The 57,671-nt window shown below is 70.6% G+C and carries 46 protein-coding genes, 2 tRNA genes and 1 pseudogene (1 of these 49 running past the window's edge); 37 read left to right on the forward strand and 12 right to left on the reverse strand.

All coding sequences use genetic code 11. The features are described from left to right. Positions 1-605: 605 nt before the first annotated feature. Complete coding sequence (locus C7C45_RS21725; RefSeq protein WP_110565541.1) at positions 606-2,297, reverse strand: beta-N-acetylhexosaminidase; 1,692 nt, start codon at positions 2,295-2,297, stop codon at positions 606-608. Positions 2,298-2,608: 311 nt separating this feature from the next. Between C7C45_RS21725 and ppdK the strand changes: the two genes are divergently transcribed. Next, on the forward strand, positions 2,609-5,344 hold the full coding sequence (gene ppdK / locus C7C45_RS21730) for a pyruvate, phosphate dikinase (protein ID WP_110565753.1): 2,736 nt from the start codon (positions 2,609-2,611) through the stop codon (positions 5,342-5,344). A gap of 82 nt (positions 5,345-5,426) precedes the next feature. On the opposite strand, the gene C7C45_RS21735 is transcribed toward ppdK, so the two are convergent. Then, on the reverse strand, positions 5,427-5,930 hold the full coding sequence (locus C7C45_RS21735) for a roadblock/LC7 domain-containing protein (RefSeq protein ID WP_110565542.1): 504 nt from the start codon (positions 5,928-5,930) through the stop codon (positions 5,427-5,429). Positions 5,931-6,183: 253 nt separating this feature from the next. On the opposite strand from C7C45_RS21735, the gene C7C45_RS21740 reads away from it, so the two are divergent. The 3 genes from C7C45_RS21740 to C7C45_RS21750 all read left to right on the forward strand — a co-directional run bounded on the left by C7C45_RS21740 (position 6,184) and on the right by C7C45_RS21750 (position 8,795). Next, positions 6,184-6,537, forward strand: coding sequence for a VOC family protein (locus C7C45_RS21740; RefSeq protein WP_110565543.1), 354 nt, complete (start codon positions 6,184-6,186; stop codon positions 6,535-6,537). A gap of 131 nt (positions 6,538-6,668) precedes the next feature. Continuing rightward, positions 6,669-7,946, forward strand: coding sequence for a deoxyguanosinetriphosphate triphosphohydrolase (locus C7C45_RS21745; protein WP_280101387.1), 1,278 nt, complete (start codon positions 6,669-6,671; stop codon positions 7,944-7,946). 15 nt (positions 7,947-7,961) lie between these two features. After that, on the forward strand, positions 7,962-8,795 hold the full coding sequence (locus tag C7C45_RS21750) for a siderophore-interacting protein (protein ID WP_110565544.1): 834 nt from the start codon (positions 7,962-7,964) through the stop codon (positions 8,793-8,795). Positions 8,796-8,802: 7 nt separating this feature from the next. Here C7C45_RS21750 and C7C45_RS21755 read toward each other — a convergent pair whose 3' ends face one another. Next, complete coding sequence (locus C7C45_RS21755) at positions 8,803-10,011, reverse strand: low temperature requirement protein A (RefSeq protein ID WP_146247369.1); 1,209 nt, start codon at positions 10,009-10,011, stop codon at positions 8,803-8,805. A 113-nt stretch (positions 10,012-10,124) separates the two neighbouring features. Between C7C45_RS21755 and dnaG the strand changes: the two are divergent. Next, positions 10,125-12,027: pseudogene (dnaG, locus tag C7C45_RS21760) on the forward strand (DNA primase). Beyond that, entirely contained in the window at positions 12,028-12,564 is a 537-nt protein-coding gene (locus C7C45_RS21765; RefSeq protein WP_110565547.1) for a hypothetical protein, read from the forward strand. Positions 12,565-12,571: 7 nt separating this feature from the next. Here the strand turns inward: C7C45_RS21765 and C7C45_RS21770 are convergent, their stop codons facing one another. The 3 genes from C7C45_RS21770 to C7C45_RS21780 form a co-directional block, all read right to left on the reverse strand. Next, positions 12,572-13,591, reverse strand: coding sequence for a TAXI family TRAP transporter solute-binding subunit (locus C7C45_RS21770; RefSeq protein WP_110565548.1), 1,020 nt, complete (start codon positions 13,589-13,591; stop codon positions 12,572-12,574). Further along, complete coding sequence (locus C7C45_RS21775; RefSeq protein ID WP_167454784.1) at positions 13,588-15,639, reverse strand: TRAP transporter permease; 2,052 nt, start codon at positions 15,637-15,639, stop codon at positions 13,588-13,590. The genes C7C45_RS21770 and C7C45_RS21775 overlap by 4 nt, the downstream gene beginning before the upstream one ends. Positions 15,640-16,012: 373 nt before the next feature. Beyond that, a complete protein-coding gene (locus C7C45_RS21780; protein WP_110565550.1) occupies positions 16,013-16,399 on the reverse strand; it encodes a hypothetical protein in 387 nt (128 codons plus the stop codon). Between the two features lie 258 nt (positions 16,400-16,657). Between C7C45_RS21780 and C7C45_RS21785 the strand changes: the two genes are divergently transcribed. The 3 genes from C7C45_RS21785 (at position 16,658) to C7C45_RS21795 (ending at position 19,334) form a co-directional block, all read left to right on the forward strand. Then, the gene (locus C7C45_RS21785; protein WP_110565755.1) at positions 16,658-17,590 is read left to right on the forward strand and encodes an ABC transporter ATP-binding protein; all 933 of its coding nucleotides are present in this window, start codon (positions 16,658-16,660) and stop codon (positions 17,588-17,590) included. A 197-nt stretch (positions 17,591-17,787) separates the two neighbouring features. Then, positions 17,788-18,327 (forward strand): hypothetical protein, encoded by a 540-nt coding sequence (locus tag C7C45_RS21790; RefSeq protein ID WP_110565551.1) that lies wholly within the window; start codon positions 17,788-17,790, stop codon positions 18,325-18,327. 227 nt (positions 18,328-18,554) lie between these two features. Next, the gene (locus tag C7C45_RS21795) at positions 18,555-19,334 is read left to right on the forward strand and encodes an ABC transporter permease (protein WP_425271156.1); all 780 of its coding nucleotides are present in this window, start codon (positions 18,555-18,557) and stop codon (positions 19,332-19,334) included. On the opposite strand, the gene C7C45_RS21800 is transcribed toward C7C45_RS21795, so the two are convergent. Then, positions 19,331-19,981 (reverse strand): TetR family transcriptional regulator, encoded by a 651-nt coding sequence (locus tag C7C45_RS21800; protein WP_110565553.1) that lies wholly within the window; start codon positions 19,979-19,981, stop codon positions 19,331-19,333. The genes C7C45_RS21795 and C7C45_RS21800 overlap by 4 nt on opposite strands. Positions 19,982-20,072: 91 nt before the next feature. On the opposite strand from C7C45_RS21800, the gene C7C45_RS21805 reads away from it, so the two are divergent. The 20 genes from C7C45_RS21805 (at position 20,073) to C7C45_RS21900 (ending at position 45,470) form a co-directional block, all read left to right on the forward strand. After that, entirely contained in the window at positions 20,073-20,945 is an 873-nt protein-coding gene (locus tag C7C45_RS21805) for an SDR family NAD(P)-dependent oxidoreductase (RefSeq protein WP_110565554.1), read from the forward strand. A 101-nt stretch (positions 20,946-21,046) separates the two neighbouring features. Continuing rightward, entirely contained in the window at positions 21,047-21,856 is an 810-nt protein-coding gene (locus tag C7C45_RS21810) for an ABC transporter permease (protein WP_110565555.1), read from the forward strand. Positions 21,857-21,920: 64 nt separating this feature from the next. Continuing rightward, on the forward strand, positions 21,921-22,934 hold the full coding sequence (locus tag C7C45_RS21815; RefSeq protein ID WP_110565556.1) for a YihY/virulence factor BrkB family protein: 1,014 nt from the start codon (positions 21,921-21,923) through the stop codon (positions 22,932-22,934). A gap of 277 nt (positions 22,935-23,211) precedes the next feature. Continuing rightward, the gene (locus C7C45_RS21820; RefSeq protein WP_110565557.1) at positions 23,212-24,390 is read left to right on the forward strand and encodes an ROK family protein; all 1,179 of its coding nucleotides are present in this window, start codon (positions 23,212-23,214) and stop codon (positions 24,388-24,390) included. A 133-nt stretch (positions 24,391-24,523) separates the two neighbouring features. Beyond that, positions 24,524-26,032, forward strand: a complete 1,509-nt coding sequence (locus C7C45_RS21825; RefSeq protein ID WP_208641257.1) for a sugar ABC transporter ATP-binding protein — start codon at positions 24,524-24,526, stop codon at positions 26,030-26,032. Continuing rightward, on the forward strand, positions 26,029-27,156 hold the full coding sequence (locus C7C45_RS21830) for an ABC transporter permease (protein ID WP_110565558.1): 1,128 nt from the start codon (positions 26,029-26,031) through the stop codon (positions 27,154-27,156). The genes C7C45_RS21825 and C7C45_RS21830 overlap by 4 nt, the downstream gene beginning before the upstream one ends. A gap of 98 nt (positions 27,157-27,254) precedes the next feature. Then, positions 27,255-28,307: a substrate-binding domain-containing protein gene (locus C7C45_RS21835; RefSeq protein WP_110565559.1), complete on the forward strand. Its 1,053-nt coding sequence runs from the start codon at positions 27,255-27,257 to the stop codon at positions 28,305-28,307. 53 nt (positions 28,308-28,360) lie between these two features. Beyond that, complete coding sequence (locus tag C7C45_RS21840) at positions 28,361-29,536, forward strand: Gfo/Idh/MocA family protein (protein WP_425271162.1); 1,176 nt, start codon at positions 28,361-28,363, stop codon at positions 29,534-29,536. Positions 29,537-30,159: 623 nt separating this feature from the next. Next, positions 30,160-31,326, forward strand: a complete 1,167-nt coding sequence (locus tag C7C45_RS21845) for an inositol-3-phosphate synthase (protein WP_110565561.1) — start codon at positions 30,160-30,162, stop codon at positions 31,324-31,326. Continuing rightward, complete coding sequence (locus tag C7C45_RS21850) at positions 31,310-32,164, forward strand: SCO3242 family prenyltransferase (RefSeq protein WP_110565562.1); 855 nt, start codon at positions 31,310-31,312, stop codon at positions 32,162-32,164. Before C7C45_RS21845 ends, C7C45_RS21850 begins: the two co-directional genes overlap by 17 nt. Then, positions 32,161-33,078 carry a sugar phosphate isomerase/epimerase family protein gene (locus C7C45_RS21855; RefSeq protein WP_110565563.1) on the forward strand — a complete coding sequence of 306 codons (918 nt, stop codon included), beginning with the start codon at positions 32,161-32,163 and terminating at the stop codon, positions 33,076-33,078. The genes C7C45_RS21850 and C7C45_RS21855 overlap by 4 nt, the downstream gene beginning before the upstream one ends. Positions 33,079-33,098: 20 nt before the next feature. Continuing rightward, positions 33,099-33,707: an EboA domain-containing protein gene (locus C7C45_RS21860; RefSeq protein WP_110565564.1), complete on the forward strand. Its 609-nt coding sequence runs from the start codon at positions 33,099-33,101 to the stop codon at positions 33,705-33,707. Next, entirely contained in the window at positions 33,708-34,565 is an 858-nt protein-coding gene (locus C7C45_RS21865; protein WP_110565565.1) for a TatD family hydrolase, read from the forward strand. It abuts the gene before it with no gap. Then, positions 34,565-35,764, forward strand: coding sequence for a metabolite traffic protein EboE (gene eboE / locus C7C45_RS21870; protein WP_110565566.1), 1,200 nt, complete (start codon positions 34,565-34,567; stop codon positions 35,762-35,764). The genes C7C45_RS21865 and eboE overlap by 1 nt, the downstream gene beginning before the upstream one ends. Then, positions 35,761-37,179 carry an alkaline phosphatase family protein gene (locus C7C45_RS21875; RefSeq protein WP_110565567.1) on the forward strand — a complete coding sequence of 473 codons (1,419 nt, stop codon included), beginning with the start codon at positions 35,761-35,763 and terminating at the stop codon, positions 37,177-37,179. Before eboE ends, C7C45_RS21875 begins: the two co-directional genes overlap by 4 nt. Continuing rightward, a complete protein-coding gene (locus C7C45_RS21880; protein WP_110565568.1) occupies positions 37,176-38,243 on the forward strand; it encodes a polyprenyl synthetase family protein in 1,068 nt (355 codons plus the stop codon). Before C7C45_RS21875 ends, C7C45_RS21880 begins: the two co-directional genes overlap by 4 nt. 218 nt (positions 38,244-38,461) lie before the next feature. Next, positions 38,462-41,314, forward strand: a complete 2,853-nt coding sequence (locus tag C7C45_RS21885) for a PQQ-dependent sugar dehydrogenase (protein ID WP_208641249.1) — start codon at positions 38,462-38,464, stop codon at positions 41,312-41,314. Positions 41,315-41,389: 75 nt separating this feature from the next. Further along, positions 41,390-43,498 carry a ThuA domain-containing protein gene (locus C7C45_RS21890; RefSeq protein ID WP_110565569.1) on the forward strand — a complete coding sequence of 703 codons (2,109 nt, stop codon included), beginning with the start codon at positions 41,390-41,392 and terminating at the stop codon, positions 43,496-43,498. A gap of 258 nt (positions 43,499-43,756) precedes the next feature. Next, positions 43,757-44,251: a sensor histidine kinase gene (locus C7C45_RS21895; RefSeq protein WP_167454785.1), complete on the forward strand. Its 495-nt coding sequence runs from the start codon at positions 43,757-43,759 to the stop codon at positions 44,249-44,251. 211 nt (positions 44,252-44,462) lie between these two features. Next, a complete protein-coding gene (locus C7C45_RS21900) occupies positions 44,463-45,470 on the forward strand; it encodes a sugar phosphate isomerase/epimerase family protein (protein WP_030488695.1) in 1,008 nt (335 codons plus the stop codon). A 64-nt stretch (positions 45,471-45,534) separates the two neighbouring features. Here the strand turns inward: C7C45_RS21900 and C7C45_RS21905 are convergent, their stop codons facing one another. Then, positions 45,535-45,939, reverse strand: a complete 405-nt coding sequence (locus C7C45_RS21905) for a hypothetical protein (RefSeq protein WP_110565571.1) — start codon at positions 45,937-45,939, stop codon at positions 45,535-45,537. Between the two features lie 294 nt (positions 45,940-46,233). Here C7C45_RS21905 and C7C45_RS21910 point away from each other — a divergent pair. The 7 genes from C7C45_RS21910 (at position 46,234) to C7C45_RS21940 (ending at position 53,874) form a co-directional block, all read left to right on the forward strand. Then, positions 46,234-46,306 (forward strand) — tRNA-Asn (locus C7C45_RS21910). A 160-nt stretch (positions 46,307-46,466) separates the two neighbouring features. Continuing rightward, positions 46,467-48,578 carry an MMPL family transporter gene (locus tag C7C45_RS21915; RefSeq protein WP_110565572.1) on the forward strand — a complete coding sequence of 704 codons (2,112 nt, stop codon included), beginning with the start codon at positions 46,467-46,469 and terminating at the stop codon, positions 48,576-48,578. Then, entirely contained in the window at positions 48,568-49,806 is a 1,239-nt protein-coding gene (locus C7C45_RS21920; RefSeq protein WP_110565573.1) for an NAD(P)/FAD-dependent oxidoreductase, read from the forward strand. The genes C7C45_RS21915 and C7C45_RS21920 overlap by 11 nt, the downstream gene beginning before the upstream one ends. Positions 49,807-49,872: 66 nt before the next feature. Continuing rightward, a complete protein-coding gene (locus tag C7C45_RS21925; RefSeq protein WP_110565574.1) occupies positions 49,873-50,820 on the forward strand; it encodes a tetratricopeptide repeat protein in 948 nt (315 codons plus the stop codon). Continuing rightward, positions 50,817-52,511 (forward strand): M16 family metallopeptidase, encoded by a 1,695-nt coding sequence (locus C7C45_RS21930; protein ID WP_110565575.1) that lies wholly within the window; start codon positions 50,817-50,819, stop codon positions 52,509-52,511. Before C7C45_RS21925 ends, C7C45_RS21930 begins: the two co-directional genes overlap by 4 nt. Positions 52,512-52,574: 63 nt before the next feature. Then, positions 52,575-52,651 (forward strand) — tRNA-Ile (locus tag C7C45_RS21935). A gap of 320 nt (positions 52,652-52,971) precedes the next feature. Then, positions 52,972-53,874, forward strand: a complete 903-nt coding sequence (locus tag C7C45_RS21940) for a DUF1963 domain-containing protein (protein WP_110565576.1) — start codon at positions 52,972-52,974, stop codon at positions 53,872-53,874. 191 nt (positions 53,875-54,065) lie between these two features. On the opposite strand, the gene C7C45_RS21945 is transcribed toward C7C45_RS21940, so the two are convergent. Further along, positions 54,066-54,608, reverse strand: a complete 543-nt coding sequence (locus C7C45_RS21945) for an alpha/beta hydrolase family protein (RefSeq protein WP_110565577.1) — start codon at positions 54,606-54,608, stop codon at positions 54,066-54,068. A 269-nt stretch (positions 54,609-54,877) separates the two neighbouring features. Between C7C45_RS21945 and C7C45_RS21950 the strand changes: the two genes are divergently transcribed. Continuing rightward, a complete protein-coding gene (locus C7C45_RS21950) occupies positions 54,878-55,552 on the forward strand; it encodes a GNAT family N-acetyltransferase (protein ID WP_110565578.1) in 675 nt (224 codons plus the stop codon). An 83-nt stretch (positions 55,553-55,635) separates the two neighbouring features. Here the strand turns inward: C7C45_RS21950 and C7C45_RS21955 are convergent, their stop codons facing one another. From C7C45_RS21955 to C7C45_RS21965, 3 genes are all read right to left on the reverse strand, one after another. Then, on the reverse strand, positions 55,636-56,274 hold the full coding sequence (locus C7C45_RS21955) for a flavin reductase family protein (RefSeq protein ID WP_110565579.1): 639 nt from the start codon (positions 56,272-56,274) through the stop codon (positions 55,636-55,638). A gap of 352 nt (positions 56,275-56,626) precedes the next feature. Further along, positions 56,627-57,199, reverse strand: a complete 573-nt coding sequence (locus C7C45_RS21960) for a DUF4231 domain-containing protein (RefSeq protein WP_208641250.1) — start codon at positions 57,197-57,199, stop codon at positions 56,627-56,629. 188 nt (positions 57,200-57,387) lie between these two features. After that, a protein-coding gene (locus C7C45_RS21965) for a helix-turn-helix domain-containing protein (protein ID WP_110565581.1) crosses the window boundary here: on the reverse strand, positions 57,388-57,671 show its 3' end. It continues 901 nt past the right edge of the window; 284 of the gene's 1,185 nt are visible here — the last part of the coding sequence; the start codon falls outside the window, past its right edge; the stop codon is at positions 57,388-57,390.

Genomic DNA, 57,671 nt, shown 5'->3' on the forward strand with positions numbered 1-57,671 from the left:
GCCTGCTACTTCGGCGGCCGAGGGGTGTAACCGTGGCGGCCCGGCGGGTGTTCCGGGGGCTGGCGGCTACGGGATGTGACCGGTGGCGGCCGGCGGGGTCTTCCCGGGGACTGCCGCACGCCTGAGCCCGTGGGCTGCGGCGGCATGCCAGGTATAACGACCCGGGCCGGGCCCCGATTCCACCGCCACGGTGACCCCAACCACCGGACAAAATGCCCATCCGGAACAAACCGAACGCAGGTCGACCCCGCACAACGGGCGGCGGGCGGTGATCGACTCCATGTCGGCGATGTGGCGGTATCCGCCGGGCGGGATGCCGCCACATCGGCGATATGGAGTCGATCATCCCCGCACGGGGTGATCGTCCTGCCGTGATCCACACCGGGGCGCCGACATGGGGGTATCCCGGGTCGGGGATAGCGCCATGTCGGCGAAATGGAGTGGATCACTCCGCGTGTCCGGCTGTGCTCGGCCTGCCCGGCGCCTGGCCTGCCCGGCGCCTGGCCTGGCCGGGGGTCGGCCTGGCCGGGGGTCGGCCTGGCCGGGGGTCGGCCTGGCCGGGGGTCGGCCTGGCCGGGGGTCGGCCTGGCCGGGGGTCGGTCGCCTCAGGAGGTCGTGGTGTCGGCCTGGTCCGGGTCACGCTGCTCGGGGATGGTCGGGGTGGCCGGCCAGGGGATCTCGGGCGCGCGGTGGAAGGTCGTGCCGGCCGTCGCCCAGCGTGGGCCATGAGCGGCCAGCCGGTCGCGGAAGCCGCTCCAGCCGTGCGTATGCCGAGGTGACCAGCCGAGTTCGGCGATGGCGGGGAGCCGGGGGAGGAGCAGGAGCTCGATGTCGGCCAGCGAGGTGACCGATTCGGTCCAGAGCGGCGCCTCCACGCCGAGCACCGCCTCCGTGGGGACGTCCGTGAGGTGTGTGCCCGGGTCCCAGTCGTACGCCTTTCGCACGTCGATCAGGCCAGCCCAGTCGTGCCCGATCGGGGTGTCCGGGGCGTACTTCATGTCCAGGTAGGCGTGGTTGCCGGGGGAGAGGATCAGTCGGGCGCCCCGGCGTACGGCGTCGGCCGTGGTGGGGTCTTCGCCGTTCGTGCCCCACCACTGCAGCACCCGCCCGTCGAGGTGCCCGGCCGGCGCGAGCTGGTGCCAGCCGACGACGGTCTTGCCGAGGCCGGCCACGATGCGCTGGGTCCGCTCGACGAAACCGGTGTACACCTCGCCCTTCACCTTGAACGCCTCGTCGCCGCCGATGTGCAGCCAAGGCCCGGGGGTGAGCGCGGCCACCTCGCCCAACACGTCGGCGATGAAGTCGTACGTCCGCTCGTCGGCCGGGTCGACGTAGCTGAAGCCGACCTCGGTGCCGGTGTACGGCGGCGGGGCGATCTTGTCCGGTGCCAACTCCGGGTACGCGACCAGCGCCGAGTTGGTGTGCCCGGGGAGGTCGATCTCCGGGACGACGGTGATGTGGCGTGCGGCCGCGTAGGAGACGATCCGCCGGTAGTCGGCCTTCGTGTAGTGGCCGCCGGGGCCTCCGCCGACCTCGGTCGTCGCGCCGACGCCCGTCAACTTCGGCCAGGAGTCGATGGCGATCCGCCAGCCCTGGTCGTCGGTGAGGTGCAGGTGCAGGTGGTTGAGCTTGTAGCGGGCCAGGTGCTCGATCACCTTCAGCACGTCCTCGACGGCGAAGAAGTGCCGCGCGACGTCGAGCATCGCGCCCCGGTACGGGAAGCGGGGCGCGTCGGTGATGGTCCCGCCGGGCAGCGCCCAGCGTGCGGTGACCGGGGCCGGGCTCTCGATGGCCGGTGGCAGCAGTTGGCGCAGGGTCTGCACGCCGTAGAAGAGGCCGGTGGCGGTGCCGGCGGTGACGCGTACCCCGTTGGTGTTGATGTCGAGCCGGTAGCCCTCCGCGCCGAGGTCGGCGGTCTCGTCCAGCACCAGCGCGATGCCGTCGGCGGGGTCGGGCGCGGTGGCGTCGGTGACCGGCAGCGGGTACCCGGTGGCTGGCCGGAGCAGTTCGGCGAGGTGCGCGGCGACCGCCAGCGCGGCGGGGTCGGCGCTGGCCACGATGACCGCTTCGGCGGGCAGCACCCAGTCTTCGGTCGGGTCCGGCTGGACCTGCTGGGGAGCGGGCACGACGTCGGTCAGCCGCTGCGGGGCTGGTGGGGCGAGCAGCTCGGCGGCGGCCCGCTCGGCCGCGCGGGCCAGCGTGGCCGCGTCCGGCTCCCGGGCCGGCAGCGGCACGCCGGCGGTGGGCGTGGCCGCCGCGGGGTCGGCGGCAGGGTCGAAGGAGGGGATTGTCGACACGGCGGCGACTCCGGGGGGTGTATTCGCGTCGGTTATGGCAAAAGTGAGGTTCGCTGGCTGGCGTGCCGTCAAGCGTACGACTCCTGGCCGGCTTGCGTGTTAGTGCGCGTGGAAGCGTTCCCAAAAGCCGGTACGAACACGGATAGTCGTGATAGCTGTGCCTATTGTCACCGAACGGTCCCAGGTCACCCGATGTTCGCTTAACCTTCGCCCACCCATCGGCGTCGACTCCGGGATTACCGGCGGTCCGTCCGGGGGAAGAAACTGAACCTTCGTTAAGTGTCAATCCCGACGCGTGTGTGGAGGCTCTGGTGGCAGCGCAAGAGACCGTCGAGCAGAAGTACGTCTACGACTTCTCCGAAGGCAACAAGGATCTCAAGGACCTGCTCGGCGGCAAGGGGGCGAACCTCGCCGAGATGACCAACCTCGGCCTGCCTGTCCCGCCCGGCTTCACCATCACCACCGAGGCCTGCCAGGCGTACCTCGCGACGGGACGGGAGCCCGACGGCCTCGCCGGTCAGATCGAGGCGCACCTGGAGTCGCTGGAGCGCGCGATGGGCAAGCGTCTCGGCGACCCGCAGGACCCGCTGCTGGTCTCCGTCCGTTCCGGGGCCAAGTTCTCCATGCCCGGCATGATGGAGACCGTCCTCAACGTCGGTCTCAACGACCAGAGCGTGGAAGGACTCGCACGACAGGCGGGCGGCTCGACTGGCCAGGCCGCCTCCGGCGGCAACGACAGGTTCGCCTGGGACTCCTACCGCCGCCTCATCCAGATGTTCGGCAAGACCGTCTGCGAGGTGCCGGGCGAGGAGTTCGAGCAGGCGCTCGACAAGGCCAAGAGCGCCAAGGGTACGACCAACGACCTCGACCTGGACGCGGACGACCTGCGGGGGCTGGTCGACGCGTACAAGAAGATCTTCCTCAAGCACACCGGTCGCGAGTTCCCGCAGCAGCCACGCGAACAGCTCGAGCTCGCCATCCGGGCCGTCTTCGAGTCGTGGAACGCCGAGCGCGCGGTGCTCTACCGTCGCCAGGAGCGCATCCCGGCCGACCTCGGCACCGCGGTCAACGTGGTGACCATGGTCTTCGGCAACCTCGGCCCGGATTCCGGCACCGGCGTCGCGTTCACCCGTGACCCGGCCAGTGGCGCGCAGGGCATCTACGGCGACTACCTGGCCAATGCCCAGGGTGAGGACGTGGTCGCCGGCATCCGCAACACCGTGCCCCTGCAGGAGTTGGAGCAGCTCGACAAGACCTCCTATGACGAGTTGCTCGGCATCATGGCCCGGTTGGAGGAGCACTACAAGGACCTCTGCGACATCGAGTTCACCATCGAGCGCGGCAAGCTGTGGATGCTGCAGACGCGGGTCGGCAAACGCACCGCCGCCGCCGCGTTCGTCATCGCCGGGCAGCTCGTCGACGAGGGTCTGATCGACCTGGACGAGGCGCTGCACCGAGTCAACGGCGCGCAACTGGCCCAGCTGATGTTCCCCCGGTTCCAGCTCGACCACGAGTTCCAGCCGGTCGCCAAGGGCATCGGCGCCTCACCCGGCGCGGCGTCCGGCACGGTGGTCTTCACCTCCGCGCGGGCCGTCGAGCTGGCCGCCGAGGGCAAGTCGGTGATCCTGGTCCGACGGGAGACCAACCCCGACGACCTGAACGGCATGATCGCCGCGAAGGGCATCCTCACCTCCCGGGGTGGTAAGACCAGCCACGCCGCCGTGGTGGCCCGGGGCATGGGCAAGACCTGCGTCTCCGGTGCCGACGAGATCGACGTGAACGTGCCGGCGAAGCGGTTCACGGTCGCCGGGCAGACCGTCAACGAGGGCGACGTCGTGTCCATCGACGGCACCACCGGCAAGGTCTACCTGGGCGAGGTGCCGGTCATGCCCTCGGAAGTGGTGCAGTACTTCGAGGGCAGCCTCGACCCTGAGCACATCGACAACGCGCTGGTCCGGGCCGTACACCGGATCATGACGCACGCCGACGGGAAGCGGCGGCTCGCGGTCCGCACGAACGCCGACACCGGCGCGGACGCCGCCCGGGCCCGGCGCTTCGGCGCCGAGGGCATCGGGCTGTGCCGCACCGAGCACATGTTCCTCGGCGACCGGCGGGAGCTGGTCGAGCGGCTGATCCTGGCTCGGGCCCCGGGCGAGCGGGAAGAGGCGCTGGCGGCGTTGCTGCCGTTGCAGCGGGCCGACTTCGAGCAGATCTTCCGCGAGATGGACGGTCTGCCGGTCACCGTCCGGCTGATCGATCCGCCGCTGCACGAGTTCCTGCCGCCCCTGGAGCAACTCGCGGTCAACGTCGCGGTCGCGCAGGAGCGCGGCGAGGACGTCGCCAAGGAGGAGGCGCTGCTCGCCGCCGTCCGGCGGATGCACGAGGAGAACCCGATGCTCGGGCTGCGGGGCGTGCGCCTCGGCCTGGTCATCCCCGGTCTGTTCGCGATGCAGGTGCGGGCCATCGCCGAGGCGGCCGTCACCTGTGCCCGTGGCGGCGGCGTAGCGAAACCGGAGATCATGGTGCCGCTGGTCGGGGCGGTGCAGGAGTTGGAGACGGTCCACGCCGAGGCCGAGAAGATCATCGCGGAGGTGGTCGGGGACAGCGGGGTCGAGGTGCTGATCGGCACCATGATCGAGGTGCCCCGAGCGGCCCTGACCGCCGGGCAGATCGCCGAGGCGGCCGAGTTCTTCTCCTTCGGCACCAACGACCTGACCCAGATGGGCTGGGGCTTCTCCCGCGACGACGTCGAGGGCGCGTTCTTCTGGCGTTACCTGGAGCTGGGCATCTTCGGCATCTCGCCGTTCGAGTCGATCGACCGCGACGGCGTCGGCCGGCTGGTGCGGATCGCCGCCGAGGAGGGCCGGGCCGCCCGCCCCGGGCTGAAGCTCGGTGTCTGCGGTGAGCACGGCGGTGACCCGGACTCGGTGCACTTCTTCCACGAGGTCGGCCTGGACTACGTGTCCTGCTCGCCGTTCCGCGTGCCGGTGGCCCGGCTGGAGGCGGGCCGGGCGGTCGTGGAGACCGGCGGGTCGGACAGCCGCTGACGTTGGTGCCGGCGCCGGATCGACCGCCGCCGGCACCAGCGCTCGGATCAGTTTCGCGGGCGTGCGGAGGACCCGGCGACGCTCAGATCGGCGGGCGACGCCAGGTCGGCCGCGCCGGGCGATGTAACTGCGTCGGCAGGGTCGCCATCGGGGTACGCACGGCGAGCGGCGCGTGCGCGTCCGGAACGGCTGTGGCGCCGACGCCGCCGCTGCCGCGCGTGTCCAACACCGAACCGGCCCGGCGGGCCACCGCTCGCGCCTCCTCGTGCAGCGCCTCCAGGTCGTCCGCCGCCGACACGGTGACCAGGGTCAGCAGGGCGGTGCGCCCCGCCGGGTAGGTCACCACGCAGCCGGCCGTCGTGCAGACGACCGACTCTCGGAACTCACCCCGCTGGACGGTGTCGGCCACCCGGTTGCCGAGCCCGAAACTCGCTGCGGCCAGTGCGGCGAGATGGGTGGCGTCGCTGCTGGGTAGATCGCTGGAGATGAGCAGCCCGTCGGTGCCCGCCAACACCGCCCCGGTGACCTCGGGTCGACGTCGGCGTAGCCCGCGTAGTTCCGTTCCCACCACCGTGTCTGCGTCCACGAACTGCTCCCTTACCCGTGCGGGATCTGCGAGTCGGTCGGCTGGTCACGTTCCGCGCTGGGAACGCTACCGCTGGCGACTTCCGCCCGCGAGCCCGTAACCGACGGCGATCGGTTGACAACTCCGGGCCGATCGGCGGTTGTGGACACCTCGCTGACGCGTCGGGAGTCGGTCGAGCCGCTGTGGCGGGCGTAACCTTGGCTCGCTCGCACACGGCTGATTGCGTACGCCGTCGAACGGGAAGGGTGATTGCATGACCAGCGTCTGGGAGAACCTGACCGTCGATGCCCGTGATCCGGCCCGCCTGGCCCGTTGGTGGGCCGAGGCGCTCGGCTATCAGGTCGTCACCGAGAGCCCGGACGAAGTGGAGATCCGCCAGTCCGTGGACCGCCTGCCCGGCCTGGTGTTCGTGCCGGTGACCGACGGCAAGGACCGCAAGAACCGGCTGCACCTCGACCTGCGCCCCGCCGACCAGGAAGCCGAGGTCGAGCGCCTGGTCGACATGGGTGCCCGGCACGTCGACATCGGCCAGGGCGATGTCGAGTGGACGGTGTTGGCCGACCCGGAGGGCAACGAGTTCTGCGTTCTCCGTGAGCGCGAGGAGTGAGCCGGGTTTGCGAGCCCCGCAGTCGCGAACAGCGGCGAGTCCGTGAGCGCGAGGAGTGAGCCGGGTTTGCGAGCCCCGCAGTCGCGAACAGCGGCGAGTCCGTGAGCGCGAGGAGTGAGCCGGGTGAGCGGTTGACCGCACCACCACCACCACCGTCGGCTGCGGCGGACGCCCGGCTGGTCGAGGAGCCGCCCAAGGACACCGGGCACCGCCGGTCGCCGTACGAGCGCGACCGCGCGCGGGTGCTGCACTCCGCCGCGTTCCGCCGACTGGCCACCAAGACCCAGGTGCACACCGCCGGGACGGACGACTTCCTGCGTACGCGGCTGACGCACTCGCTGGAGGTGGCGCAGATCGCGCGGGAGATGGGTGCCCGGTTGGGTTGCGACCCGGACGTGGTGGACGTCGCCGGGCTCGCCCACGATCTCGGGCACCCCCCGTTCGGCCACAATGGCGAGTCCGCCCTGGACCTGCTCGCCACACCGTGCGGCGGCTTCGAGGGCAACGCGCAGACGCTGCGGGTGCTGACCCGACTGGAGGCGAAGGTGCTCGCCCCGGACGGCTCGTCCGCCGGGCTGAACCTGACCCGGGCGTCGCTCGACGCGATCGGCAAGTACCCGTGGCCGCGCCGCCCGGGGGAGCGCAAGTTCGGGGTGTACGCCGACGACACCACGGTCTTCGAGTGGATCCGGGCCGGTGCGCCCGGCGACCGTCGTTGTCTTGAGGCGCAGGTGATGGACTGGGCCGACGACGTCGCGTACTCGGTGCACGACGTGGAGGACGGCATCCACGGCGGGTACGTCACGCTGCGCCCGTTGCTCGCCGACGCCGACGAGCGGGCCGCGCTCTGTGCCGACGTGGCCGCCGCCTACTCCGGGGAGACCGCTGCCGACCTTGCCGAGGTGCTCGTCGAGTTGTTGGCGGATCCGCTGCTCGCCCCGCTCGCCGGGTACGACGGCAGTCACCGCGCGCTGGTCGCGTTGAAGGCCACCACCAGCGGGGTGACCGGGCGGTTCGTGTCCGCTGCGGTGGCCGCCACGGAGGAGCGCTTCGGTCCCGGCCCGCACCGCCGCTACGCGGCGGACCTGGTGGTGCCACGTCTGGCCCGGGCGCAGTGTGCCCTGCTCAAGGGCATCGCGCTGCGGTACGTGATGCGTCGAGCCGGCTTCCGGGGCCGCTACGAGCGGCAGCGCACGATGCTGGCCGAGCTGGTCGCCGCGTTGGTCCGGCGCGCGCCGGACGGGCTCGACCCGATCTTCGCCCCGCTGTGGCGGGCCGCGCCGGACGACGCCGCCCGACTGCGCGTGGTGATCGACCAGGTCGCCTCCCTCACCGACCCGGCGGCCGTGACCTGGCACACCCGCCTGGTCGACGGCGGCACACCGCCGGCTGACCCCAGGGCAGATTAGGCTAGCCTAAGTGACATGTCGGAACGTCCCCGGAACGTCACCTCGGTCCACGTGCTGCGCACCGAGCGGCCCACGCCGCACCTGATCCGGCTCGTCCTCGGTGGGGAAGAGCTGGCCGACCTGCCGGTGGGCGAGTTCACCGACCACTACATCAAGGTGGTGTTCCCGCAGCCGGGCGTCGCGTACCCGCAGCCGTTGGACCTCGCCGCGATCCGCCGGGACCTGCCCCGGGAACAGTGGCCCCGGCTGCGCGCGTACACGGTGCGACGCTGGGACCCGCTGGCCGAGGAGCTGACCGTGGACGTGGTCTACCACGGCGACGAAGGGCTGGCCGGTCCGTGGGCTGCCGCGCTGCGTCCCGGTGACCCCGTGCACTTCGTCGGCCCCGGCGGCGCGTACGCCCCCAGCCCGGACGCGGACTGGCACCTGCTGGTCGGCGACGAGAGTGCCCTGCCGGCGATCGCGGCGGCGTGCGAGCGGCTGCCGCTGGGCGCGCCGGCCCACGTCTTCGTGGAGATCGCCGACCCGGCCGAGGAGCAGAAACTGCTCAGCCCTGGCGCGGTCGAGCTGACCTGGCTGCACCGCGGCGAACGCCCGGTGGGCGAGGCGCTGGTCGCTGCGGTGCGAGCGTTGGAGTTCCCGGCCGGCCAGGTGCACGCGTTCGTCCACGGTGAGGCCGCCGTCGTCCGGGAGTTGCGTCGACTGCTGCGCGCCGAGCGGGGCGTACCCGTCGACCAACTGTCCATCTCCGGCTACTGGCGGCGCGGCATGGACGATGAGGGCTGGCGCTCCACCAAGGCCGCCTGGAACAGCCAGGTGGCCGCCGAGGAAGCCGCCGCCGCCGGCTGATCGTCGCTCAACGCTCGGGCTCGTCCGCCGACTCCTGGCGGGCCGCGGCGAGTCGTCGGGTGAGCAGCACGGCGTACCCGACGATCGCCGCGGACAGCAGGAGCAGCATCAACCTGGGCTCGCGCACCGTCGCGGTGATCACGCTGACCGAGATCACCCCGTAGCCGGTGATCGCCAGTCGGGCACCGCTCGGCCGTGACCAGAGCCAGTACAGGGCCAGCCCACATACCGTCCAGACCACGACCGAGGCGGCCAGCAGGAGCCGCAGCTCCAACGGCAGGCGGTCGACGTTGTCGTCGATCAGCCGGACCACCTGTCCGAGAGCCCAGCCGAGCAGCAGCAGTGAACCGCCGAGCGGGATGTGCAGGTAGCCGTACGCCTGCCCGCCGCGCAGGCGGCGCTGGGTCAGGCGGGTGGTGACGAACGTGGTGTAGACCCACCAGACGGCGGCCGGCACCACGAAGGCCATCCCGGCGGCGACGATCATGTGTGGCCGGGGGTGGTCCGGCACCGCGAAGAGCAGGTTGGCCAGCGCGCTGCCCAGCACGATGATGGTGAACTGCCCGATCCGTTCCGGTAGGTGGCGGTTGTCCACCGGCCACCGGTTGAGCCGGCCCTTGCCGACCCACGGCGTGGCCAGTTCGATGATCATCGCGACGATCCACAGGGTCGGACGCAGCGTGTTGGGCGCGGCCAGCGAGGCCAACCAGATCAACCAGCCTGCCCCGAAGCCGATCAGGTAGACCGAGGTCACCGAGCGGGCCATCGGGCTTGTCGTCCGAGCCCGCAGGTAGAGCAGGAGCAGCACACCCCGCACGATCAGGTACCCGATCGTCAGGAGCACACTCTCCGGCACCTCGTCGACGCCGAGCGTCATCGTGCCCGCGCCGACCAGCGCGCCCAGCACCAGCAGTCGGTGCAGCGCGTCGTCCGGGTCGAACCGGGTGTCGTAGTAGACCTGCCCCACCCAGGCCCACTGCACCACCACGAAGAGCCCGATGACGGCCAGCACGGCGCGCGGCGACGGGGTCGGGTCGTTGCCCAGCCGGGCCACCACCGCCGCCAACGCGTACACGAAGATGATGTCGAGGAAGAGCTCCAGCCAGGTGGCATGGCGGTGGCCGGCCTCGTCCGTCCGCGGGGCCTGTCCGCGTAGTCCCAACCGTCCGGCCAGCCAACCGAACCCCTGGGCACCGTCGGCCCGTACCCTGCGCATCTGGTCATGGTCCCCGCGCGGACCCGGCTGCCGGGCGGAAACCGCCGAGCCGGCAGCGGTGGCCGCCACACCGGCGTCCCCCGGCCGGCGCGTCGTCGGTCCGGCAGGGCAGGATGTACGCCGAGGGGGTGGCGCATGGCTGGGCGGATCCGGGACGAGGACATCGCACTGGTCCGGGAACGCACCTCGATCGGGGATGTGATCTCCGAGACGGTCACCCTGAAGTCCGCCGGCGGCGGCAACCTCAAGGGTCTGTGCCCGTTCCACGACGAGAAGAGCCCGTCGTTCAACGTCTCGCCGGCCCGCAACGTCTGGTACTGCTTCGGCTGCGGTGCCGGCGGCGACGCGATCAAGTTCCTGATGGACGCCGACCACCTCAGCTTCGTCGAGTCCGTCGAGCGGCTGGCCGGCCGCGCCGGCATCCAGCTGCGCTACATCGAGGACGACAAGGGCACCCCCCGCCCCCGCCCGCAGCAGGGCCAGCGCCAGCGCCTGGTGGCCGCGCACGCCGCCGCCGTGGAGTTCTACCGGGCGCAGCTCAGCACCGCGGGCGCCCGGCCGGCACGCGAGTTCCTGGCCAAGCGGGGCTTCGACCGGGCCGCCGCGGAGCGCTACGGCTGTGGCTTCGCGCCGGAGGGCTGGGACCTGCTCACCAAGCACCTGCGCCAGCAGGGTTTCACCCACCAGGAGCTGGTCACGGCCGGGCTGTCCCGGGAGTCCCGCTCCGGCACCCTGATCGACCGGTTCCGCCGTCGGCTGCTCTGGCCGATCCGCGACCTCGCCGGCGACGTGATCGGCTTCGGCGCGCGCAAGCTCTTCGACGACGACGACGGCCCGAAATACCTCAACACCCCCGAGACGCCGATCTACAAGAAGTCGCACGTGCTCTACGGCATCGACCAGGCCAAGCGGGAGATCGCCAAGCAGGGCCGGGCGGTGATCGTCGAGGGCTACACCGACGTGATGGCCTGCCACCTGGCCGGGGTGACCACGGCGGTGGCGACCTGCGGCACCGCCTTCGCCGCGGACCACATCTCCGTTCTGCGTCGGCTCCTGTTCGACAGCGACGAGGTGGCCGGCGAGATCATCTTCACCTTCGACGGTGACGCTGCCGGCCAGAAGGCCGCCCTGCGCGCCTTCGAAGACGATCAGCGGTTCGTCGGGCGCACGTTCATCGCGGTCTCCCCGGACAACATGGACCCGTGTGACCTGCGGCTGGCCAAGGGTGACCTGGCGGTGCGGGACCTGGTCGCCCGCCGCGAGCCGCTTGTCGACTTCGCGCTGCGGCACGTGATCAGCCGCTTCGACCTGGACACCGTCGACGGCCGGGTCGAGGCGATGCGCCACGCCGCGCCGCTGGTCGCGCGCCTCAAGGACCGGGAGAAGCGCCCGGAGTACGTCCGCAAGCTCGCCATGGACCTCGGCATGGAGATCGAGCCGGTGCAACGGGCGGTGCTCGCCGCCGCCAACACCCCGTCGCCCGGCACCCGCGACGCGGCACCCGCCGCCCGGCCCACTCCGGCCCGCGCCGAGCCGGCAACGGACAGCCCGCAGGCGATGGTCGAGCGGGAGGCGCTGAAGCTCGCCCTGCAGCAGCCCGTCCTGGCCGGCCCCATGTTCGACGCCGTCGAGGCCACCGAATACCGCCACCCGATGCACGTCGCGGTGCGTACGGCCATCGCGGCGGCCGGTGGTGCCGCGTCGGCGACCGGCGGCGCGGTCTGGATCGAGTCGGTCCGTGACGCCTGCGACGACCTGGCATCGGCGGCGCTGGTCGGCGAGTTGGCGGTGGAGCCGCTGCGGATCGACGGCGAACCGGACCCCCGCTACGTGTCGATCACGATGGCGCGGGTGCAGTTCGGGTCGGTGACCGCCCGGATCCGCGACATCAAGTCGCGCATCCAGCGGATCAACCCGGTCAACAACAAGGACGAGTACTTCGCCGCCTTCGGTGAGCTGCTGTCCCTGGAGCAGCACGCCCGGGCGCTGCGCGAGCAGGCCGCGGGAGGCCTCTAGATGGGACTGTTCAGCCGCAAGCCGAAGCTGCCACCGGCCTCCCGGCCGCCACTGACCGCCGACGAACGGGTGCTGGCGTGGGCTGCCGCCGGCAACGGCGAGGGCGACGGGGTGGTGGTCGCCAGCAACCTCGGGTTGTGGCTGCCCGGTCGAGGGCACCGACTCGGCTGGCACACCATCCTCAAGGCGGTCTGGTCCGGTCGGGAGCTGACCGTCACGCCCGCCGAACTGGTCGTCGAACGCGACGGCTACGCGGTGGTCGCCGACGGCCCGGCGGAGACCTACCTCCTGCTCGACCCGGGTGAACTGCCGCACCAGGTACGGGCGCGGGTCACCCGATCGGTCGCGTACACCCAGCACCAGCCGGTGCCCGGCGGTGCCGCACGGGTCGCGGCCCGCCGGGAGGCCGGGGTCGACGGTCTCACCTGGACGGTCCGACTCGACCCCGGCACCCCGGCGGACGACGAGGCCCTGCTCGCCGAGACCGATCGCCTGGTCAGTGTGGCCCGCGCCGCCACCGCACCGGTCGACGGCTGACCTGCCGTCAGTTGGCGCCGAGATCCTTCAACGCCTTGTCGGCGCCCCGGTGCAGGGCGACCGGCTCGGTCTTCCGGGCGGTCTCCAGCGAGATCCCCTTGGCCGCCGGGTTCGCCTGAGCCAGCGCGTCCCGTTTGTCGAACACCGTCCGGGTGATCGCGCAGGCGACGTTGGCGTCCAGATCCTTGCGGACCAGCAGCACGTTCGGCACGACGATGGTCGGGGTGTCCGCCGCCGTCCGGTACGCGTCCCGGCCGATCGTCCCGGCCTGGTAGGCGGGGCTCAACTCGGTCATCTTCGGCAGCAGGGACGCGATGTCGACGAACTTCACCTGGTCACCGGCAGTGGTGAACAGGTCGGTCAGACCACCGGTGGGCAGGCCACCGGACCAGAAGAACCCGTCGACGCTGCCGTCCTTGACGCCCTCGACCGTCTTCATGAGGTCGAGCCGCTGCGCCCGGACGTCCTTGGCCGGGTCGAGGCCGGCGGCTTCCAGCAGCCGGTTGGCGATCACCTCGGTGCCGGACTTCGGGGAACCGGTGGAGATCCGCTTGCCGCGCATGTCGGCCACCGAGTTGATCCCGGAGTCGTTGCGCACCACCACCTGCGTGTAGTTGTCGTAGATGCGCGCGAGCGCCTCGACCGGCTGCGGCGCGGTGAAGCTGCCCTTGCCCTGGACCGCGTTGACCGCCGTGTCGAACAGCGAGAACGCCACGTCGTACTGGCCACCGACCAACTGTTCGACGTTCTGCACGGAGGCGCCGGTCTCGGCGGCGGTGCCGCTGAGCTTGCCGCCGGTAGCCCCGGACAACTGGCCGGCCAGGGCGTTGCCGACGCCGTAGTAGACGCCTGTCGCGTTGCCGGTGGCGATGCCGACGCGGGTCTCCTGGGCCACCTCGCAGGTGACCTCGCTGGCCGCGTCGTCCTTGGCCGCGCCACCCTGCTGGCCTCCACAGCCCGCGGCGCCGGCCGTGACGAGGGCGAGCACGCTCAGACCCGCCGCGACCCGTACGTCGATTCGTCTCACGGTTTCTCCTCCCGGAGGTTGGCTGACGATCCGGCTCGTGGCCGACCGGCCCGACCGGTGGACTGCCGTCGTACGAGGACACCCGCCGCCGCGACAGCGGCCAGCGCGACGCCGACCGTGACCGCGACGGGTTCGAGCCAGAGCAGGGTGACGCCGGCGAGGGCACCGAGTACGCGCTCCGGTGCGCCGGCCGGGCCCACCCCGGGCAGCCAGCCACCGGCGGCGACGGCGAGCACCGCCACGCTGAGCGCGATCACCACGGCCGCGAAGGCGATCCGCTGCGCGCCACCGATGCCGAGCAGCCCGAGCCCGGCCGGCGTGATGACGAACGCGATCGGCGTCAGGTACGCCGGCAGCGCGTAGCGCAGGGTCTGCCACATGGTCGGCACCAACCGGCCCCCGGTCACCGCCGCGGCCGCCACCGCAGCCAGCGCGGTCGGTGGGGACACCTCGGACAGGACCGCGAAGTAGAAGACGAACATCGCCACGGCGGGCGCCGACACGCCGAGATCGATGAGGGCCGGGCCGACGATCACCCACCCGATCACGAACGAGGCGGTGACCGGCACGGCCAGCCCCAGCAGGCTGAGCGCGACGGCCGCGAGCAGCGCGGTGAGCACCAGCACCAGGGTCGGGTTCGAGGTGGCCGCCTTCGCCCCGCTGATCAGCAGCGTCGCCGCCTGCGGCCCCAGGCCGGTCTTCGTGGTGGTCGCCGTGATGATGCCGGCGGCGGCGCAGACGGCGGTCACCGCGAGCACACCGCGTACGCCGGTGACGAGCGCGGCCACCAGCCGGGCCGGGGTGAGCCGGTGTGCACGGTCCAGGAAGGAGAGCGCGACCGCCAGGAGGGTGGCGACGACGACCGCCCTCGTCGCGGACACGCCCACGGCGAGGAGCCCGACGATCGCGATCAGTGAGGCGAAGTGGTAGCCGAACCGGGCCAGCAGACGCCAGGGCGACCCGACGTCGATCACCACGGGGCGTACGCCGGACCGGCGGGCGTCGATCTCCACGGAGAGGAGGATGCCGAGGTAGTAGAGCACCGTCGGCGCCGTGGCCCACCCCAGCACCTGCAGGTACGACACGCCCAGGTACTCCGCGATGATGAACGCCGCCGCGCCCAGCGTGGGCGGCGAGAGGATCGCACCCACTCCGGCCGCAGCCAGCATGCCGCCGGCCCGCTCCGGGGGATATCCGGCACGACGCAGCAGTGGCCAGGTGACCGCGCCGATGCTCACCGTCGTCGCCGCACCGGATCCGGAGACGGTGCCGAGCAGGAAGCCGGAGGCCACCGCCGTACGACCGGCGGCGGTACGCGAGCGGCGGAACGCGGCGGCCGACAGGTCGACGAAGAACCGCCCCGCCCCGGACAGCTCCAGCACCGCTCCGTAGATGGTGAACAGCACGATGTAGGAGGCGGCCACGTCCAGTGGTGTGCCGTAGAAGCCGCTGTCGGAGTTGTAGAACGCGTCGACCAGTTGACTGAAGTCGAGCCCGGCATGGGCGACCGGCCAGGACTGCGGCAGCAGCCCGCCGTAGTAGCCGTAACCGAGGAACAGCAGGCAGACCGCGGGCAGGATCCAACCGGTGGCCCGTCGGCACGCCTCCAGCAGCAGGAGCAGGAGTACGGTGCCCAGCACCAGGTCCATCGGCGCCAGCAGGCCCTGCCGGTCGAGGAAGGCGTTGTAGCCGCCGCCACCGGAACCGAGGGGCATCGGCAGGACGGGATAGAGGCAGGCGGCCACCGCGAGGGCGACCAACACCCAGTCCGTCGCGGTGGGTCGCGCGGAGACCGGGCGGGGCGGCCCGGTGTCGCCTGGGCGGCGCCGCCGGAACCGTAGCCGCAGGTTGGCTGGGTAGGCCAGGAAGACCAACGGGAGTACGCCGGCCAGGAAGAAGATCAGGTAATACTTGCTGCCCTGCGACAGCGGGCGGAACACCTGCCAGAGGGCGAGAGCGGCCACCGCCAGCGCTGCCGCGGTGAGGAGCAGACCTGCTGGCCCGGTCAACACCCGGCCCGGTTTCTCGTCCTCGAACTGGGCGGACATCTCCCGTGTAGCCCGCTCGTCAAGGGTCCGAGCATCAGCGCCGAGCCGCTCGGCCGAATCGGTGCCTTCGGGCGCGCTGGTGTCGGCTGCGCTGGGTTGAGGCGCTCTGGGGCGAGGTGGCGGCCCGTTCTCGGCCGGGCCGGGTTCGCTGACGGGAGAGTTGGCTGGTCGTGAGGGTGGCGACGAACCGTCAGGCGAACGGATGGGCGACACAATCGGACGATACACGTCGATTGGCCGGCGGGTGGGGCATCGAAGACTGTTCACGTTTTTTCGTGCCTTCACTCCGACCGTCGGCGTACCGTCCGCGCGAAACGCTCGGCTGGGACACCCCAGCCGAGCGCCTCGCTGGGCTGCTGGCAGGGGCGATGACTCAGGTGGGCTCTCCGGGGCACCAGCCGTAATTCGTAGACCCGCCCATGTCATGAACCGTGACGTTGCTGACGCTCATCCATCCGTACGTGCTGGTGCCCGCGATGCGGGCCCAGAACCAGAGGTTGTCGTAGTCGTTGTTGACCCAGCACCAGATGTAGAGCGTCGTTCCCGCGTTCACGTACTGGACGTTCCCGCACTCCGAGTAGGGCGCCTTCTTGAGGTTCGCGCCGATCTTCATCGTGGCGCTGGATTCGCTGTTGTTCGCGACCGTCTGGCTGCTGCAGCTGGTCTGGCTGCTTGCGGGTGCGGCGCTGGCTGGCGACGCCAGCGTGAGGCCGAGCAGCACTGCGGCTGTGGCGGCTGGCAGGGTTCGGCGAATGTGCATGGTGTTTCCTCCCCGTGTGAGCGTGCGCGATTGATCGAGGCTAACAGCGGCATTTGCCTGCTTCGATGGGAAAGCGGCCAGGTTAGCTGTCGGAAAACTGTCCGGGCCGAGGTAATCGACCCGGGCAGGCACGCTGCGACCGACCATGGCGTCTCTGCGGCATCCTCAGCTCGTGCTGCGACGTGTCGCACACCGGATCCGCGGGCTGGGCCCGAATTGCCGTGGAGGGCTGTCGGACTCGGCGGTTAGGGTCGGGTGGTGACTTCGGGGCGAGCACTCATTCAGGCTCGGGGGCTGGTGAAGCGGTTCGGTGACTTCACCGCCGTGGCCGGCATCGATGTCGAGGTACGCTCGGGCGAGGCGTTCGGCTTCCTCGGGCCCAACGGTGCCGGCAAGTCATCCACCATGCGGATGGTCGGCTGCACCTCCCCACCCAGTGGGGGCGAGCTGCGCATCCTCGGCATGGACCCGGTCCGTGACGGGCCGGCGATCCGGACCCGCCTCGGCGTCTGCCCGCAGTTGGACAATCTCGACCCGGAGCTGACCGTCCGGGAAAATCTGACCGTCTACGCCCGCTACTTCGGTATCGCACGTCGGGCGGCCCGGGAGCGGGCCGACGAGCTGCTCGACTTCGTCCAGCTCACCGATCGGGCCGACAGCTTGGTCGAGCCGCTGTCCGGTGGGATGAAGCGTCGGCTGACCATCGCCCGCGCGCTGGTCAACGATCCGGAGATCGTGCTGCTCGACGAGCCGACCACCGGGCTCGACCCGCAGGCTCGGCACCTGGTGTGGGAGCGGCTGTTCCGGCTCAAGCAGCAGGGCGTCACGTTGGTGCTCACCACCCACTACATGGACGAGGCCGAGCAGCTCTGCGACCGGCTGGTGGTGATGGACGGCGGGCGGATCGTCGCCGAGGGCTCACCCCGGGCACTGATCGCGCAACACTCCACCCGCGAGGTGGTCGAGCTGCGCTTCGCCGCCGAGTCACAGGAGCCGTTCGCCGGCAAGCTCGACAGTGTGGGGGAGCGGGTCGAGGTGCTGCCGGACCGGGTCCTGCTCTACGTGCCCGACGGCGACGCGGCGGTCGCCGAGGTCTCCGCGTTGGGGCTCAACCCGGCCAATGTGCTGGTGCGGCGTAGTGGCCTGGAGGACGTCTTCCTGCACCTGACCGGCCGCACCCTGGTCGACTGACCGACCTTTGTGGTCGTTGGCAGCGCAGCCCACCCTACCGGGAGTCGACCTGCTGAGCTGCCAACGATGCCCGCTCAACGGCTCTCGTCGGGAAGCCGCGTGTGGGCCGGGTCCCAGCCGCGTTCGATCTTGGGCGTAACATCGGCCCGCCCGGTCGGTGGGTTCACCGAAACCGGCGCTCGACCATGGGGGGTTTCATGTCCGATCTGCTGATCGCCAACCGACGTCAGGCCGGGCTCACCGCCCTCTACCTCGGCATCTTCGCGATGCTCTGGTTCAGTGTGCCGGCGGCGGAACAGCCGCTGCGTGCCCTGCTCGTGGTTGGCAGCATCGTCGCACTGCTCACCGCGGTGGCGGGCGGCGTGCTGTCGGCCCGCCTCCGGGGTGCCGGTAGCCCTCGGGACCGGGCAGCCGACCGTCCGTACCTGCTCATCGTCGTCGCCGAATTCGTCGCCGCCGGGCTGGGCGCCGCGGTGGTGGCCGCCGCGGGCTGGTCCGAGTACGTCCCGGTGCTGGTCTGCCTGGTGGTCGGGCTGCACTTCTTCCCGCTCGCCCCGCTGCTGCGGGATCCACTGCTCAAGCCGCTCGGGGTCGCGATCTGCCTGGTGGCAGCGGCGGCGCTCGTCACCGGCCTGGCCTCCGGGGTGTCCGCTGGCCTGGTGGTCGGCACCGGCGCGGGAGTGCTCCTGCTCGGATACGCCGTGCAGGCGCTGGTCCGCGCGTACCGACCGGCCTGATCGGCACACACCCGCGGGCTGCTGGGCCCGGCGCAGGTTCGTCGGGCCCGACCCCCGTCCGCGCGGTGTGATCGACTCCAGGTCGGCGAAACGGGGGTGTCTGGGCGGCGCAATGCCGCCACATCACCGATGTGGAGTGGATCATCGCGGTCGCCGTAGGGTGACCGGCGGCCCTGTCGTACCCCCGGGGTAGACAGGTCGGGACGGGGGTGGTCGTGGTGCATGTGGTGGGGCAGGCACGTTTCCCGTGGGTGCCGGCGTACGCCGTGTTCGAGCACTACCTGGTGGGGCTGCGACGCACCTGGCGGGCCGGGGTGTTCTCCTCGTTCCTGCTGCCGGTGCTCACCGTGCTCGGCTTCGGGCTGGGCGTCGGCGCCTACATCGACCAGGGCGTCGGCGGGGTGCGCTACCTCGACTGGCTGGTCCCCGGGCTGATCGCCTCGACCGCGCTCCAGGTGACCGTCGGTGACTCGACCTGGCCGGTGTTCAGCAACTTCCGGTGGGTCAAGACCTACTTCGCGCAGAGCGCGTCTCCGCTGCGGGTCGGCGACATCGTGGCGGGGCACCTGGCCTTCGTGCTGTTCCGGGTGCTCACCACGATCGCGGCGTTCCTGCTGGTCACCGGCTTGTTCGGGGCGTTGCGCTCGCCGTGGGCGGTGGCCACCCTGCCGGTGGTGGCGTTGCTCGCGCTGGCCGTCGCCGCGCCGGTCTTCGCGTACACCGCGTCGGTGTCCCGCGACAGTTGGCTCGCGATGCTGTTCCGGTTCGCGGTCATCCCGATGACGCTCTTCGCGGGAGTGTTCTTCCCGGTCGAGTCGTTACCCGAGGTGCTGCGGTGGCTGGCGTACGTGACGCCGTTGTGGCACGCCGTCGACCTCTGCCGCGCGGCCACGCTCGGCGTCACCCCACAGTGGTCGATCGCCGGGCACCTGCTCTACCTGGCCGTGTGGGCGGTCGCCGGCTGGCTGCTGGCGCTGCGCGCGTTCCGTCGCAGGCTCGTCGTCTAGCTGTGCCGCCCACGGTCCGCCCGGACGGGCCCTGGCTGGTGCGGCTCCGCTGTCTCCCGTGCGCGGATGGTGGCTGCCGGATGCAGGAATGCGAAGCCGCGGTCAAGTAGCGCCGCCCGGTCGGCGGTGCCGCCGGACCGCAGCCATTCCTGCGAAACCGTGTCGAGGACCGCCGACGCAGCGTTGGTGAGTAGTTCCGCGGTGAACGAGTCGAGCTGCACACCCGGCCGGTCTCGCAACGCGTCGCTGACGTGTCGGCGCCACTGTGCCCGCTTCTGATACAGGCGGGCATGCAGCGACGGGGTCGATTCGATCAAGCGGAGGCTGGCCAGCGTCTGCTCGGACGCGTGGATCTGCCGTTCCCACTGGCGTAGCACGTGGTGCAGGGACTGCCACGGGTCCTCGTCGGCGGGCCGTGCGCGGATGTCCTCGACGACCTGTTCGCCGGTGACGTCCACCCCGCCGAATACAGCGTCTTCCTTCGCCGGGAAGTAGCGGAAGAAGCTCCGTTTGGTCAGTCCGGCGGCCTGGGCGATCTCGTCGACAGTCGTCTCGTCGAACCCGCGTTCGGCGAACAGGCCCAGCGCCACCTGGGCGAGCTCCGCGCGAACCGCGCGCCGCGTACGTTCACGTAGTCCATCAGCCACGCACCAAAGTCTACTTCACAACATTGCATGTCTATCCTGTCACTCGGTGTCGTAAGTTGTTTCTGAACCTGAGCAGAGGGAGGCGACAGCGATGACGCTGAACGGCAAAACCGTCCTGGTGACCGGCGGCACGGGCGGAATCGGCAAGGAGACCGCCCGCGGGCTGGCTCGGCTCGACGCCCGTGTCGTCCTCGTCGGGCGCGACCCTGGTCGGGCAGACGCTGCGGCCGTGGAGCTCCAGCGCGACACCGGCAACGGCAACGTCGACGCGCTTACCGCCGATCTGACCCGGCGACGCGATCTACACCGGCTGGCCGACCAGGTGACCGCGCGGTATGGCAGCTTGGACGTGCTGATCAACAACGTTGGCGTGACCAGAGAACGACGCGAACTGACCGAGGACGGCATCGAGACCGCCTTCGCCGCCAACGTCGTCGCCCCGTACACGCTGACCCACCTGCTGCTGCCGGCGCTGAAACGTGTCCCAGCGGCCCGCGTTATCAACATCACCGGCGGCATTCCGCGAGGACGAATCAACCTCGACAACCTGCAAGGCGAGAAGTCCTACGTCGGGCTGTCGTTCTACAACCAGACCAAGCTGGCGCTGATGGCGATGAGCTACACGTTCGCCGAACGCCTGACCGGGACCGGTGTGACCCTCAACGTGGCCTACCCCGGCCACGCGTACACCGCGATGAACCAGGGCCTGACCATCCACACCTATCCGACGCTGGCGCGGCCCGTCGTTCCACTGCTACGTCTGGCGTTGCCGGTCCTCTACGGACACCGAGCAGTGGTCAAGGCGTCGAGATCAAGCATCTACCTCGCCTCCAGCCCGCAGGCGCAGGGAATACACGGGACCTACCTCAACAGCCGGTCCCAGCCCACCGCATGGCCCGACGCGGTCCGCGACCAACGCAACCGCGACACCATCTGGGCGCTCTGCGAGAAGCTCGCCGGCTAGGCCGGCCGACCCAGCGCCAAGCGATTGCCAGCCGCAGCCGGCCGGTCTCGGGCCGGGATGCATTACGGTGGCGAGCAAGCTCGTCGTTTGGAGAGGCTGCCGTGGTCACGCTGATCCTGCCCCGGCTGGTGGATGTCTCCGCCGCCTCCCGGCGGTCCGCGTCGGTGGTGGGGCGCAACGTCGCGGCACTGAAGTCGGTCTACTGGCTGCTCCTGCTGTCCGGCTTCGTCGAGCCGCTGCTCTACCTGCTCTCCATCGGGGTGGGCGTCGGGGCGCTGGTCGGCGACCTGCCGCTGCCCGACGGGCGGCTCGTCTCGTACGCCGAGTTCGTGGCTCCGGCGATGCTCGCCTCCTCGGCGATGACCGGGGCGCTCGCGGAGACCACCTTCAATTTCTTCGGCAAGATGAAGTACATGAAGCTGTACGACGGGATGATCGCCACCCCGGTACGGCCGTTCGAGATCGCGCTCGGGGAGTTGGGCTGGGCGATGCTGCGGGGCAGCGCCTACTCGGCCGCGTTCCTCGGGGTGATGGTCGGGTTGGGCCTGACCAGCGTCGCCCGCGCGCTGACCGCCCTGCCGGCCGCGGTGCTGGTCGGGTTCGCGTTCGGGGCGCTCGGCATGGCGGTCTCCACGTTCATGCGCAGCTGGCAGGATTTCGACCTGATGGGCTCGGCCCAGTTCACCCTGTTCCTCTTCTCCGGCACGTTCGTGCCGGCGCAGGCCTATCCGACAGTGCTGCACTGGCTGATCGAGATCACCCCGCTGTACCGGTCGGTGCACCTGATCCGCGGGGTCGTGCTGGGCAGCGGCGGCTGGGTCTGGCTGCTCGACGTGCTCTACCTGCTGGCGATGGTGGCGGTCGGCCTGTTGGTGGCCTCGCGTCGGATGAGCAGGTTGCTCTATGAGTAGGGGTTATCCGTGCCTGTCGACGGGGCATGTCCGGAGGTGACACCGCCGACGAACAGGAGGGGCGATGGCCTCGGACGAGTCTTCCGCCCACCGGGAGCACCAGCGTGATCCGGTCGGGCCCGATGCGGGGCCGGACAGCCCCACCGATCTGCCCGGCAGCGGCTGGAAGGCGGCGCTGCGGCGCACGGTCACCGAATTCCAGGACGACAGCCTGACCGACTGGGCGGCGGCGCTCACCTACTACGGGGTGTTGTCCATCTTCCCGGGGCTGTTGGTGCTGATCTCCATCCTCGGCCTGCTCGGCACGAGCGCCACCGAGGGCGTCAAGGACACCGTCAACCAGGCGGTGCCGAACGACAGCATCCGGCAGATCATCACCGAGGCGATCACCACGGCGGACAGGAACGGCGGCCTGGCCAGCATCGCGGCGATCATCGGTGTGGTGGCCGCGTTCTGGTCCGCGTCCGGCTACATCGGCGCGTTCATGCGCGCCTCGAACAGCATCTACGACGTGCCGGAGGGCCGGCCGATCTGGAAGACGCTGCCGATCCGGCTCGGCGTGACCGCGGTGATCGGGGTGCTGCTGCTGGTCAGCGCGGTGATCGTGGTCTTCACCGGCCGCCTCGCCGAGGCGGTGGGGGACGTGGTCGGCCTGGGCGCGACGGCGGTCACGGTGTGGGACATCGCCAAGTGGCCGGTGCTGCTGATCCTGGTCAGCCTGATGTTCGCGATCCTCTACTGGGCTTCGCCGAACGCGCGGCACGGCGGGTTCCGCTGGGTCAGCCCGGGCGGTGTGCTGGCCGTGGTGATCTGGCTGGTGATCTCCGGCCTCTTCGCCTTCTACGTGAGCAACTTCGGCTCGTACAACAAGACGTACGGGGCGCTGGCCGGCGTGATCATCTTCCTGATCTGGCTCTGGCTGAGCAACATCGCGATCCTGCTCGGTGCCGAGTTCGACGCGGAGCTGGAACGGGGCCGTGCCATCTCGGCCGGTCACGCCGTCGACGACGAGCCGTACGTCGAGCTGCGCGACGACCGCAAGCTCCGGAAGAAGCGGAACTCCGCAGGCAGGCGCTGACCGCCCCCAGCGACCGCCCGTCCCGCAAGACCGCCCCGCCACCGAAGACCGGCTGGCGGGGCGCTTTCGTGGTTGTCGATGAAACTGGGGGCGACCGGAAGCGGGCGGCCCGTGATCCTTTTCTTGATCGACTAGTAGCTTTTGTTCTTTCGGACAAAAGTTCATCTCGGAACGGTTGAAGCTCTGGACACGCGGTGCGGAACGCTCTTACTGTGTCGGACACAACACATCGCCGTTGCGTCGATGTGAACGATGCCAATGAAGAGGTGACCCTCCGGTGCGGACCGTCGACCCGCTGCACGTGCGACTGTTGCGGTTGCTCCGCGACGAGGGAGCCGTGTCCCGGGCCGAGCTGGGCGACCGACTCCAGATGCCGCGCCCGCGCATGCTGGCCGAGCTGGACCGCCTGGTCGCGCTGGGTTACGTCGCCGAGGCAGGGCTCGCCGCCTCCCGGGGCGGGCGTCGCTCGACGCTTGTCGAACTGAACCCGCAGCTGCGCTTCGCCGCCGTCGACCTCGGCGCGAGCTCGATGGACATCGAGGTGGTCAACGGCCGCCTCGAACCGGTCGCCCAATACGCCGAGCCCGCCGACATCCGCAACGGGCCGAAGGTGACCCTGCAACGGGTCAACGAGCTGCTGCACAAGGCCCGGGTCGACGGCGCGTACGAGCGGTTGGACGCGGTCGGCATCGGCGTGCCCGGCCCGGTCAGCTTCCGCGACGGCGTCCCGGTCTCGCCGCCGATCATGCCGGGCTGGGACCGGTTCCCGGTGCGCGAGCTGCTCAGCCGGGAGCACGGCTGCCCGGCGGTGGTCGACAACGACGTCAACATAATGGCGATCGGTGAGCGCCACGGTGGGGTCGCTCACTCGGTGGACGACTTCCTCTTCGTGAAGATCGGCACCGGCATCGGGTGCGGCATCTACCTCACCGGCGAGGTCTACCGGGGCACCGACGGTTGCGCCGGCGACATCGGCCACATCCAGGTCGACTCGCACGGTCCGATGTGCTCCTGCGGCAACGTCGGCTGCCTGGAAGCGCTGTTCAGCGGTGCGGCACTGGCCAAGGAGGCCACCGTCGCCGCCCGCGGCGGGGTGTCACCAGCGCTGGCCGAGCGGATGGCCCTGCGTGGTGTGGTGACCGCACTGGACGTCGCCGAGGGCGCCGTCGAGGGCGACGTGACCTGCATCCAACTGATCCGTGACGGCGGACGGCGGGTCGGCGGGGTGCTCGCCGGCCTGGTCAGCTTCACCAACCCGTCGATGATCGTGATTGGCGGCGGGCTGGCCCAGCTTGGGCACATCCTGCTGGCCGAGATCCGCAGCGTGGTCTACCGCCGTTCGCTGCCACTGGCCACCGGAAACCTGCCCGTCGTGCTGTCCGAGCTCGGTGGTCGCGCCGGCGTCACCGGCGCGGCCGTGCTCGCCAGTGACGTCGCCTTCGGTGAAGCCGCATGAAACTGAGCGAAATTCCGTCGTGAGCGAGGAGGAGACTGTGGCTCTGCCCGAGGATGACCCCGCCACCGCGTCGGCCGAGGCCGTCGCCGAGGCGCCGCTGGTCGAAGCTCCCGCCGACACCGTCGCGGGCGAGGTGGTCCTGCGCCTCACCGATGTGGTCAAGACCTTCCCCGGCGTACGCGCGCTGGACGGCGTGCAGCTGGAGGTGCGTGCTGGCGAGGTGCACTGTCTGCTCGGGCAGAACGGCGCCGGCAAGTCCACTCTGATCAAGGTGCTCTCCGGGGTCCACCAGCCTGATTCCGGGCAGGTGGAGTGGCGTGGCGAGCCGGCGACCTTCACCAACCCGCAGGCCGCGATGAAGGCCGGCATCGCCACGATCTACCAGGAGCTCGACCTCGTCGAGGATCTGTCGGTGGCGGAGAACGCGTTCCTCGGTCACGAGCACCGCAGCTTCGGGTTCGTCCGGCGCGGCACGATGGCCCGGCACACTCGGCAGATCCTCAGTCGGCTCGGCCACGGTGAGATCCCGCCCGGGAGGATGGTCCGGTCGCTGCCGGCCGCCGGCAAGCAGATCGTCAGCATGGCCCGGGCGCTGTCGCACGAGGCCCGACTGATCATCATGGACGAGCCGAGCGCGGTGCTGGCCCACGACGAGGTCGGCAACCTCTTCCGCATCATCCGGGAGCTGACCGCGCAGGGCATCGCCGTCATCTACATCTCGCACCGGCTGGAGGAGATCCGCGAGATCGGCGACCGGGTCACCGTACTCAAGGACGGCCGGACCACGGCGGCGAACCTGCCGGCGCGCGACACCCCGACCCGCGACCTGGTCAGCCGGATGACCGGCCGCACCATCGAGTACGTCTTCCCGGATCGGCCGGCCGACGACCCCGCCGGTGCGGATCTGCTCCAGGTGGAGGGGTTGACCCGCGCCGGTGAGTTCGCCGACGTCTCGCTGAGTGTTCGCGCCGGGGAGATCGTCGGCATCGCGGGGCTGGTCGGCTCCGGTCGCTCGGAGCTGCTGGAGACCATCTACGGTGCTCGTCTCGCGGAGGCCGGTTCGGTCCGGATGGACGGGCGGGTGCTGCGTCCCGGTGTTGGCGCGGCGGTACGGGCCGGCATGGGGATGGCCCCGGAGGAACGCAAGAGTCAGGCGCTGCTGCTCGGAGAGCCCATCTACCGCAACGTCACGTTGGCCACCTTCGGCCGGTACGCGCGGCTGGGCTTCACCGACGCCGCCAAGGAACGAGCCGAGGCGGACCGGATCGCCGAGAGCCTGGAGCTGCGGCCCCGGGACGTCGACCGGCCGGTACGCACGCTCTCCGGCGGCAACCAACAGAAGGTCGTGGTCGGGCGGTGGTTGCTCGGCGGCACCAAGCTGTTGCTGCTCGACGAGCCGACCCGGGGTGTGGACGTGGGCGCCCGGGCTGAGCTCTACCAGGTCATCCGGGCGTTGGCCGCCCAGGGCGTCGGGGTGCTGCTGGTCTCCAGCGAGGTGCCCGAGGTGCTCGGTCTGGCCGATCGGGTGCTGGTGATGCGGGAAGGGCGGGTCGTCCGCGAGGCCGCGGCCGGCGAACTCGACGAGAACACAGTGCTCGACCTCGTGATGGCGGGGTCCTTGATGGAAGGCGCACCGGCATGAGCGACGCGACTCCCACTCCCACCGCGACACCGGAGCGCCCGCAGCTTCCGGCGCAGTCGCCGCCGGTGGACCCGGCGGAGACGGCGGTGGCCAGCGGTAAGGCAGGATCCACGGGTCGACTCTCGTGGTGGCGGGGTGACGGTGGCGACGGCGCCAAGCGCAACCTCGGTCTGATCGGGGTGCTGGCCGCGCTCATCGTGGTCGGCGCGGTCACCAAACCGGAGCTCTACGGTGACCCGAACTGGGTCTGGAACAACGTGCTCGCCATCCTGCAGCTCGCCTCGGTCGTCGGCGTGGTCACGGTCGGGATGACCTTCGTGATCATCGGCGGCGGCATCGACCTGTCGGTCGGGGCGATCGTCGCGCTGGCCGGGGTCTGGTGCACCACTGTCGCCACCCAGGAATTCGGCGCCGGCGGCATGATCTTCACCGCCCTCGTGGTCGGTATCTGCGTCGGCCTGGTCAACGGCGTACTCATCTCGTACGGGAAGCTGGTCCCCTTCATCGCGACGCTCGCGATGCTGGTGGCGGCTCGCGGGCTCGCGGCGTCGATCTCCAACAAGCAGACCCAGGTGTCGAGCAGCACCTTCATCAACGACATCGCGGCGCGCAAGGTTCTCGGGATTCCGATCCTCGTCTACATCCTGGGCGCAGTGGTGGTGGCCGGGTGGATCCTGCTCAACCGCACGACCTTCGGCCGGCGCACCATCGCCGTCGGCGGTAACCCGGAGGCGGCACGGCTGGCCGGCATCAACGTCCGCCGGCACACCATGTTCCTCTACGCGCTGTCCGGTCTGTGCTGCGGTATCGCGGCCATCATGCTCACCTCGCAGGCCACCTCGGCGCAGGCGGCGATGGCCAACCTCTACGAGTTGGACGCGATCGCCGCCGCGATCATCGGCGGGACGCTGCTCAGCGGCGGCCGGGGCACGATCGTCGGCTCGCTGCTCGGCGTCATCATCTTCGCCACGATCACGAACCTCTTCGCCATCAACGGCCTCTCCATCGAGGCGCAGAACATGGTCAAGGGCGGCATCATCGTCGCCGCCGTCCTGGTCCAGCAGTTCCAGTACAAGTCCTTCACTCGGCTCCTCGCGCGGAACAGGGTCACCACCGCAACCTGACGCACCGCACCGTTGTCCCAGGCGACGTCGAGAAATTCGACAGTGGCCGGGCCTCGTACACCCTCACCGACACAAATCCCGCTCCCAGGAGGTCGTTCATGACCCAGCACAGTCGCGACGTGTCGCGCCGCCGGTTGCTCTTCGGTGGAGCCGCAGTGGGCGCCGCCACCCTGCTCACCGCCTGCACCAGCAACGACACCCCGGCGGCCAGCACCCAGACCAAGGCCGCCGGCAACGCCGAAGGCAACAACGCCCCGGGCAAGAAGGTCGTCATCGGCTTCTCCGCCCCGGCCGCCGACCACGGCTGGATGGGTGCGATCCACGCCAACGCCAAGGCGCAGGCCGCGGCCTACTCGGACGTGGAGTTCAAGGAGGTCGACGGTGGGTCGAACTCCGAGGCCCAGCGCTCCACGCTCGGCACGCTGATCGCCCAGAAGCCGGACATCATCGTCGTGCTGCCGCACGACGGCAAGGAGGTCAACGCCGTTGCCCTCCAGGCGATGCAGGCGGGCATCCCGATCGTGAACCTCGACCGGGCCTTCCCCGACGCGCTGGCCTCGCGGCTGGTCATCAAGGGCGACAACTACGGCATGGGCGTGTCGGCCGGGCACTTCATCGGCAAGCAGCTCAAGGACAAGGGCGTCGCCAACCCGGTGATCGGTGAGATCGCCGGTCTGGAGATCCCGCTGACCGTCGAGCGCAGCGCCGGCTTCGCGGCGGCCCTGGCGACCTACGGGTTCAAGGTGGGCAACCGTCGCTCGGCCGAGTTCACCTCCGACAGCGGCCAGCGTGAGGCGGCCCAGCTGCTGCAGGCGCTGCCGAAGATCGACGCGATCTGGAACCACGACGACGACCAGGGCATTGGTGTGCTCGCCGCCATCAAGCAGGCCAACCGGTCGGAGTTCTTCATGGTCGGCGGCGCGGGTTCGAAGCTCGCGATCGACGCGATCAAGGCCGACAACAGCGTGCTCAAGGCGACGGTCACCTACAACCCGTCGATGGCCTCGTCGGCAATTTCCCTCGCGCGGCTCATCGCGCAGGGCCGGGGCCTGGGCGACCTGACGGAACTGCAGGTTCCCAAGGAAGTGACCCTCGCCTCCGAGACGATCACCAAGGAGAACGCGAGCAGCTACGACAAGCTCGGGTTCTGACACACGGGGGGAGGCTCACCTTGTCCACGACAGACAAAGAACTGCGGGTCGGCATGGTCGGCTACGCGTTCATGGGCGCCGCGCACTCACAGGCGTGGCGCACCGTGAACCGCGTGTACGACCTGCCGGCGCGGGCCCGGATGGCGTTGATCTGCGGCCGAGACACAGCGAAGGTGGCCGACGCCGCCGATCGGCTCGGCTGGGAGGCGTACACCACGGACTGGCGTGACCTGATCAACCGCGACGACATCGACGTGGTCGACATCTGCACCCCGGGCGACAGTCACGCCGAGATCGCCCTCGCCGCGTTGGCCGCCGGCAAGCACGTCCTGTGCGAGAAGCCGTTGGCCAACACGGTGGCGGAGGCCAGGGCGATGACCGCCGCGGCGGACGTCGCCCGGGCCGCCGGAGTGCGGTCGATGTGCGCGTTCAACTACCGCCGGGTCCCCGCGGTGACGATGATGCGCCAGCTGGTCGCCGACGGACGGCTCGGGGTGATTCGACACGTTCGTGCGGTGTACCTACAGGACTGGATCGTGGACCCGCAGTTCCCGCTGGTCTGGCGGTTGCAGAAGGACAGGGCGGGCTCCGGCGCGCTCGGTGACATCGGTGCGCACATCATCGATCTGACCCAGTTCGTCACCGGTCAGCGGATCAGCGGGGTCAGCGCGGTCACCGAAACCTTCGTCAAGGAACGGCCGCTGCCGGCCGAGTCGAGCGGTCTGGCGGCCTCGGTGGACGGCCACGCGGCACCCACCGGGCCGGTGACCGTCGACGACGCCGCGGTCTTCGTGGCCCGGCTCGACGGTGGCGCTCTGGCCACGTACGAGGCGAGCAGGTTCGCCACCGGCCGCAAGAACGCCCTGCGTGTCGAGATCAACGGCTCGTTGGGCACGGTGGTCTTCGACCTGGAGCGCCTCAACGAGCTGGAGTTCTACGACGCCACGCGTCCGGCTGTGGAGCAGGGCTTCAACCGCATCCTGGTGACCGAGGGCGAGCACCCGTACATGTCGGCGTGGTGGCCGCCGGGCCACATCATCGGCTACGAGCACTCGTTCACGCACGAGATGCGCGACTTCATCGAGGCGGTCGCCAACGGTGTCGACCCGACTCCCTCCTTCGCCGACGCGTTGCAGGTCCAGTTGGTGCTGGACGCGGTGACCCGCTCGGCGGAGCTCGGCTCCTCCTGGACCGAGGTGGCACCGGCGCTGACCGCGGCGGCTGTCTGACCATTGACCATGCGCGACGGCGGTGTTCGTACCGCTGTCGCCCGACCGGCTCTCCGAAGCCGACCGGCGAGGGACTGGCCACGGATTGCGCCCCGTGGCCGGGACGAGGTCGGCAGCGGAGAGTGTGCAGCCGGGCCGTACGGCCCGGTGGCGCACGAGCAGGACGGTCGTCCGGTGCGACCGGACCGGGATTCCCCGGCCGCACCGGAGGACCGCCACCACCGGTGGAGTTCCAGAGGACCTGATGGCACCGCCCGCTGTTGCCCCCACCCGTGCCGCATCCGCTCGCCGATTTTTGGTGGGTCGTGCTGCGGTCGGTGCTGTGGTGGGTAACACGGCCTGAGACGTCCGGTCGGGGCAGGCCAAACGCCCCGACCGGTCGGATGCGGGGGAGACAGGGTCGAGACGCCGACCCGACCCTGTCTACCAGCCCCGTCTGCTCGCACCCGTACCGGGAATCGGTCCGGCGTCGGCGCCGCCGACGCCGACGCCGGAACCGGTGTCGTCCCGGTGCGGGGCGGGCGGGCGGGGCGCATCCAACAAGGCTGTATCTTTCCGAAACATATTCTGATATTCCTATATTTAGCAGTACCGACGGTTCCTCCTGGATGGGAAGGAGCACCATGCGAACAGGTGTCTGGCTGGTAGGAGCGCGCGGTTCCGTCGCGACCACCAGCATCGTCGGAGGGCTCGCGCTGCGGGCCGGTCTGGCCGGGCCCACCGGCTGCGTGACCGAGTTGCCTGAGCTGCGCGGCCCCGCCCTGCCGGCCTTCGCCGACCTCGTCTTCGGCGGGCACGACCTGGCCACCACCCCGCTGTGCAAGCGCGCGGAGGCACTGGCCGACAGCGGTGTCATCCCCTGGCGGCTGGTCGCCGCGATCCGGGACGAGCTGTCCGCGGTCGAGCAGGAGCTGCGCCCCGCGCCGGTCGGCGCCACCCAGGCGGATCGGGCCGCCGCCGTGGTCCGCGACCTCACCGGCTTTCGTGAGCGGCACGAGCTGGACCGGGTGGTGGTGGTCAACGTCTCCGCCACCGAGCCGGCCCCTCAACCGCACCCCGGGCACGCCGATCCGGACGCGCTGCGTGCCGCCCTCGCCGGTCCGGACGAGGTGCTGCCGGCCAGTTCCCTCTACGGGTACGCGGCGTTGCTGGCCGGCTGCCCGTACGTCGACTTCACCCCGTCCACCGGGCTGCGGCTGCCGGCGTTGACCGCGCTGGCCGAAGAGGCCCGACTGCCGTACGCCGGGCATGACGGCAAGACCGGGGAAACCCTGGTCAAGTCGGTGCTCGCGCCGATGTTCGCGATGCGCAACCTGGACGTGCGTTCCTGGTCCGGGTTCAACCTCCTCGGCGGTGGCGACGGCGCCACCCTCGCCGACCCGGCCGCGAACGCGGCGAAGGTGCAGAGCAAGCAACGGGTGCTCGGCGAGACGCTGGGCTACGTCCCGCAGGGCGGCACGCGCATCGAGTACGTCGAGGAGCTGGGCGACTTCAAGACCGCCTGGGATCTGATCACCTTCGCGGGTTTCCTCGGCACCGGCATGCGGATGGAGTTCACCTGGCACGGCTGCGACTCCGCGCTGGCCGCGCCGCTGGTGCTCGACCTCGCCCGGCTCACCGCCGCCGCGCACGCCGCCGGGCAGGTGGGGCCGCTGACCGAGCTGGGCTTCTTCTTCAAGGACCCGCTCGGCACACCCAGCCACTCGCTGGGCGAGCAGTGGGCCCGGCTGACCGAGTTCGCCCGACTTCTGCACGCCGGCGGGGACAGCGGCCATGACCACGCTGGCTGACCTCGCCGAGCTGGTCCGGGCGCCGGCTGCCCTCTCGGTGCCCGGTGACGTGGTCGCCGGAGCGGCTGCGGCCGGCGCGCTGGGCCCGCGTACCCCCGCCCTGGCCGGCGCCTCGGTGCTGCTCTACTGGGCCGGCATGGCCGCCAACGACTGGGCCGACCGACGCCTCGACGCCGTCGAGCGGCCCGAGCGGCCGATCCCCAGCGGGCGGGTCACCCCGGCCGCCGCGGTCGGTCTCGCGTCCGGCCTCACGGCCGCCGGCGTGGGCCTGGCCGCCGCCGTGGGCGGTCGCCGCGCCGCCGCGCTGGCCGTGCCGTTGGCCGCCACCATCTGGGGGTACGACCTGCTGGCCAAGAACACCGCCGCCGGTCCGGCCGTGATGGCCGCCTGCCGGGGGCTGGATGTGCTGCTCGGCGCGTCGAGTGGCCGGGTGACCAGGGCGTTGCCGGCTGCGGTGACCGTCGCCGCGCACACCTGGACGGTCACCGCGCTGTCCCGCCGGGAGGTCACCGGCGCCGATGCCGCCCTGCCGATGCGCACCCTCGCCGGCACCGCGGTGGTCGCCGCCAGTGCCGCCGTCGTCGCCCCCCGGCGGGTCGCCGCGCTGCCCGCCGTGCTGGCCGGGTGGTATGCCGCCCGCTACGGCGCGGCTCAGGTCGAGGTCGTCCGGGACCCGTCGGCCGGGCGGGTTCGCGCCGCCGTCGGCGCCGGGATCACCGGGCTGCCGGCCCTCCAGGGGGCGCTCACCGCGCGAGGTGGAGCCGGTCTGCTCGGGGTGGCCGTCGCGGCGGCCGCGCCGCTGGGTCGACTGCTGGCCCGGAAGGTTTCCCCGACGTGAGCGTCTCCGCGCCCCGGCCGGCCGTCGACGCCACCACGTTGCGCCTCGGGTACGGCACGAACGGCTTCGCCAACCACCGTCTCGACGACGCGCTCGGCGTCCTCGCCGATCTCGGCTACGACGGGGTGGCGCTCACCCTGGACCACGATCACCTGGACCCGTTCGCGCCCGGGCTCACGCGCCGGGTCGCCGCGGTCGGCCGCCGGTTGGACGAGCTGGGTCTGGCGGTGGTGATCGAAACCGGGGCCCGCTACCTGCTCGACCCGTGGCAGAAGCACGCCCCGACGTTGCTGCACGACGACCCGACCCGACGGATCGAGTTCCTGCGCCGGGCCGTCCGGATCGGCGCCGACCTGGGCGCGGAGGCGGTCTCGTTCTGGGCCGGTGTCCGACCTGAGGCGGTGCCGCCGCAGTGCGCCTGGGACCGGCTGGTGGCCGGCTGCGCCAGCGTGGTCGACGCGGCCGACGCCGCAGACGTCACCCTCGGCTTCGAGCCGGAGCCGGGGATGCTGGTGCAGGACATCGCCGACTGGCGTCGGCTGCGCGCCGCGCTCGGTGACCCGGCCCGGTTCGGCATCACCCTCGACATCGGCCACTGCCGTTGCCTGGAGCCGTGGCCGGTGCCGCAGTGCGTCGCCGAGGTGGCCGGGCACCTGGTCAACGTGCAGATCGACGACATGCGCCGGGGTGTGCACGAGCACCTGGAGTTCGGTGACGGCGAGATCGACTTTCCGCCGGTGCTGGCGGCCCTGGCGGCAGCCGACTATCGCGGGCTGGTCGCGGTGGAGTTGCCCCGCGACTCGCACGCCGCACCCGCCGTGGCCGCCCGGTCGATCGAGTTTCTCCGCGCCGCCGCACTGGCCGGCCGCACGGAGGACGAGGTGCCCGCAGACATACCTGGGGTGCCTGCGTAGCAGCAAGGGAAGGAGACGGGATGACACCGGATTCACTACGGGCCGCGCTGCGAGGCGTACCCGATCCCGATTGGTTGGACGCGGCGCTGCGCCGGGTCACGGCCGAGCCCACCGCGATCACCCGACTCTTCCCCACCGCCGGCCGGCGTTGCGGTCGGGCCGCGCTGCCCGACGCCCCGGGCTGGACCGCCGACGACGCGGCCCGGGTGCTGCTGCTCACCAGCCTGCCCGGCGACCACGCGGCGTACGCCGAGCGCCTCTACCAGCACGGCGACGCGGCCGAGCGCCGGGCGGTGCTGCGGTCCCTGCCGCTGCTGCCGATCGGCGCCGCCGGTGTGCCGTTGCTGCACGACGCGATCCGGACCAACGACACCCGGCTGGTCGCCGCCGCGCTCGGCCCGTACGCCCAGCACCTCGCCCCGGCCGCCTGGCGGCAGGCGGTGCTCAAGTGCGTGTTCAGCGGCGTCCCCCTCGCTGCGGTGGCCGACCTCGACACCCGGGCGGACGGGGAGTTGGCGGCGATGCTGGCCGCGCTCGCCGCCGAACGGCATGCCGCCGGCCGGGAGTTGCCCGCCGACGCCACCGACCTGCTCGACCGGCTCACCGCCGCACTGCCCCGGGAGGCGTGAATGCGCATCTTCGACCCCCACATCCACATGACCTCACGCACCACAGACGACTACGAACGGATGGCCGCCGCCGGCGTACGCGCGGTGGTGGAGCCGGCGTTCTGGCTGGGCCAGCCGCGCACCAGCGCCGCCTCGTTCACCGACTACTTCGACTCGCTGATCGGCTGGGAGCCGTTTAGGGCCGGGCAGTTCGGGGTGCGCCATTTCGCCACCATCGCGCTGAACCCGAAGGAGGCCAACGACCCGCGCTGCCGTCCGGTCCTCGACCTGCTGCCCCGCTACCTGGACAAGGACGCGGTCGTGGCGGTCGGCGAGATCGGGTACGACTCGATGACGCCGGAGGAGGACGAGGCGTTCGCGGCGCAGCTCGCCCTGGCGGTGGCGTACGACCTGCCGGCGCTGGTGCACACCCCGCACCGGGACAAGGCGCGCGGATGCGAGCGGACCCTGGCCGTGGTCGCCGAATCCGGCATCGACGCGGGTCGCGTGGTGGTCGACCACCTCAACGAGGTGACCGTCAAACTGGTCCGCGACAGCGGCTGCTGGCTGGGCTTCTCCATCTACCCGGACACCAAGATGACCCCGCAGCGGATGGTGGAGCTGCTGCGCGAGTACGGCACCGATCGGATGCTGGTCAACTCGGCGGCCGACTGGGGACGCTCCGACCCGCTGCTGACCCGGGCCACCGGCGAGGCGATGCTGCTGGCCGGCTTCAGCGACGACGACGTCGACAAGGTGCTGTGGCGCAACCCGGTGGAGTTCTACGGGCAGTCGGGGCGGCTCGACCTCAGCGACCTGGACGTTACCGCCGCCGTGGACCCGCAGACCGGCAACTCGATCCTGCGCGGCGGCAGCTGATGCGGCTGCGACATGCCGGTGGCGACACGGTCCACCTCGGCTACTGCACCAACGTGCACCCCGCCGAGGACCTCGCCGGCATCCTCGGTCAACTGGACACCTACGCGGTGCCGGTCCGCGAGGCGCTCGGCAGCGACCTGCTCGGGCTCGGCCTGTGGCTGGCCGCGCCGGTCGCCGCCGAGCTGGCCGCCGACCCGACGCTGCGCCGCCGGCTGCGCACCGAGCTGGGCGCGCGCGGGCTGGAGGTGGTCACCCTCAACGGCTTCCCGTACGCGGCCTTCCAGGCCCCCGTGGTGAAGCAGGACGTGTACCACCCGGACTGGACGACCGAGCAACGCCTGACGTACACCCTGGATCTGGCCCGGGTGCTCGCCGACCTGCTGCCCGACGACGCCGCCCGGGGCTCGATCTCCACGCTGCCGCTGGCCTGGCGGCAACCCTGGGACACCGACCGGGCCGACGCGGCCCGACGCCGGCTGGACCAGCTGGCCGCCGGCCTGGCCGCCGTGCAGCGCGACACCGGCCGCGAGGTGCGGGTCGCCTTCGAGCCGGAGCCGGGCTGCGTGGTGGAGAGCACCGGCCAGGCCGCCGCGCTGCTGTCCGGGATGGACACCGAGCGGCTGGGCGTCTGCGTCGACCTGGCCCACCTGGCGTGCGCCTGGGAGGAGCCGGCCGAGGCACTGGAACGACTGCGGGCGGCCGGGCTGCCCGTGGTGAAGGTGCAGGTCTCCGCGGCCGTCGAGGCGGCGGACCCGGAGGGTGGGGCCGACGCGTTGCGCCGCTGGGTGGAGCCACGCTTCCTGCACCAGACCCGGGGTGTCGGTTGCGCCGGCCTGGCCGACCCGGCCGATCCGGCGTACGCGGCCGACGACCTGGACGAGGCGTTGGACAAGGCGCTGCCCGGCCCGTGGCGGGTGCACTACCACGTGCCCCTGCACGCACCACCCGAGGAACCGCTCGGCTCGACCCTTCCGGTGCTCCGCGCGGCCCTGAGAGCGCTCTTCGACGGCCCGACCGCGGGCTGCGACCACCTCGACGTCGAGACGTACACCTGGGGGGTGCTGCCGGCCGCACGACGGCCCGGCACCGACGCGGAGCTGGCCGCCGGCATCGCCGCGGAGCTGGCCTTCGCCCGCGACGAACTGGTCGGCCTCGGCCTGACCGCACAGCGATCCGTGAGCATGGGGGTGACGCGATGAGCCGGCGACTGGTGGTCCTCGACGTGGTGGGGCTGACCCCACGACTACTGGCGCACATGCCCCGGCTGCGCGGGGTCGCCGACGGCGGCTTCCGGGCCGAGCTGGGCACCGTGCTGCCCGCGGTGACCTGCTCGGTGCAGTCCACCTTCCTCACCGGCGAACCGCCCAGCGGGCACGGGATCGTCGGCAACGGATGGTATTTCCGGGAGCTGGGTGAGGTGTTGCTGTGGCGGCAGCACAACGCGCTGGTCGGCGGGGAGAAGCTCTGGCAGGCGGCCCGTCGGGCCGAGCCCGACTACACCGTCGCCAACGTCTGCTGGTGGTACGCGATGGGCGCGGACGTCAACTGGACGGTGACGCCCCGCCCGGTCTACTACGCCGACGGGCGCAAGGAGCCGGACTGCTACACCGACCCGCCGGAGCTGCACGACGCGCTCACCGGGCGACTGGGCACCTTCCCGCTCTTCACCTACTGGGGGCCGACGGCCGGGTTGCCGTCGTCGCGGTGGATCTGCCAGGCGGCGGAGCAGATCCTCGCCGACGTGTCACCAGACCTGACCCTGGTCTACGTTCCGCACCTGGACTACGACCTGCAACGCTTCGGTCCCTCGTCGGCCGAGGCCGCCGCGGCGGCAGCCGAGCTGGACGCGGTGCTCGGCCCGCTCCTGGACGCCGCCCGGGCCCGGGACGCCACAGTGGTGGTGCTGTCGGAGTACGGCATCACCGACGTGTCCCGCCCGGTGGACGTCAACAGGTTGCTGCGCGCCGAGGGCCTGTTGCGGGTGCACACGCAGGCCGGCATGGAATACCTGGACCCGTGGACGTCGAGGGCGTTCGCGGTCGCCGACCATCAGGTCGCCCACGTCTACGTCAAGGATCCGGCCGATGTGCCGGCGGTGGCGAAGCTCTGCGCCGGGCTGCCCGGGGTGGCCGAGGTGCTCGACGCCGACGGCAAGGCCGCCCACGGGTTGGATCATCCGCGCGCCGGTGAGCTGGTGCTGGTGGCCGAGCCGGACGCCTGGTTCACGTACTACTACTGGCTGGACGACGCGCGAGCGCCGGACTTCGCCCGGCTCGTGGAGATTCATCGGAAGCCGGGATACGACCCGGCGGAGCTGTTCTTCGATCCGGCCAACCCCGGTGCCGCGAAGGCTCGTGCCGGGGTGGCGCTGGCCCGCAAGAAGCTCGGCATGCGCTACCTGATGAGCGCGGTCGGCCTGGACGCCGGGGCGCAGGCGGTACGCGGTTCACACGGTCGGCTGCCGGACGACCCGGCGGACGCCCCGGTGCTGCTCTGCTCCGACCCGAGCGCCGCCCGGGACCGGATCGCGGCCACCGACGTCAAGGCGCTGCTGCTGGAGCTGGCCGGGCTGGGCGCCGCCGCCGGTACGGACGGGCCAGGGGAGAGGGCATGACAGTTACCGTCGCGACCACCGACGCGAGCGGGCTGCGGGCGCGTTTCGACGTGGAGCTGGCCGGGTTCCTCGAACGGCAGGGCCCGGACTGGCCGGACGGGGCACCGCGCGGCGTGTTCACCGCGCTGCAACGATTCGTGCTGGCCGGTGGGAAGCGGTTACGTCCGCTGTTCTGCTACTGGGGTTGGCGCGGCGCGGGGGCTGCCGACGGCACCCCGATCGTGGTGGCCGCGGCGGCCCTGGAACTGTTCCACGCGTTCGCGCTGATCCACGACGACATCCTGGACGGCAGCGACCGCCGGCGGGGTGAGCCGTCGGTGCACCGGCTCTTCGCCGATCTGCACGCCCGTTCGGCGTGGCGGGGCGACCCGGAGGCGTACGGCCGCAACACCGCGCTGCTCTGCGGGGACCTCTGCGCCGCCTGGTCGGATCAGATGTTCCACGAGTGCGGGCTGAGCACCGAGCAGGTGCACCGGGGGTACGGCGTGTTCGCGCTGATGCGTACCGAGGTGATCGCCGGGGAGTACCTGGACCTGGTCTCGGGCGTGGGCGATGGCTCGGTGGCCAGCGCGTTGACCGTGATCCGGATGAAGGCCGCCCGGTACACGGTGACCCGTCCGTTGCAGATCGGGGCGGCCCTGGCCGGCGCGGAGCCGGAGTTGATCGCCGCGCTGGGCGAGTTCGGCGACCCGTTGGGCGACGCGTTCCAGCTCCGCGACGACGTGCTGGGTGTCTTCGGGGACCCGGCGGTCACCGGCAAATCGGTCCTGGACGACCTGCGGGAGGGCAAGCCCACGGTGATGATGGCGCTGGCCCGCAGCGCCGCCGACCGGACGCAGACCATCCGGCTGCGGGAGTTGTTCGGCAACCCGGCTCTGGACGCCGACGGCGCGGCGGAGCTGCGCGCGATCATCGAGGCGACCGGGGCACTGGCGCGGATCGAGCAGATGATCCGGGTCCGGACCGAGGCCGCGCTCGGCGCGTTGCAGAGCGCGATGGTGGCCGACGAGGCCCGCGCGGCGCTCGTCGCACTGGCCGGACAGGCGATCGACCGCCGCGCCTGACCGGCGACTTTCGATCAGATCGACGAAAGTTGATGCTGAATCGCCGGAAGGCATGGACACATCGAAACGCCTAACTTAGTGTCGTGACCAACACGACAATGTTTCGTCGAGGTGAACCGGCGGCGCGGTAACCCACGACCCCCACCATCACCGCTACGGCATCCGGCGCGACGGCGCGCGCCCGCCTGGCAGTCAATCGTCAGGAAGGGGCAGCACAGATGTCCATGAAGGACGCTCCCAAACATCGATCCCGACGATGGTTCTCGGCGGGATCGGCAGTGTTGCTGGTGGCCGCGGCCGGCACGGTCGCACTCGGTGCCGGCTCGACCCCCGCACAGGCGCACACGATCAACGCGACCGACTTCCAGCAGGTCGAGCTCGCCCGTGGCGTGACCGACATGGGTGAGCCGATGTCGCTGGCCGTGCTGCCGGACCGCTCGGTCCTGCACACCGCCCGCAACGGCACCCTGCGCCGCACCGACGCCAACGGCACCACCTCCGTGATCGGCACCCTCGCGGTCTACACGCACGACGAGGAGGGGTTGCAGGGCGTCGGCGTCGACCCGGGCTTCGCCACCAACCGGCAGATCTACCTCTACTACGCCCCGCCGCTCTCCACCCCCGCCGGCGACGCGCCGGCCACCGGCACCGACTTCTCGGCCTGGAACGGCGTCAACCGGCTCTCCCGGTTCACCCTCAACTCCGACTTCACGATCAACCAGTCGAGCAAGGTCGACGTGCTCGACGTGCCGGCCAACCGCGGCCTCTGCTGCCACGTGGGCGGGGACATCGACTTCGACGCCGCCGGCAACCTCTACCTGTCCACCGGCGACGACACCAACCCGTTCGAGTCGTCCGGCTACTCACCGCTGGACGAGCGGACCAACCGCAACCCGGCGTACGACGCACAGCGCAGCGCCGGCAACACCAACGACCTGCGCGGCAAGATCCTGCGGATCAAGGTGAACGCGAACGGGACGTACTCCATCCCATCCGGCAACCTGTTCGCGCCCGGCACGGCCAAGACGCGCCCGGAGATCTACGCGATGGGTTTCCGCAACCCGTTCCGGATCAGCGTGGACAAGGCCACCGGGGTCGTCTACGTCGGTGACTACGGGCCGGACGCGGGCACCACCAGCTCCACCCGTGGGCCGTCCGGCCAGGTCGAGTTCAACCGGGTCGCCGCGCCGGGTAACTACGGCTGGCCGTACTGCACCGGCACCAACACCTCCACCGAGACGTACAACGAGTGGGACTTCGCCACCAGCGCCAGCGGCGCGAAGTACAACTGCGGCGGCGGGCCGACCAACAACTCGTTCCGCAACACCGGCCTGACCACCCTGCCGGCCGCCCAGCCGGCCTGGATCCGGTACGCCGGCGACGCCGGCACCCCGACCGAGTTCGGCGGCGGCTCCGAGTCCCCGATGGGCGGCCCGGTCTACCGGTACAACGCCTCGTCGACCTCCACCACCAAGTTCCCGCAGTCCTTCGACGGGCAGTTCTTCGCCACCGAGTTCGGCCGTGGCTGGATCAAGCCGATCCACGTCAACTCCGACGGCTCCCGGGGCGCCATCGACACCTTTCCCTGGGTCGGCAAGCAGGTGATGGACTCGGCGTTCGGCCCGGACGGCGCGTACTACGTGCTCGACTACGGCACCGGTTACTTCAACGGTGACGCCAACTCGGCGCTCTACCGCTTCGACTACGTCGGCGGCGGTAACCGGGCGCCAACCGCGGTGGCCGGCGCCAACCGGACCTCCGGTGCGGCCCCGCTCGCGGTGACCTTCTCCTCGGCCGGCTCGTCCGACCCCGAGGGAGGCGCCCTCACGTACTCCTGGAACTTCGGTGACGGGACCACCTCGACCGCGGCCAACCCGTCGAAGACCTACACCGCCAACGGCAGCTACACCGCCACGTTGACGGTTCGGGATCCGCAGGGCGCCACCGGGAGCAGCAGCGTGCGGATCAACGTCGGCAACACCGCGCCCACGGTGACCATCAACAACCCCGGCAACGGTCAGCTGTTCAGCTTCGGCGACACGGTGCCGTTCAGCATCACGGTGACCGACCCGGAGGACGGCACGATCGACTGCACGAAGGTCAAGATGACCTACGTGCTCGGGCACGACCAGCACGGGCACCAGATCACCTCACAGACCGGCTGCTCGGGCTCGATCACCATCCCGGTCGACGGCGAGCACGACGACGCGGCGAACATCTTCGCGATCTTCGACGCCGAGTACACCGACGCCGGCGGGCTGACCACGCACACCCAGCACACGCTGCCACCGCGGCACCGCCAGGCGGAGTTCTACGGCACCTCGTCCGGGATCAACGTGTTCAGCAAGGCCACGGCCGAGGGCGGCAAGACCGTCGGTGACATCAACAACGGTGACTGGATCGCGTTCCAGCCGTACCGGCTGGGCAACGTGACCTCGTTCAACGCCCGGGTCTCCTCGGCGGGCGCCGGCGGCACCCTCCAGGTCCGGGCCGGCTCGGCCACCGGCACGGTGCTCGGCTCGGCCACGGTCCCGGTGACCGGCGGTTGGGAAACCTTCACCACGGTGACCGGGACGATCAGCAGCCCGCCGACCGGCACGACCACCCTCTACCTGACCTTCGCCGGGTCGGGCACCGGGGCGCTCTACGACCTGGACGCGTTCAGCTTCGTCACCGGCACCGCCACCAGCGGAAGTGGCCCGATCAAGGGCCTCGGCGGCAAGTGTCTGGACGTCCGCAACGCCGCCACCGCCGACGGCACGCAGATCCAGATCTACACCTGCAACGGCAGCGCGGCCCAGACCTGGGCGGTCACCCCGAACTCCACGATCAAGTCGTTGGGTAAGTGCCTGGACGTCGCCAGTGCCGGCACCGCCGACGGCACCAAGATCCAGCTCTACACCTGCAACGGTACCGCCGCGCAGAACTGGTCCGCCCAGGCCGACGGCACGCTCCGCAACGCGGCGTCCGGCAAGTGCCTCGACGTCTCCGGCAACAGCTCGGCCGACAGCACGGCGGTCCATCTCTGGACCTGCCTCGGCGCGGCCAACCAAAAGTGGATCCTGCCCTGAGCTGAGTGGCGGGGCCCCTTGTCACCGCCTACGGTTGGGCAAGGGGCCCTTCCTAACCGCAGTTAGGAGAGCGATATGCGCAGACTCCTGCGACCCGTCCTCGGTGCGGCCATGGCCGCACTCGCCGTCATCGCCTGCACCACCCCGGCCACCCCGGCCAGCGCCGCCGACGCACCGTACGACGTGCTGGTCTTCTCCAAGACCGCCGGATTCCGGCACGACGCGATCCCGGTCGGCATCCAGACCATCCGTGACCTGGGCGCGGCGAACAACTTCACCGTCACCGCCACGGAGGACGCCGCCGCGTTCACCACCGGCAACCTCGCCCAGTACGAGGCGGTCGTCTTCCTCAACACCACAGGTGACGTGCTCAACGCCAGCCAGCAGACCGCCTTCGAGTCGTACATCGGCTCCGGTCGCGGGTACGTGGGTGTGCACGCGGCCTCCGACACCGAGTACGACTGGCCGTTCTACGGCAACCTGGTGGGCGCGTGGTTCGCCTCGCACCCGGCTATCCAGCAGGCCAACGTCAAGGTGGAGGACCGGGGGCAGGCGGCGACCGCGCACCTGCCGCAAACCTGGACCCGCACCGACGAGTGGTACAACTACCGGACCAACGCCCGGTCGACCGCCCACGTGCTGGCCACGCTGGACGAGTCGTCGTACTCCGGGGGCGGGATGGGCGCCGACCACCCGCTGAGCTGGTGCAAGAGTTACAGCGGCGGCCGGTCCTTCTACACCGGAGCCGGGCACACCCAGGCGTCGTACGCGGAGCCGGCGTTCCGGGCCCACCTGCTCGGCGGCATCCGCTACGCCTCCGGTCGGAGCAAGGCCGACTGCCGGCCCGAGAGCGGCTACACCCCGCTCTACAACGGCTCGACGACCGGCTGGTCGCAGGCGGGCCCGGGCAGCTTCACCAACTCCGACGCCACCCTGACCTCGGTGGGCGGCATGGGGCTGTTCTGGTACAACGCCAAGCAGTTCACCAACTACTCGTTGAAGCTGGACTGGAAGCTGGCCGGCGACGACAACTCCGGCATCTTCATCGGTTTCCCGCCGTCCACCGATCCGTGGTCCGCGGTGGACAACGGCTACGAGATCCAGATCGATGCCACCGACGCCGCCGACCGCACCACCGGCGCGGTCTACACGTTCAAGTCCGCCGACATCGCGGCCCGCGACGCGGCGCTGAACGCGCCGGGGGAGTGGAACACCTACGAGCTGCTGGTCGAGGGTGAGCGGCTGCAGATCTTCCTCAACGGAGTGAAGATCAACGATTTCACCAACACCAACCCGGTCCGCTCGCTGGCCGGCCACATCGGCATCCAGAACCACGGCACCGGCGACGACGCCTCGTTCCGCAACATCCGGATCAAGGAGCTGGGCACCACGCCGCCGCCGACCGGCACGATCCAGGCCGAGGCCTTCAGCTCGGCCAACGGTGTCTCCGCGTTTGCCAAGGCGGGCGCCAACGGTGGGCAGACCATCGGCTACATCGACCCGGGCGACTGGGCCGCGTACAACGGTGTGGACCTGACCGGGGTCACCTCGTTCACGTCCCGGGTCGTCTCCGGCGGCGCGGGTGGCACCATCCAGGTGCGTACGGGTTCGGCGACCGGCCCGGTGCTCGGTTCGGTCGCGGTGCCGAACACCGGTAGTTGGACCACCTTCGCCAATGTGACCACCGCGCTGTCCAGCGTTCCGTCCGGCACCCAGAACCTCTATCTCACCTTCACCGGTAGCGGCACGGGGCTCTTCGACGTGGACGACTTCACCCTGGTCAAGGGGAGCGGAGGCACTCCCGGCGTCGGTCCGGTCAAGGGCCTCGCCGGCAAGTGTCTGGACGTCCGCAACGGCGGCACCGCCGACGGCACCCAGATCCAGCTCTACACCTGCAACGGCAGCACGGCGCAGACCTGGACCGTGACGTCGGGCTCGACGATCAGGGCGCTCGGCAAGTGCCTGGACGTCAACGGCAGCGGCACCGCCGACGGCACCAAGATCCAGCTCTGGACCTGCAACGGCACCGGGGCGCAGAACTGGGCCGCCCAGTCCGACGGCACTCTGCGTAACACGTCGTCGGGCAAGTGCCTCGACGTCTCCGGTAACAACTCGGCGGACAGCACCGTCGTGCACCTCTGGACCTGCCTCGGCGCGGCCAACCAGAAGTGGACCCTGCCCTGACCGACTGAGTCGGGAGGGGCCGCCGGTCACGGCGGCCCCTCCCGGCCTGTCGATCTGGCCCACCACCGGCTTGCCGAGGGGCGGTGTCCGGTGAGTGCGATATACCTGTGCGTCATAGATATGACTCACAGGTATATCGCTCACGACAATGTCGCCGGGTCGCCGGGTCGCCGGGCCCCGGCGTGGCGTCGGACCGGCCACGGGCATTACGTGGAGGCCGCAGACCGGCCCACAGCCGGCTGCCGTACCTTGACCAGCATGGGGCGGTTCGCGCAGTGGCGCGGGATGGTGCTGGCGCAGGGGCACCGGCTGCGCGGTGCGCTGCGCCAGGCCGAGGAGCCCGACGACCCGCTCGAGCCGCCGCCGAGCCTGAACCGCCTCGACGCGCTGGTGGAGGGCTTCGCCGCCGGTCAACCGGTGCGGTGGACCGTGGCCGGGCAACCCCGGCCGCTGCCGGGCCCGGTCGACGTGGTGGCGTACCGGATCATCGAGGAGTCGTTGACCAACGCCTGCCGGCACGCCCCGGGCGCGGCGGTCGCGGTCCGCCTGCGCTACGACCCCACGGGCATCACCATCGAGGTACGCGACGAAGGCGCCGGTCCCGCGCCGTCGGGCGGGGGCTCTGGGCGGGGCCTGCTCGGGGTACGCAGGCGCGCGGAGCGGCTCGGTGGCACGTTGTCCGCCGGCCCGCGCGCCGGTGGCGGCTTCCTCGTGCGGGCCGTCCTGCCCGCGCCCGAGGAGGTGGCCGAATGATGATCCGGCTGCGGGGCTTCCCCGATGGGGTGCCGCGGAAATAGGGTGGGGGCGGCGACCGTACTGGTGGCCGGTGACCCGGTGGGAGGCGCAACCCGCCGGGCCCAGGTGTGTTCCACACCCACCGGTGACCGCCCCGGCGCCGCGTACGTCCAGTCACCCTCGCCCTGGTCCGCACCTGGAATCCCCATGACAACAGGGGAGTAGAACAATGGCGCGACCCATCACGCTCTTCACCGGCCAGTGGGCCGACCTGCCTTTCGAGGAGGTCTGCCGGCTCGCCTCCGAGTGGGGCTACGACGGTCTGGAGATCGCCTGCTGGGGCGACCACTTCGAGGTCGACAAGGCGCTCGCCGACGACTCGTACGTCGAGCGCAAGCGGGAGACCCTCGCGAAGCACAACCTCGAGGTCTTCACGATCTCCAACCACCTGGTCGGTCAGGCGGTCTGCGACCACCCGATCGACGAGCGGCACCAGGACATCCTGCCCGGCCGGATCTGGGGCGACGGGGAGCCCGAGGGGGTCCGTCAGCGGGCCGCCGAGGAGATCAAGGACACCGCGCGGGCGGCGGCGAAGCTCGGCGTGAAGACTGTCGTCGGCTTCACCGGTTCGTCGATCTGGCACACCCTGGCGATGTTCCCGCCGGTGCCGCCGTCGATGATCGAGCGCGGCTACCAGGACTTCGCCGACCGGTGGAACCCGATCCTCGACGTGTTCGACGAGGTGGGGGTGCGGTTCGCGCACGAGGTGCACCCCAGCGAGATCGCCTACGACTACTGGACGACGAAGCGGACGCTGGAGGCGATCGGTAACCGGCCCGCGTTCGGGTTGAACTGGGACCCGTCGCACTTCGTCTGGCAGGAGCTGGACCCGGTGAACTTCATCTTCGACTTCGCCGACCGGATCTACCACGTGGACTGCAAGGACGCCAAGGTGCGTACCGGGGATGGTCGGCGTGGCCGGCTCGCCTCGCACCTGCCCTGGGCCGACCTGCGCCGCGGGTGGGACTTCGTCTCCACCGGGCACGGCGACGTGCCCTGGGAGGACTGCTTCCGCGCGTTGAACGCGATCGGCTACACCGGCCCGATCTCGGTCGAGTGGGAGGACGCCGGGATGGACCGGCTGGTCGGCGCCCCGGAGGCGTTGCAGTTCGTTCGCCGACTCGCCTTCGACGCCCCGAGCGCCGCCTTCGACGCGGCGTTCAGCAGCAAGGACTGACCGCACCCCGGACAGACCACGGGCCGGTCGCCCTGCGGCGGCCGGCCCGTCGACGTGCGATTGGTCAGAGCGTGCTGGCGTTCGTGCCCGAGCCGGACGGCTTGGTGCGGGGGTTCGTGGACGACGGCGACCCGGAGGTCGTGCCGACCGTGCTGGTGCCCGCCTTGGCGCCCACGGTGGCGGGCGTGCCGGCGAACGCGTCGTCGGCGGCGGTCAGCTCCGGCTTGCCGGTGCTGCCGTTGCCGGTGCCCAACTTCTCGCCCAGTTTGGTCTGGCCGAGCTTGTCCTTGCCCTCGCTGTAGAGCTTGTTGGCCTGGGCCTGCGCGACCCCGGCCGCCTCCTGGACGGTCGGGTGGTCGAGCACCTTGCGGCCCCGAACAACGAGCTCCTCGTACTTTTCCCGGCCGGCACGGGCGCCCAGGACGAATCCCGCAGCCAGCCCGCCAAGAAACATGATCTTTCCGCGCATGGCGGCTCCTTCCGTACCTGACGCGCCGTCGCCTCGGCGAGTTGCCCCGTCGGAGGGCGACCAATTCGCGCCTGCGTCCTCTGTCCGCAGCTAACTACCCATCCTGCTCTCCGCTCAAGCATGCTTGTGCCGGGATGGCGATTTACCCTAATTGTCGATACGTTGTGCCTCCTGACCTGCCTGTCTTGATCATTAGGGGGCGGGGCAGAACCCACTGGACCGGCACCCGGGGATGTCCTGTATTCTTTTCCCGTCGCACGGCGCCGGCGAGATCCGGAGTCGCGCGGTGCACGATCCCCTGTAGCTCAATTGGCAGAGCAGCCGGCTGTTAACCGGCAGGTTATTGGTTCGAGTCCAATCGGGGGAGCTTCTCCACCCAGCGCCCGTCGGCAGTCCCGCCGACGGGCGTTTTCATGTGCCTGCCACCGGTTTCGCCCTCCCTCGACGTGCTCGCCCGGCAGGATGGTCGATGTCGACCTGGAATCCCGCTGCGTCGATTGATGCGTCGATTCTTGGGGTGAGTGCGGATGTCCGGACGCAGGGCCACGCTGATCGCGGTGGCGGTCGTGCTGGCCTGGCTGGTGATCGGCGGTGTGGCCGGGCCGTACGCCGGACGCCTCAGCGAGGTCGCCACCAACGACAACGCCGCCTTCCTGCCCACCGACGCCGAGGCGACCCGCGCCCAGGACCTCACCGGCGACTTCGTCGACCGGCAGACCATCCCGGCACTCGTCGTCTACGAGCGGCCCTCCGGGATCACCGACGCGGACCGGCAACGGGCCAGCGCCGACGCCGCCCGGTTCGCCCAGGTGCCCGGAGTCCTCACCCCACTGCCCCCGCCCATCCCGAGCGAGGACGGCCAGGCACTGCAAATCGTCGTGCCGGTCGACGACGCCGAGGGAGAGGAGATCGGCTCGGTCGTCGAACAGTTGCGCGACATCACCGGCGGCGACCGGGACGGGCTCACCGTGGACGTCGCCGGACCCGCTGGCCTGCTCGCCGACCTGATCAAGGTCTTCTCCGCCATCGACGGTCCACTGCTGCTGGTCACCCTGGTCGTGGTGCTGATCATCCTGCTGGTGGTCTACCGCAGCCCGGTGCTCTGGATCTTCCCGCTGCTCGCCGCCGGAATGTCGTACGCGCTGGCCTCGGTCTTCGTCTACCTGCTCGCCGACGCGGACGTGGTCAAGCTCAACGGGCAGGCGCAGGGGATCCTCACCGTGCTGGTCTTCGGCGCCGGCACCGACTACGCGCTGCTGCTGATCGCCCGCTACCGGGAGGAACTGCACCGCCACGACCGGCCCTGGGCCGCCATGCGTACGGCGTGGAAGGGCGCCGCGCCCGCCATCATCGCCTCCGGCGGTACGGTCATCGTCAGTCTGCTCTGCCTGCTGCTGTCCAGCCTGAACTCCAACCGGGCACTCGGGCCGGTCGCCGCCATCGGCATCGCGGCCACCCTGCTGGTGATGCTCACCTTCCTGCCCTCGCTGCTGGTCATCGGTGGCCGGTGGGCGTTCTGGCCCCGACGGCCCCGGGAGGACCAGGCCGACCCACGGATCGAGCACGGCATCTGGAGCCGCGTCGCCGGCTTCGTGGCCCGGCACGCCCGACCGATCTGGCTGAGCACCGCCGTCGTACTGGCCATCCTCACACTGGGCCTCACGCAGCTCGGCGCCACCACCCTCGGACAGTCCGACCTGTTCACCCAGCGCACCGACTCGGTGGACGGCCAGGAGGTGATCAACCGGCACTTCCCGGCCGGCACCGGCAGCCCGGCCACCATCTTCACCACCGAGCAGACCGCCCGGCAGGTCGCCCAGGTGGCGCAGGGCGTGCCCGGCGTCGCCGACGTCCGCCCGCTCACCGCCGGCCCGCAGACCGGCCCACCCGAGGAGAACGCCACCCCGAAGATCGTCGACGGGCGGGTGCAACTGGAAGCGACCCTGGCCGACCCGCCCGACAGCGACCGCGCCGAGCGCACCCTCCGCGAGCTGCGGGTGGCCGTACACCAGGTGCCCGGCGCGGACGCGGTGGTCGGCGGATTCACCGCGATCAACGTGGACACCTCGGACGCCGCGAAGCGCGACCAGAACGTCATCATCCCGGTGGTGCTGGTGGTCATCGCGGTCGTCCTGGCCCTGCTGCTCCGGGCGCTGCTCGCCCCGGTGCTGCTGATCGCCACCGTGCTGCTCAGCTTCGCGGCCACCCTCGGTCTGTGCGCGCTGCTGTTCCGCCACGTCTTCGGCTTCCCCGGCGTGGACTCGTCGTTCCCGCTGTTCGCGTTCGTCTTCCTGGTCGCCCTCGGCATCGACTACAACATCTTCCTGATGAGCCGGGTGCGGGAGGAGTCGGTCAAGCGCGGCACCCGCGCCGGTGTGCTCGCCGGCCTCGCGGTCACCGGCGGGGTGATCACCTCCGCCGGCATCGTGCTCGCCGCGACCTTCTCCGCCCTCGCCGTCCTACCCCTGGTGGTGCTTGTCGAGTTGGGTACGGCGGTCGCGATCGGGGTACTGATCGACACCATCATCGTCCGGTCGCTGCTGGTGCCCGCACTCGCGTACGACATCGGGCCGAAGATCTGGTGGCCGGGCCGGTTGTCCCGGGCGAACGGTGAGCGGGAGGCACGCGATGCTGGCTGAGACCGACGTGGTCATCGTCGGTGGCGGCCTGGCCGGCCTGGCCGCGGCCCGCCGGCTGCACCGCGCCGGCGTGCCCTGGCGGCTGCTGGAGGCCAGCGGCCGGCTCGGCGGGCGGATCGCCACCGACGTCGTCGACGGCTACCTCATCGACCGGGGCTTCCAGGTGCTCAACACCGCCTACCCCCAACTCGGCACGCTGCTCGACACCGACCGGCTCGACCTCGGCTACTTCACCTCCGGAGTGCTGGTACGCAAGGGCGACGACCTGCTGCGGCTGGTCAATCCGCTGCGTTCGCCGACCGGCGGCCCGCGCACCGCGCTCGCCGGGGTCGGCTCCCTGCTCGACCGGCTCCGCTTCGCCACGCTCGCGACCGGCTGCGCGACCCTGCCCACGTCCCGGCTGCTCACCGCACCGGAAACCAGCGCCGAGACGGCGTTGCGCCGGGCCGGCCTCTCCGACGCGATCATCGAGGAGCTGCTGCGGCCGTTCCTGTCCGGCGTGTTCATCGAACGGGAGCTGGCCACCTCCAGCCACGTACTGGCAATGGTGTTGCGCTCCTTCGCCCGCGGCCGGATCGGCCTGCCCGCCGAGGGCATGGCCGCGCTGCCCCGCGCCATCGCCGACCCGCTCCCGGCCGACCTGCTCGACCTGGACACCCCGGTCGCGGAGGTCACACCCGGCCGGGTCCGCACCCAGGCCGGCGACATCCGCTGCCGGGCCGTCGTGGTCGCCGTCGACCCGCCCGCCGCGTCCGCGCTGCTACCGGCCCTGGCGACGGTACGCATGCACAGCTACACCACCTACTACCACAGCGCACCCGAGCCACCGCTCACCGAGCCGATCCTGCTCGTCGACGGCGACCGGCGGGAGCTCGTCGCCAACACGGTGGTGCTCAGCAACGCGGCCGCAACGTACGCGCCCGCCGGACGGCACCTCGTGGCCACCTCGGTGGTCGGCCCGACACCCCCGCCCGAGCCGACCATACGGGCCGAGTTGACCCGGCTGTACGGTCAGTCCACCGCCGACTGGACCCACCTCACCACCGTGGCCGTCCCGAACGCGCTGCCCGCCGCGCCGCCACCGCAGGGGCTGCTGCGTAAGGCCGTGTCGTTGGGAGACGGCCTGTTCGTGGCCGGTGACCACCGGGACAGCCCGTCCATCCAGGGCGCACTCGCCAGCGGGTGGCGCACCGCCGGGGCGGTGCTGGACGAGCTGCGCGCGACGTAACCCGGCGACGGACGACTCGAAAAAGCGGGGCGCCGCGGCCGTAGTTGATCATCTATGATCCCCGCCATGCCCGCCCCTCTACCGGCCCCCACCTTCGACGCCGGTGCCGCGTACCCCGAGGTCAACGACCTGCGCAAGGCGCTCGACGCCGCCGACTGGCCCGCCGTTCGCGCGTTGGTCGCCGACCGCGACCCGGACGGCCGAACGCTGCTGGTCGGGGTCGCCGGCGACCAGGTCGGGATCGAGGCGTTCCTCCAGCGGGCGTACGACGACAACCCCGAGGATCCGCACGCCGGCACCCTGCTCGGCGCCTACCTGATCCGGGCCGGCTGGCGGATCCGCAGCGCCTACCGCGCCCAGTACGTCAGCCGCGAGCAGTTCGCCAAGTTCCACGAGCACCTGCGCCGCTCCGAGCAGGTGCTGATCGACGTCACCGCCCGGCACCCGGACGATGCGACCGCGTGGACCCAACGGATCACCAACAACCGCGGCCTCCAACTGGGACAGGCCGAAGCGCGCCGCCGCTACGACCGCCTCGCCCAGCACCATCCCCACCACGCTCCCGCGCAATCGAGCCTGCTCCAACAGTTCTGCCCGAAGTGGAGCGGAGACTGGGACCGCGCATTCGGCTTCGCCCGGGAGTGCGCCCAGGCCGCCCCGGACGGCGCACCGAACGCGGTCCTGATCGCCGAGGCGCACCTCGAACGGTGGCTGGAGTTCGACACCGATCGGGAGCGTGACGCGTACCTGCGCAGCACAGCGGTGGTGGACGAGATCATGCAGGCCGGGCAGCGGTCCGTGCTGCACCCCGCCTTCGTCGACCGGCCGGGCTGGGTCTGGATCCGCTCGGCGTTCGCGCTGATGTTCAGCCTCACCGAGCAGTGGACCGCCGCCGCCAGCCAGTTCACCGCTCTCGGCAACCGGGGCACCGACTACCCCTGGGACTACGTCGACGGGGCCGCAGGCTTCACGAAGTACCGCGCCAAGGCGTACGCGAAGGGTGGCCAGTCGTGATCCAGCACCTGGACGTGGACGGCGTACCCACGCTGCTCGCCGCCACCGGCGGGCCGATGCGCGCCGGGCTGACCTTCCGGGTCGGCACCGCCGACGAGACGCTCGCCCGCGCCGGCATCACCCACCTCATCGAGCACCTCGCGCTCGCGCCGCTCGGCCTGGCCGACTACCACGTCAACGGCGCGACCGCCCAGGCGTTCACCACGTTCCACACCCAGGGCTCCGAGACGGACATCGCGGCCTTCCTCACCGCCGTCTGCGGGCACCTCTCCGATCTGCCGGTGGCGAGGCTGGACGTCGAGAAGGAGATCCTGCGGACCGAGTGGAGCAGCCGGGGCGCCGCCTCGGTCGACGACATCCCGCTGTGGCGACACGGTGCCCGGGACTACGGGCTGGCCAGCTACCCGGAGTGGGGCCTGGGCGCGCTCACCGCCGACGACCTGCGCGAGTGGGCCGCCCGATGGTTCACCCGGGAGAACGCCGTGCTCTGGATCGCCGGTGCCCGGGTGCCCGCCGGGCTGCGGCTGCCCCTGACCGCCGGGACCCGCCAGCCCGTCCCGATCGCGTCGTCGGCGCTTCCGCAGACGCCCGCGTACTTCGTGAGCGGCTCTCGGGCCGTGGTGCTCGACTCGGTGGTGCGGCGCCGCGCCGCCGCCAGCGTCTTCGCCGGGGTGCTGGAGCGGGAGCTGTACCGCTCGCTGCGCCAAGAGGCCGGCCTGTCCTACACCACCACCACGGGATACGAGCCGCGCGGCGACGGGTACGCCACGCTGCGGGCACTCGCCGATGCGCTGCCGGAGAAGCAGGACGCGGTTCTCGGCGGCGTCGTCGACGTACTGGCGAAGATGCGGGTGGGGCGGATCGAGCAGGCGGACCTGGACGCCACCATCGCCAAGCGGGAAGACTTCCTCGGTATCGCCGAGGTGGACGCGGTACGGCTGTCGTCGTACGCGCTCAACGTCCTGACCGGAGAGCCGAACCTCAGCGTGGACGAGCACCGGGCCGAACTGAAGGCCGTCGACCTCGCCGACCTGCACGAGGTGGCGGGGGAGATGACCGCGTCGGCGCTGTTGATGGTGCCCGACGGTCTCCGCGCCGACTGGGCCGGGTTCGCCGCCGCGCCCACCCACTCGACCGAGATTCTGCAGGGCACCACGTACTCGTCGAAGGAGGGCAACGCCGCGCTGCGGATCGGCGTGGACGGAGTGACCCTCCTGCGGACCAACAACCCGCTGACCGTCCGGTACGACGACTGCTCCGCCATGCTCGTCTGGCCGGACGGCGCGCGGCAGCTCATCGGCTCGGACGCCATCGCGCTGCACATCGAGCCCACCCTGTTCAACCTGCATCCTGCGGTGATCCCGGCCATCGACGCCAAGGTGCCGGACGACCGGCAGATCGCCATGCCGTCCCGCGCCCCAGACGCCATCCCGCAGCCACAGTTCGTACGGCAGCCCATCGCCCCCACCAACAACACCTGGTGGGAGGTCCCGGCGATGGTGCTCAGCGGGCTGGGCTTCGCCCTGGTGGGCGGGCTGAGCGTGCTGCTGACCCTCGCCATGCTTCTCACCGAGACCGAGCCGGGCGAGGAACAACTCTGGGGTGCCGTCGTGGTGCTCTGGCTGCTCACTGTTATTCTCGCGTTGCCCATCGTGAAGCTGTGGCGTCGGCGACGGCAGCGGCGTCGATGAGGTGGGGCCGGACCGCTGCTGGCCCGTGATCCACCGGACGGGATAAGATCCTGCGCGGTGTTCGGGGCGGTAGCTCAGCCGGTTAGAGCAGGGGACTCATAATCCCTCGGTCGCGGGTTCGAGCCCCGCCCGCCCCACCACTGAAACCCCCAGGTCAAACATGGTGGTACAGCACGACCACCGTTGGCCGAGCAGACGCCGACCCAAGCCTCATGAAGCCGAACCCGGCACCAATCCGACGCGCCGCCTTGGCGGTTGATGCCGACCCGACCAGGTGCGTCCTCGTAAGCGACTCCACCTCTGACATCGGAGGTCTAGGGGCGGCATGAGCCGCCGACGAAACGTCCTGTCATGCCGAGTAGTGCACACTCGATCACGGCGGCAGCGATGCCGACGACAGCGCGAGCGGGCCGTGGGGCACCCGGTCGCCGGGCTCTCCCTCGTGGCACCATGTTGCGCTATGGATCATCAGGGGCAGCTTCGTCGTGCAGCGCTCGCGTTGGGCATCCCGGACGACGAGGTCAGCCGGTTCATCCAGCACCTCCGTTTGTCGATCCGGTTGAGCGGAGGATCCGGCGGTGTTCCGGTGGGGCAGTTCGGTGGGTTGCCCCGGCTGCCGGTGGGCGTGGACTGGCCGTCCGACGGGGTCAGTCCGTTGCCGTTCATCTTCTCGGTCGACTGTGCGGTGCTGCCAAGAGTCGACGGCTTCGGCCTGCCGGCAGACGGCTCGCTGCTGTTCTTCCTGAACCACGAGCAGGCCGCTGCCACCGGGGAGCGAAGGTACGGGCGAGTCGTGTATGTACCGGCCGGTACCGATACCGAGGTGGCGGCAGGATCCACCGACGACGCGTTCGTCGGCGAGCAGTACGACGTCAGCGCCACGCTGCGCGCGGAGTTCCCCGATTGGTTCGGGGCGGACGACGAGGACGACGAGGACGAGGAGGACGAGGAGGACGACGACGACCTGTCGCCCTTCCAGCAGCAGTTGGCCCGTGACCTCGAGCGTGATCTGCCGCACCTGGACGAACTCTGTGCTCTGGCCAACGATCTCTGGCCGCCTGACAACGGGTACGCCAGCGCCTATATCGGCGGGTATGCCGACGAGGAGGTAGTCAAGAATTTTGCGGAGCAGACCCTCGCGTGGCGCGAGAAGACCGGCGAGATCGTCATCCCGGTCGCGAAATGGTATTCCCATGTGGAGAAGGAAACGCACCGGCTGACGAGTGAGTGGGTGTCGCTCGCCCACTTTCCCGTAGACAACGAGCTCTATTACCGGAGTGACGGGAGTTTCGTGATCCGTCACGACGATCTGGCCGCTGGTCGGCTGGACGAAGCGCTTTCCGTGGCTGAGTTGATCCCATAGTGCGGCCCGCAAGCGGGCCGCGCCGGCCCGGCCCCGGCCTGCTGGCGACCTCCGGCCGGCATCGGCCGGGCCAGCCGGCCACGCTTGGGGACGACCAGGACTTTGAAGGCCTTGGGGCTCCGCCCCGAACCCCGACCCTCCGCAGAGATGCCGACGAGGAGATCTGCTTCTAGCTACCGGCAGCCATGCAGCTACGGCTGGCTCGGCCAGCCAATCGCGTCGAGGAACTCATCCACGGCGACCACGACTCGATTGAGCACTGCGATCGACTCGGTAAGCGGGCCGGGTACGTACATACCGTGATCCGCGCCTTCCACCTCTAGCACGTGGGGTGACAGCCGGCGGGCCAGCTCACTGTCCCAAACCTTGTCGGCAGTGCCACCCACGAGCAGGAACGGCGCGGTCGCACGGCCCAACGCGTCAGCCACCCACGGCAGGGTGAGCAAGGGCGTGAGCCACACGGCGGGCAAAGCTCTTTCGGCGGCAATCGCTGCCGCATTCGTACCGAGCGACTTGCCGATCAGCAGTGGGCGACCGCTGACGCTGTCGATCAGTGGAGTGATCTCACCGCCGACCCAGCTCTCGATCTCCGGCTGATCAAGCTTCGGAAACTCCTGGGACCACGAGTACCGATGTACCGTTGCGCCGCGCTGTTCCGCCACATCGCCGGCATACATCAGCAGGGGAGCGCCCGGTCCGAACCTACCGCCGGGAATCACGACAGCGTCAGCCATGCGGACGACCCTACCTAGACGCCGCGGGGACAAGATGTGTGTGATCTCGCCAGCCGGGCGGGCGTCCGGAGCTCCCAGGCGAGAGGTCCGCATCTAGTCCGCAAGAGGTCGACGGACAGCGGGGGAGCGGTGCGAGATGTCGAGAGGTTTTCCCTGGTCAGACATGCTGTCGACGACTCGGGCGGACCGCCCTGAACCCCGGCCCCTCCGCAGAGATCCGCCAACACCCACGGGCGACGGCAGACGGCAGGACAGGGCATGATGCTCGGATGACGTTGGCCGAGATCTGGCCCGTGCGCCGTCTGCGGGTGACGACGTCCGTGCTTGAACTGGCTGTACCGGGTGAGGACGAGCTTGCCGAACTGGCGATCCATGCGGCAGCCGGCATCTACGATCCGCAGAACCGCTTTCTGGCGCGAACGCCCGTAGCGGGATGGGAATCGGGACCGTCGCCCCAGGCCGAGTGGTCGTTCCTGCGGTACTACTGGGCGTCCCTAGCGGACTGGCGGCCGAACAGATGGAACCTGGTAATGGCTGTGAAGGTCGATGGCGCGTGCGTCGGGGTGCAGGAGATCGGCGCGCAGGACTTCGGGATCACCAAGACCGTCTCGACGGGGTCATGGATCGCGCGGCGGTTCCAGCGGCGTGGTTACGGCAAGGAGATGCGGGGCGCCATCCTGCACCTCGCGTTTGCCGGGCTGGGAGCGGATCGCGCCGAGTCCGCCGCCTGGTCCACCAACGCGCCGTCGCTGGGAGTCTCGTGGTCGCTTGGCTACCAGTCGAACGGCACCACAATCCGGGCTTTCGACGGTGCCCGCCAGGAGCAGATCAACCTGACGCTCGACCGCGAACGGTGGGAGAGCCACCGTGACGACATCGCGATCCACGGACTCAGCGACGAGGTGCTTGAGCTGATGGACGGTAAGCCGGCCGCATCCCGGTGATGGCCGCTGCCCGCGTGACCGCACGTCCGAGCGGACCGCGTCGAGGTCCGGACCTACGCGTAACCTCCTGGCGGCCGCCGTGCTCAGCGTGACGTCCGCTGGAGTTGGTGGGGCATGTCCCAGCCCTCGGCCAGTCGCGAGGGGTGCACGTTGGACCCGCCGCCGAAGAACTCGCAGAACTTCATGATCAGCGGGTCCCAGCGCAGCGGGTCCACGTAGCTCGTCCCCGGGATGACCAACTCCTCCTCGACGTGCGCGCGCAGCACCTCGACCTGGAAGGCGGTGGCCTGGACAGAGGCCCCGGCGAATGGGTGAGCCGCGACGATCCGACATTCGAGCTGAATCGGGCACTCCGCGACCCGGGGTGCTCGGACCAGTTCCGACGCCTGCTGAGTCAGGCCGGCGACGCCGAACTTGTCTGGCTCGTACCGGTAGCCTTGCCGGACCTTGCCCTCCGGCACGTCCGCCCTGCCGGTGGTCAGCGCGATCCGGTCGACGGCGTCGACCATCGCCGAGGACGGCAGGTTGAGGACGCACTCCCGCTCGCGCAGCAGGTTTGCCGTCGTCTGGCCGCTGTTGCCGAGACCGAGCATGGCGAACTGGCCCAGCCACCAGGCCGACGACATCGGCGCGAGGTTCGCCGTGCCGTTCGGGTTGCGTGAGCTGATCAGCACCACCGGAGTCCCGAAGTAGAGCACCTTGATGCCGGGTACCACGTGCATCGTTCCGCCTTTCACCAGAGCCGGCCGCGCGACGCACGGGCCACCCCTGACTCTGCGCGTACCCGGCGAACGATGCTGGCGGCAATCGGACCTGGCGCTTGCCGCCGAGAGAGCCACTACGGGCCGAACCGGGTGTGATCGACTCCATGTCGCCGACGTGGGGGTATCCCGCCCGGCGGATACCGCCAGGTCGCCGAGACGGTGTGGATCACCGCCCGCTGCCTTACGTCGAGAGGCGTTTATCCTGCTGGGAGCTCGACTGCGCAGGTCACCGGGCGGCTCCATTTGATCTCAAGATCCTTCTGGTGGCGGGTTCGCGTCCCGCCCGCCCCACCACCCAATACCCGTATGTCTACTGCCCGCCGCCTTGCCGCGCGACCGCCGTCTGCCCATCTTCGCCAGCGAAACCAACCTGTGTCATGACGCTCAGAGTTGCGGCATTCTCATTGGCGATTGTCGCCTCCACCCGCTCGACCAGGGCTGTGAAGGCCTGGACGTCGCCCAGGTCGGTGTACACACCGGTCCGTGTGAGGAAATAGATCCTCTCGTGCCCCAGGGTCTGCTCCGTCGAACGGTAGTTCTTCCACTGCTCCCGATAGCGGAACACGCTCTCCAACGACACGGCCCCGGCCACGATCAGACTCATGACGGTGGTCACCGCCTGGGCGTAGGGGAAGTCGAGGTTGACGAGGACAGGGACCAGCGAACCGCCGACTACAGCAGCGGTGCGGGTTCGGAGGTGGGTTGCCTTTGCCTTTACCGCCTTCTTGTCGTACCAGGACTGGTACTGGGCGAGTCGGTCGGTGAGGTAGTCATTTGCCGAGAGTCCAGTACCGGACTCCTGGGCGGGGTCCTCCCTCGGCATAGGTACTTGGGCTTCATCCACCACGGCGATTAGTAGAGACCGTGCGCCGGTGACCGTCAAGGCGACTCCACGAGCGCGGCGGGCATTGGCTGGCGACGGTCTGTTCCTGGCGTTGGAGTCCGCCCACGACGACAGCCATGGGCAGCGTTGTTGATCGCGGCATGTGCGGTGACTTGGTCCATTCAATCGCTATCGTGGGAACACCGGATAGGACGATCTGCTGTGAACGGCGGACATGCGAACGTTCGTTACCGCGTCAATCCGATGGCGGTGGCCAGGCAGGACACGTCGGCCGCACCGGGTCCGGCGCGGAACACAGCGGTCAGCGCTGCCCGGGCGACAGGGCGAATTCGTGTCTCCCAGCTGGCGATCCGGTCGGCCGCAACCAGCGCCCGGCCGGCGGCGCGCGCGTCGCCGAGGTCCAGATAGGCGTGCGTGATGTCGATCAGGTGGGCGGCCCGGTGTTCGGCGGGGAGCAGATGCCAGGCGTTACCACTGATGACCCCTTGGTGAATGGTCACGGCCAGTTGGT

The sequence above is a fragment of the Micromonospora arborensis genome (genome assembly GCF_003205615.1).
Lineage (GTDB): Bacteria > Actinomycetota > Actinomycetes > Mycobacteriales > Micromonosporaceae > Micromonospora > Micromonospora arborensis.

Excerpts from the sequence above, each read along its gene's own strand:
- C7C45_RS21840 (WP_425271162.1), top strand. The coding sequence starts at position 28,361 with ATGGTCGGCTACGCGTTCATGGGCGCCGCGCACTCACAGGCGTGGCGC.
- C7C45_RS21940 (WP_110565576.1), top strand. The coding sequence starts at position 52,972 with ATGGATCATCAGGGGCAGCTTCGTCGTGCAGCGCTCGCGTTGGGCATC.
- C7C45_RS21875 (WP_110565567.1), top strand. The coding sequence starts at position 35,761 with ATGAGCCGGCGACTGGTGGTCCTCGACGTGGTGGGGCTGACCCCACGA.
- C7C45_RS21845 (WP_110565561.1), top strand. The coding sequence starts at position 30,160 with ATGCGAACAGGTGTCTGGCTGGTAGGAGCGCGCGGTTCCGTCGCGACC.
- C7C45_RS21835 (WP_110565559.1), top strand. The coding sequence starts at position 27,255 with ATGACCCAGCACAGTCGCGACGTGTCGCGCCGCCGGTTGCTCTTCGGT.
- C7C45_RS21955 (WP_110565579.1), bottom strand. The coding sequence starts at position 56,274 with ATGCACGTGGTACCCGGCATCAAGGTGCTCTACTTCGGGACTCCGGTG.
- C7C45_RS21780 (WP_110565550.1), bottom strand. The coding sequence starts at position 16,399 with ATGCACATTCGCCGAACCCTGCCAGCCGCCACAGCCGCAGTGCTGCTC.
- C7C45_RS21925 (WP_110565574.1), top strand. The coding sequence starts at position 49,873 with ATGCCCGCCCCTCTACCGGCCCCCACCTTCGACGCCGGTGCCGCGTAC.
- C7C45_RS21830 (WP_110565558.1), top strand. The coding sequence starts at position 26,029 with ATGAGCGACGCGACTCCCACTCCCACCGCGACACCGGAGCGCCCGCAG.
- C7C45_RS21860 (WP_110565564.1), top strand. The coding sequence starts at position 33,099 with ATGACACCGGATTCACTACGGGCCGCGCTGCGAGGCGTACCCGATCCC.
- C7C45_RS21775 (WP_167454784.1), bottom strand. The coding sequence starts at position 15,639 with ATGTCCGCCCAGTTCGAGGACGAGAAACCGGGCCGGGTGTTGACCGGG.
- C7C45_RS21740 (WP_110565543.1), top strand. The coding sequence starts at position 6,184 with ATGACCAGCGTCTGGGAGAACCTGACCGTCGATGCCCGTGATCCGGCC.
- C7C45_RS21815 (WP_110565556.1), top strand. The coding sequence starts at position 21,921 with ATGGCCTCGGACGAGTCTTCCGCCCACCGGGAGCACCAGCGTGATCCG.
- C7C45_RS21765 (WP_110565547.1), top strand. The coding sequence starts at position 12,028 with ATGGGACTGTTCAGCCGCAAGCCGAAGCTGCCACCGGCCTCCCGGCCG.
- eboE (WP_110565566.1), top strand. The coding sequence starts at position 34,565 with ATGCGGCTGCGACATGCCGGTGGCGACACGGTCCACCTCGGCTACTGC.
- C7C45_RS21920 (WP_110565573.1), top strand. The coding sequence starts at position 48,568 with ATGCTGGCTGAGACCGACGTGGTCATCGTCGGTGGCGGCCTGGCCGGC.
- C7C45_RS21915 (WP_110565572.1), top strand. The coding sequence starts at position 46,467 with ATGTCCGGACGCAGGGCCACGCTGATCGCGGTGGCGGTCGTGCTGGCC.
- C7C45_RS21885 (WP_208641249.1), top strand. The coding sequence starts at position 38,462 with ATGTCCATGAAGGACGCTCCCAAACATCGATCCCGACGATGGTTCTCG.
- C7C45_RS21895 (WP_167454785.1), top strand. The coding sequence starts at position 43,757 with ATGGGGCGGTTCGCGCAGTGGCGCGGGATGGTGCTGGCGCAGGGGCAC.
- C7C45_RS21850 (WP_110565562.1), top strand. The coding sequence starts at position 31,310 with ATGACCACGCTGGCTGACCTCGCCGAGCTGGTCCGGGCGCCGGCTGCC.
- C7C45_RS21880 (WP_110565568.1), top strand. The coding sequence starts at position 37,176 with ATGACAGTTACCGTCGCGACCACCGACGCGAGCGGGCTGCGGGCGCGT.
- C7C45_RS21790 (WP_110565551.1), top strand. The coding sequence starts at position 17,788 with ATGTCCGATCTGCTGATCGCCAACCGACGTCAGGCCGGGCTCACCGCC.
- C7C45_RS21945 (WP_110565577.1), bottom strand. The coding sequence starts at position 54,608 with ATGGCTGACGCTGTCGTGATTCCCGGCGGTAGGTTCGGACCGGGCGCT.
- C7C45_RS21755 (WP_146247369.1), bottom strand. The coding sequence starts at position 10,011 with ATGCGCAGGGTACGGGCCGACGGTGCCCAGGGGTTCGGTTGGCTGGCC.
- C7C45_RS21950 (WP_110565578.1), top strand. The coding sequence starts at position 54,878 with ATGACGTTGGCCGAGATCTGGCCCGTGCGCCGTCTGCGGGTGACGACG.
- C7C45_RS21900 (WP_030488695.1), top strand. The coding sequence starts at position 44,463 with ATGGCGCGACCCATCACGCTCTTCACCGGCCAGTGGGCCGACCTGCCT.
- C7C45_RS21805 (WP_110565554.1), top strand. The coding sequence starts at position 20,073 with ATGACGCTGAACGGCAAAACCGTCCTGGTGACCGGCGGCACGGGCGGA.
- C7C45_RS21890 (WP_110565569.1), top strand. The coding sequence starts at position 41,390 with ATGCGCAGACTCCTGCGACCCGTCCTCGGTGCGGCCATGGCCGCACTC.
- C7C45_RS21905 (WP_110565571.1), bottom strand. The coding sequence starts at position 45,939 with ATGCGCGGAAAGATCATGTTTCTTGGCGGGCTGGCTGCGGGATTCGTC.
- C7C45_RS21865 (WP_110565565.1), top strand. The coding sequence starts at position 33,708 with ATGCGCATCTTCGACCCCCACATCCACATGACCTCACGCACCACAGAC.
- C7C45_RS21750 (WP_110565544.1), top strand. The coding sequence starts at position 7,962 with ATGTCGGAACGTCCCCGGAACGTCACCTCGGTCCACGTGCTGCGCACC.